Annotated in this window: 56 protein-coding genes and 1 pseudogene (1 of these 57 running past the window's edge); 28 read left to right on the top strand and 29 right to left on the bottom strand. The window is 39.8% G+C overall.

Translation table 11 applies throughout. The features are described 5' to 3' along the window. A protein-coding gene (locus V6C71_04545; GenBank protein HEY9767763.1) for a hypothetical protein crosses the window boundary here: on the top strand, window positions 1-498 show its 3' portion. 18 nt of this gene lie to the left of the window's left edge; 498 of the gene's 516 nt are visible here — the last part of the coding sequence; the start codon falls outside the window, past its left edge; its stop codon occupies window positions 496-498. Between the two features lie 220 nt (window positions 499-718). Further along, window positions 719-3,469, top strand: coding sequence for an ATP-dependent chaperone ClpB (gene clpB / locus V6C71_04540; protein ID HEY9767762.1), 2,751 nt, complete (start codon window positions 719-721; stop codon window positions 3,467-3,469). A gap of 128 nt (window positions 3,470-3,597) precedes the next feature. Here the strand turns inward: clpB and V6C71_04535 are convergent, their stop codons facing one another. Next, window positions 3,598-4,338 carry a metallophosphatase gene (locus tag V6C71_04535; GenBank protein ID HEY9767761.1) on the bottom strand — a complete coding sequence of 247 codons (741 nt, stop codon included), beginning with the start codon at window positions 4,336-4,338 and terminating at the stop codon, window positions 3,598-3,600. Between the two features lie 130 nt (window positions 4,339-4,468). Between V6C71_04535 and V6C71_04530 the strand changes: the two genes are divergently transcribed. The 3 genes from V6C71_04530 to V6C71_04520 are packed head-to-tail and all read left to right on the top strand — an operon-like array spanning window position 4,469 to window position 5,320. After that, window positions 4,469-4,759: a type II toxin-antitoxin system Phd/YefM family antitoxin gene (locus V6C71_04530; GenBank protein HEY9767760.1), complete on the top strand. Its 291-nt coding sequence runs from the start codon at window positions 4,469-4,471 to the stop codon at window positions 4,757-4,759. Continuing rightward, window positions 4,713-5,072 carry a type II toxin-antitoxin system RelE/ParE family toxin gene (locus tag V6C71_04525; GenBank protein HEY9767759.1) on the top strand — a complete coding sequence of 120 codons (360 nt, stop codon included), beginning with the start codon at window positions 4,713-4,715 and terminating at the stop codon, window positions 5,070-5,072. Before V6C71_04530 ends, V6C71_04525 begins: the two co-directional genes overlap by 47 nt. Before the next feature lie 59 nt (window positions 5,073-5,131). Next, window positions 5,132-5,320, top strand: coding sequence for a GNAT family N-acetyltransferase (locus tag V6C71_04520; protein HEY9767758.1), 189 nt, complete (start codon window positions 5,132-5,134; stop codon window positions 5,318-5,320). Between the two features lie 144 nt (window positions 5,321-5,464). Here the strand turns inward: V6C71_04520 and V6C71_04515 are convergent, their stop codons facing one another. The 3 genes and pseudogenes from V6C71_04515 to V6C71_04505 form a co-directional block, all read right to left on the bottom strand. Next, window positions 5,465-5,893 carry a metallophosphoesterase family protein gene (locus V6C71_04515; protein ID HEY9767757.1) on the bottom strand — a complete coding sequence of 143 codons (429 nt, stop codon included), beginning with the start codon at window positions 5,891-5,893 and terminating at the stop codon, window positions 5,465-5,467. Further along, window positions 5,882-6,416 (bottom strand): annotated as a pseudogene (folE, locus tag V6C71_04510) (GTP cyclohydrolase I FolE). The gene V6C71_04515 and the pseudogene folE overlap by 12 nt, the downstream one beginning before the upstream one ends. A gap of 118 nt (window positions 6,417-6,534) precedes the next feature. Beyond that, a complete protein-coding gene (locus tag V6C71_04505; GenBank protein HEY9767756.1) occupies window positions 6,535-7,515 on the bottom strand; it encodes a GTP-binding protein in 981 nt (326 codons plus the stop codon). A gap of 138 nt (window positions 7,516-7,653) precedes the next feature. Here V6C71_04505 and V6C71_04500 point away from each other — a divergent pair, with 138 nt between their 5' ends. Further along, on the top strand, window positions 7,654-8,022 hold the full coding sequence (locus V6C71_04500; protein HEY9767755.1) for a hypothetical protein: 369 nt from the start codon (window positions 7,654-7,656) through the stop codon (window positions 8,020-8,022). Window positions 8,023-8,153: 131 nt separating this feature from the next. Here V6C71_04500 and V6C71_04495 read toward each other — a convergent pair whose 3' ends face one another. After that, complete coding sequence (locus V6C71_04495; GenBank protein HEY9767754.1) at window positions 8,154-9,671, bottom strand: GMC family oxidoreductase; 1,518 nt, start codon at window positions 9,669-9,671, stop codon at window positions 8,154-8,156. A 91-nt stretch (window positions 9,672-9,762) separates the two neighbouring features. Next, the gene (locus tag V6C71_04490; protein ID HEY9767753.1) at window positions 9,763-11,349 is read right to left on the bottom strand and encodes an FAD-dependent oxidoreductase; all 1,587 of its coding nucleotides are present in this window, start codon (window positions 11,347-11,349) and stop codon (window positions 9,763-9,765) included. Window positions 11,350-11,770: 421 nt separating this feature from the next. Between V6C71_04490 and V6C71_04485 the strand changes: the two genes are divergently transcribed. The 7 genes from V6C71_04485 to V6C71_04455 all read left to right on the top strand — a co-directional run bounded on the left by V6C71_04485 (window position 11,771) and on the right by V6C71_04455 (window position 16,692). After that, a complete protein-coding gene (locus tag V6C71_04485) occupies window positions 11,771-12,130 on the top strand; it encodes a hypothetical protein (protein HEY9767752.1) in 360 nt (119 codons plus the stop codon). Window positions 12,131-12,463: 333 nt separating this feature from the next. Beyond that, window positions 12,464-12,868 (top strand): CsbD family protein, encoded by a 405-nt coding sequence (locus tag V6C71_04480; protein HEY9767751.1) that lies wholly within the window; start codon window positions 12,464-12,466, stop codon window positions 12,866-12,868. Between the two features lie 150 nt (window positions 12,869-13,018). Continuing rightward, window positions 13,019-13,519 carry a hypothetical protein gene (locus tag V6C71_04475; GenBank protein ID HEY9767750.1) on the top strand — a complete coding sequence of 167 codons (501 nt, stop codon included), beginning with the start codon at window positions 13,019-13,021 and terminating at the stop codon, window positions 13,517-13,519. Window positions 13,520-13,664: 145 nt separating this feature from the next. Continuing rightward, window positions 13,665-13,844: a CsbD family protein gene (locus tag V6C71_04470; GenBank protein HEY9767749.1), complete on the top strand. Its 180-nt coding sequence runs from the start codon at window positions 13,665-13,667 to the stop codon at window positions 13,842-13,844. 358 nt (window positions 13,845-14,202) lie between these two features. Further along, window positions 14,203-14,658, top strand: coding sequence for a CBS domain-containing protein (locus V6C71_04465; GenBank protein ID HEY9767748.1), 456 nt, complete (start codon window positions 14,203-14,205; stop codon window positions 14,656-14,658). Between the two features lie 103 nt (window positions 14,659-14,761). Then, window positions 14,762-15,418: a HEAT repeat domain-containing protein gene (locus tag V6C71_04460; GenBank protein ID HEY9767747.1), complete on the top strand. Its 657-nt coding sequence runs from the start codon at window positions 14,762-14,764 to the stop codon at window positions 15,416-15,418. A gap of 164 nt (window positions 15,419-15,582) precedes the next feature. Beyond that, window positions 15,583-16,692, top strand: coding sequence for a tetratricopeptide repeat protein (locus V6C71_04455; protein ID HEY9767746.1), 1,110 nt, complete (start codon window positions 15,583-15,585; stop codon window positions 16,690-16,692). On the opposite strand, the gene V6C71_04450 is transcribed toward V6C71_04455, so the two are convergent. The 6 genes from V6C71_04450 to rplU all read right to left on the bottom strand — a co-directional run bounded on the left by V6C71_04450 (window position 16,685) and on the right by rplU (window position 21,762). Continuing rightward, on the bottom strand, window positions 16,685-17,935 hold the full coding sequence (locus V6C71_04450) for a DUF445 family protein (protein HEY9767745.1): 1,251 nt from the start codon (window positions 17,933-17,935) through the stop codon (window positions 16,685-16,687). The two genes, V6C71_04455 and V6C71_04450, sit on opposite strands and share 8 nt — an antisense overlap. Window positions 17,936-17,973: 38 nt before the next feature. Then, window positions 17,974-18,684, bottom strand: a complete 711-nt coding sequence (gene ubiE, locus V6C71_04445) for a bifunctional demethylmenaquinone methyltransferase/2-methoxy-6-polyprenyl-1,4-benzoquinol methylase UbiE (GenBank protein ID HEY9767744.1) — start codon at window positions 18,682-18,684, stop codon at window positions 17,974-17,976. Between the two features lie 262 nt (window positions 18,685-18,946). After that, complete coding sequence (locus V6C71_04440; protein ID HEY9767743.1) at window positions 18,947-20,173, bottom strand: DUF4912 domain-containing protein; 1,227 nt, start codon at window positions 20,171-20,173, stop codon at window positions 18,947-18,949. 439 nt (window positions 20,174-20,612) lie between these two features. Then, complete coding sequence (locus V6C71_04435) at window positions 20,613-20,939, bottom strand: hypothetical protein (GenBank protein HEY9767742.1); 327 nt, start codon at window positions 20,937-20,939, stop codon at window positions 20,613-20,615. Between the two features lie 121 nt (window positions 20,940-21,060). After that, entirely contained in the window at window positions 21,061-21,330 is a 270-nt protein-coding gene (gene rpmA, locus V6C71_04430) for a 50S ribosomal protein L27 (protein HEY9767741.1), read from the bottom strand. A 39-nt stretch (window positions 21,331-21,369) separates the two neighbouring features. Further along, window positions 21,370-21,762 (bottom strand): 50S ribosomal protein L21, encoded by a 393-nt coding sequence (gene rplU, locus V6C71_04425; GenBank protein ID HEY9767740.1) that lies wholly within the window; start codon window positions 21,760-21,762, stop codon window positions 21,370-21,372. A 663-nt stretch (window positions 21,763-22,425) separates the two neighbouring features. Here rplU and V6C71_04420 point away from each other — a divergent pair. Further along, window positions 22,426-23,277: a hypothetical protein gene (locus V6C71_04420; GenBank protein ID HEY9767739.1), complete on the top strand. Its 852-nt coding sequence runs from the start codon at window positions 22,426-22,428 to the stop codon at window positions 23,275-23,277. A 111-nt stretch (window positions 23,278-23,388) separates the two neighbouring features. Here the strand turns inward: V6C71_04420 and bchB are convergent, their stop codons facing one another. Next, window positions 23,389-24,915 carry a ferredoxin:protochlorophyllide reductase (ATP-dependent) subunit B gene (bchB, locus tag V6C71_04415; protein ID HEY9767738.1) on the bottom strand — a complete coding sequence of 509 codons (1,527 nt, stop codon included), beginning with the start codon at window positions 24,913-24,915 and terminating at the stop codon, window positions 23,389-23,391. A 623-nt stretch (window positions 24,916-25,538) separates the two neighbouring features. Between bchB and V6C71_04410 the strand changes: the two genes are divergently transcribed. The 4 genes from V6C71_04410 (at window position 25,539) to rplI (ending at window position 28,720) form a co-directional block, all read left to right on the top strand. Beyond that, window positions 25,539-25,682 carry a hypothetical protein gene (locus V6C71_04410; GenBank protein HEY9767737.1) on the top strand — a complete coding sequence of 48 codons (144 nt, stop codon included), beginning with the start codon at window positions 25,539-25,541 and terminating at the stop codon, window positions 25,680-25,682. Between the two features lie 31 nt (window positions 25,683-25,713). Next, on the top strand, window positions 25,714-26,154 hold the full coding sequence (gene aroQ / locus V6C71_04405; protein HEY9767736.1) for a type II 3-dehydroquinate dehydratase: 441 nt from the start codon (window positions 25,714-25,716) through the stop codon (window positions 26,152-26,154). 708 nt (window positions 26,155-26,862) lie between these two features. Further along, window positions 26,863-28,053 carry an endo-1,4-beta-xylanase gene (locus tag V6C71_04400; protein ID HEY9767735.1) on the top strand — a complete coding sequence of 397 codons (1,191 nt, stop codon included), beginning with the start codon at window positions 26,863-26,865 and terminating at the stop codon, window positions 28,051-28,053. A 208-nt stretch (window positions 28,054-28,261) separates the two neighbouring features. Then, entirely contained in the window at window positions 28,262-28,720 is a 459-nt protein-coding gene (gene rplI, locus V6C71_04395) for a 50S ribosomal protein L9 (protein ID HEY9767734.1), read from the top strand. 48 nt (window positions 28,721-28,768) lie between these two features. Here rplI and V6C71_04390 read toward each other — a convergent pair whose 3' ends face one another. Next, window positions 28,769-30,391, bottom strand: coding sequence for a S8 family serine peptidase (locus V6C71_04390; protein HEY9767733.1), 1,623 nt, complete (start codon window positions 30,389-30,391; stop codon window positions 28,769-28,771). Window positions 30,392-30,612: 221 nt separating this feature from the next. Here V6C71_04390 and V6C71_04385 point away from each other — a divergent pair, with 221 nt between their 5' ends. Further along, window positions 30,613-30,831, top strand: coding sequence for a DUF4327 family protein (locus V6C71_04385; protein HEY9767732.1), 219 nt, complete (start codon window positions 30,613-30,615; stop codon window positions 30,829-30,831). 210 nt (window positions 30,832-31,041) lie between these two features. On the opposite strand, the gene V6C71_04380 is transcribed toward V6C71_04385, so the two are convergent. The 7 genes from V6C71_04380 to rimO all read right to left on the bottom strand — a co-directional run bounded on the left by V6C71_04380 (window position 31,042) and on the right by rimO (window position 41,062). Further along, window positions 31,042-32,280 carry a protein kinase gene (locus V6C71_04380; GenBank protein HEY9767731.1) on the bottom strand — a complete coding sequence of 413 codons (1,239 nt, stop codon included), beginning with the start codon at window positions 32,278-32,280 and terminating at the stop codon, window positions 31,042-31,044. 54 nt (window positions 32,281-32,334) lie between these two features. Next, window positions 32,335-34,395, bottom strand: coding sequence for a serine/threonine phosphatase (locus tag V6C71_04375; protein HEY9767730.1), 2,061 nt, complete (start codon window positions 34,393-34,395; stop codon window positions 32,335-32,337). Between the two features lie 438 nt (window positions 34,396-34,833). Further along, window positions 34,834-35,076, bottom strand: coding sequence for a hypothetical protein (locus V6C71_04370; GenBank protein ID HEY9767729.1), 243 nt, complete (start codon window positions 35,074-35,076; stop codon window positions 34,834-34,836). Between the two features lie 45 nt (window positions 35,077-35,121). Further along, window positions 35,122-36,489 (bottom strand): FADH(2)-oxidizing methylenetetrahydrofolate--tRNA-(uracil(54)-C(5))-methyltransferase TrmFO, encoded by a 1,368-nt coding sequence (trmFO, locus tag V6C71_04365; GenBank protein ID HEY9767728.1) that lies wholly within the window; start codon window positions 36,487-36,489, stop codon window positions 35,122-35,124. A gap of 396 nt (window positions 36,490-36,885) precedes the next feature. Beyond that, entirely contained in the window at window positions 36,886-37,971 is a 1,086-nt protein-coding gene (gene thrC / locus V6C71_04360) for a threonine synthase (GenBank protein ID HEY9767727.1), read from the bottom strand. A 158-nt stretch (window positions 37,972-38,129) separates the two neighbouring features. After that, window positions 38,130-39,590, bottom strand: coding sequence for a DEAD/DEAH box helicase (locus tag V6C71_04355; protein HEY9767726.1), 1,461 nt, complete (start codon window positions 39,588-39,590; stop codon window positions 38,130-38,132). Window positions 39,591-39,706: 116 nt separating this feature from the next. Next, complete coding sequence (gene rimO, locus V6C71_04350) at window positions 39,707-41,062, bottom strand: 30S ribosomal protein S12 methylthiotransferase RimO (protein ID HEY9767725.1); 1,356 nt, start codon at window positions 41,060-41,062, stop codon at window positions 39,707-39,709. A 566-nt stretch (window positions 41,063-41,628) separates the two neighbouring features. Here rimO and V6C71_04345 point away from each other — a divergent pair. From V6C71_04345 to V6C71_04330, 4 genes are all read left to right on the top strand, one after another. Next, a complete protein-coding gene (locus tag V6C71_04345; GenBank protein ID HEY9767724.1) occupies window positions 41,629-42,477 on the top strand; it encodes a BtpA/SgcQ family protein in 849 nt (282 codons plus the stop codon). A gap of 127 nt (window positions 42,478-42,604) precedes the next feature. Further along, a complete protein-coding gene (locus tag V6C71_04340) occupies window positions 42,605-43,606 on the top strand; it encodes a vitamin K epoxide reductase family protein (protein ID HEY9767723.1) in 1,002 nt (333 codons plus the stop codon). Between the two features lie 161 nt (window positions 43,607-43,767). Further along, window positions 43,768-45,591: a hypothetical protein gene (locus tag V6C71_04335; GenBank protein HEY9767722.1), complete on the top strand. Its 1,824-nt coding sequence runs from the start codon at window positions 43,768-43,770 to the stop codon at window positions 45,589-45,591. A gap of 22 nt (window positions 45,592-45,613) precedes the next feature. After that, on the top strand, window positions 45,614-46,090 hold the full coding sequence (locus tag V6C71_04330; GenBank protein ID HEY9767721.1) for a GNAT family N-acetyltransferase: 477 nt from the start codon (window positions 45,614-45,616) through the stop codon (window positions 46,088-46,090). Window position 46,091: 1 nt separating this feature from the next. Here V6C71_04330 and V6C71_04325 read toward each other — a convergent pair whose 3' ends face one another. Further along, window positions 46,092-46,850, bottom strand: coding sequence for a hypothetical protein (locus V6C71_04325; protein HEY9767720.1), 759 nt, complete (start codon window positions 46,848-46,850; stop codon window positions 46,092-46,094). Between the two features lie 437 nt (window positions 46,851-47,287). Between V6C71_04325 and V6C71_04320 the strand changes: the two genes are divergently transcribed. Continuing rightward, the gene (locus V6C71_04320) at window positions 47,288-47,548 is read left to right on the top strand and encodes a hypothetical protein (protein HEY9767719.1); all 261 of its coding nucleotides are present in this window, start codon (window positions 47,288-47,290) and stop codon (window positions 47,546-47,548) included. A 158-nt stretch (window positions 47,549-47,706) separates the two neighbouring features. Then, entirely contained in the window at window positions 47,707-47,850 is a 144-nt protein-coding gene (locus V6C71_04315) for a hypothetical protein (protein ID HEY9767718.1), read from the top strand. Here V6C71_04315 and V6C71_04310 read toward each other — a convergent pair. From V6C71_04310 to glyA, 3 genes are all read right to left on the bottom strand, one after another. Beyond that, window positions 47,835-49,097, bottom strand: a complete 1,263-nt coding sequence (locus V6C71_04310; protein ID HEY9767717.1) for a competence/damage-inducible protein A — start codon at window positions 49,095-49,097, stop codon at window positions 47,835-47,837. The genes V6C71_04315 and V6C71_04310 overlap by 16 nt on opposite strands. Before the next feature lie 21 nt (window positions 49,098-49,118). Beyond that, entirely contained in the window at window positions 49,119-50,180 is a 1,062-nt protein-coding gene (locus tag V6C71_04305) for an MraY family glycosyltransferase (GenBank protein ID HEY9767716.1), read from the bottom strand. Between the two features lie 107 nt (window positions 50,181-50,287). Further along, window positions 50,288-51,571, bottom strand: a complete 1,284-nt coding sequence (gene glyA / locus V6C71_04300; protein ID HEY9767715.1) for a serine hydroxymethyltransferase — start codon at window positions 51,569-51,571, stop codon at window positions 50,288-50,290. Between the two features lie 355 nt (window positions 51,572-51,926). Between glyA and V6C71_04295 the strand changes: the two genes are divergently transcribed. Both V6C71_04295 and V6C71_04290 read left to right on the top strand, forming a co-directional pair. Beyond that, on the top strand, window positions 51,927-52,121 hold the full coding sequence (locus tag V6C71_04295) for a hypothetical protein (protein ID HEY9767714.1): 195 nt from the start codon (window positions 51,927-51,929) through the stop codon (window positions 52,119-52,121). 136 nt (window positions 52,122-52,257) lie between these two features. Next, window positions 52,258-52,788 carry a Tic20 family protein gene (locus V6C71_04290; protein ID HEY9767713.1) on the top strand — a complete coding sequence of 177 codons (531 nt, stop codon included), beginning with the start codon at window positions 52,258-52,260 and terminating at the stop codon, window positions 52,786-52,788. A gap of 74 nt (window positions 52,789-52,862) precedes the next feature. Here the strand turns inward: V6C71_04290 and V6C71_04285 are convergent, their stop codons facing one another. Then, the gene (locus V6C71_04285; protein HEY9767712.1) at window positions 52,863-53,630 is read right to left on the bottom strand and encodes a fumarylacetoacetate hydrolase family protein; all 768 of its coding nucleotides are present in this window, start codon (window positions 53,628-53,630) and stop codon (window positions 52,863-52,865) included. Window positions 53,631-53,888: 258 nt separating this feature from the next. On the opposite strand from V6C71_04285, the gene rpsF reads away from it, so the two are divergent. Next, the gene (rpsF, locus tag V6C71_04280) at window positions 53,889-54,239 is read left to right on the top strand and encodes a 30S ribosomal protein S6 (protein HEY9767711.1); all 351 of its coding nucleotides are present in this window, start codon (window positions 53,889-53,891) and stop codon (window positions 54,237-54,239) included. Between the two features lie 99 nt (window positions 54,240-54,338). Here rpsF and V6C71_04275 read toward each other — a convergent pair whose 3' ends face one another. The 3 genes from V6C71_04275 to V6C71_04265 form a co-directional block, all read right to left on the bottom strand. Continuing rightward, on the bottom strand, window positions 54,339-56,099 hold the full coding sequence (locus V6C71_04275; protein HEY9767710.1) for a hypothetical protein: 1,761 nt from the start codon (window positions 56,097-56,099) through the stop codon (window positions 54,339-54,341). Window positions 56,100-56,823: 724 nt separating this feature from the next. Continuing rightward, a complete protein-coding gene (gene modA / locus V6C71_04270; GenBank protein ID HEY9767709.1) occupies window positions 56,824-57,093 on the bottom strand; it encodes a molybdate ABC transporter substrate-binding protein in 270 nt (89 codons plus the stop codon). Window positions 57,094-57,352: 259 nt separating this feature from the next. Next, window positions 57,353-57,580: a substrate-binding domain-containing protein gene (locus V6C71_04265; GenBank protein HEY9767708.1), complete on the bottom strand. Its 228-nt coding sequence runs from the start codon at window positions 57,578-57,580 to the stop codon at window positions 57,353-57,355. Window positions 57,581-57,671 lie beyond the last annotated feature (91 nt).

The raw sequence follows: 57,671 nt of genomic DNA, 5'->3' as shown, positions 1-57,671 counted from the left end.
ACTCTCGCCTCCCATAGCTATAGATTTAAAAGGCTAATGCTGGCTTATACTGATACAGAAATTGAACGGATATTACGAAATGCTCGATTATTGTTTGAGAAATTAGATCGAGTATTGGACTCTCCTAACGACGCAACGGAAACCTACCGCATGAGTATTGAAAAATTAGTAGACTTTTATAAAATACAAAAGAATATAACCTCCTTGAAAGCTGACATCGAACGACAGTATACTGAGTTACAAAAGTTACTGGGAAAAATTAAGGCGATCGCGCTAGAAAGAAGGTTATTTTATGTTCTGGTTTTTGATTCTAATATAATGGCTAAACTAAAATCTAAACCATGCGCTCGCTGTAGCAATTTAGTCGATATTCGCTATCGTATAAAAGATCAACAAAAAGGTGACTGGATGTTAGTATGTCCCGACTGTTGGCAACAAGTTAGCCAAGATAATCCTGATTATCGTTATGGTGGTACTTGGAAAGCCAAGAAAAAATAATCTAGCTTTAGCGGTTAGGCAAACATTGTTGGGAATATGATGGCTGCAATCTTTGAACTCATGGTATTTAATCGGTAGATGATACTAAAATTATTATTAAGACTAATATTATATTCAAGCCTTGGAATAGGTAATTTTAGACTTGGATGTTAATAGTTGAAGCCTTGCTATACTGGGCATCATCAATTGTCAAATTTAACCAACTTAACTTAGCTAAAATATGCAGCCTACCGACCAAAGTAAGTTTACTGAACAAGCCTGGGATGCGATCGTTAAATCTCAAGAAGTTGCCAAACTATTTCAGAATCAGAACTTAGAGGTAGAGCATTTAATCTTAGCAGCCTTAGAACAGGAAGGTTTAGCACTAGCTATTTTAGATAAAGCCAATATTGATTCTCTACGCCTCAAGCAGCAGCTAGAGATGTTTACTAAACGTCAGCCCAGAATTGGTTCTTCTCAACTATATTTAGGACCTAGCTTAGACCGTATGTTAGACCGTGCGGAGGACTGTCGCTCAAGTTGGGAAGATAACTTTATCTCCATCGAACATATTCTGATGGGGTTTGCCGAGGATGCCCGTATTGGCAAGAAATCTCTTCGTAGCTTTAATGTTGACCCACAGGATTTAGAAAAAGCAATCAGGTCAATCCGAGGTTCACAGAAAGTAACTAAACAGAACCAAGAAGAACAGTATCAGGCATTAGAAAAGTATGGGCGAGATCTGACCGAACAGGCAAAGGCAGGTAAATTAGACCCCGTAATCGGTCGCGATGAAGAGATCCGTCGAGTAATTCAGGTGCTGTCTCGTCGTTCCAAAAACAATCCTGTGTTGATAGGTGAGCCTGGAGTTGGCAAAACTGCGATCGCCGAAGGATTAGCGCAACGCATTGTCAATGGCGATGTGCCTGAATCTCTGAAAAACCGTCAGTTGATTTCTCTGGATATGGGTAGCCTAATTGCAGGGGCAAAATACCGGGGAGAATTTGAAGAACGTTTACGGGCGGTTTTAAAAGAAGTAACTGAATCTAGCGGACAAATAGTTTTATTTATTGATGAAGTCCATACCGTTGTCGGTGCAGGAGCAAAAGAAGGCTCTGGTTCGATGGACGCGGGCAACTTACTCAAGCCAATGCTAGCCCGCGGAGAATTGCGCTGTATCGGCGCGACAACTCTTGATGAATATCGCAAAAATATTGAAAAAGACCCAGCCCTAGAAAGACGTTTCCAGCAGGTCTACGTTAAGCAACCTACCGTAGAAGATACTATTTCTATTTTACGTGGACTCAAAGAAAGATACGAGGTGCATCATGGCGTAACTATTACTGACTCGGCACTAGTAGCGGCAGCAACCCTGTCTCAACGCTACATTACCGAGCGCTTTTTACCTGATAAAGCGATCGATTTGATCGACGAAGCAGCCGCTAAATTAAAAATGGAGATTACTTCTAAACCGAGCGAATTAGAAGATATTGATCGCCGTATTATGCAGCTAGAGATGGAAAAAGTCTCTTTGACTGGAGAAAGTCAACGCCCAGGAATCCTGACCAGAGATCGGGCTGCCAAAGAAAGATTGAGCAAGATTAAAGCAGAAATTGAAACTTTAAAAGGTAAACAGGAAGGACTGTCTGCTCAATGGCAATCAGAAAAAAGCTTATTAGACGAAATCAACGCTCTCAAAGAAGAAGAAGAAAAAGCACGACTCCAATTAGATCAAGCTGAACGAGCTTTCGACCATGAAAAAGCGGCACAGTTAAAATATGGCAAGCTGGAAACTTTGCAGAGAAGTTTGGAAACCAAAGAAGCCAAACTAATCGATCTTCAATCTGAGGAAACAACTCTGCTGAGAGAACAAGTAACTGAATCTGATATCGCCGAAATTGTGGCTAACTGGACAGGAGTACCAATTAATCGTCTACTAGAATCTGAAAGACAAAAGCTACTTCAACTAGAAGGACACCTCCATCAAAGAATTATCGGACAACAAGAGCCTGTGGCAGCAGTAGCAGCAGCTATACGTATGGCAAGAGCAGGAATGAGCGATCCTGGTAGACCTATCGGTTCATTTTTATTTATGGGACCTACGGGGGTTGGTAAAACTGAGTTAGCCAGAGCTTTAGCAGCTTTTCTCTTTGATAGTGAAGATGCGATGGTACGGATTGATATGTCCGAATACATGGAGAAACACGCCGTATCTCGTTTGGTGGGTGCGCCTCCAGGGTATATTGGCTTTGAGGAAGGAGGACAGTTAACTGAAGCAGTGCGCCGTCGTCCATACTGCGTGGTGTTATTGGATGAAGTAGAAAAAGCCCACAAGGATGTGTTTAATATTTTGCTTCAGGTGCTTGATGATGGCAGAATTACTGACTCTCAAGGGCGGGTAGTAGACTTCCGCAACGCTATTATTGTAATGACTAGCAATATTGGTAGTGAAAATATTCTCAACGTTAAGGGAGAAGAGCAAGATTACGAAGAAATTTATAAGCAGGTAAACAAGGCTCTGCGAAGTCATTTCCGCCCTGAATTTCTCAACCGTATTGACGATCTAATTATCTTCCATGGCTTGAAAAAAGAAGAATTAAAAGAGATTGTTGCTATTCAAATTCAAAATATTCAACGTCTCTTAAGTGAACAAAAAATTGCGATTGAACTTTCTCCCGCAGCTCAAGATCGCATTGTCACCATCGGCTATGATCCTGCTTATGGTGCGCGTCCGCTCAAACGGGCAATTAGACGCGAACTTCAAAATCCCATTGCTACGATGATTTTAGATAATACGTTCACCGCAGGGGATAAAATTGTTGTCGATTGCGTGGGAGAAAAATTAATCTTTAACAGAGAAACTCCCCCAATCGTTATCGAAACAGCAACGTCAGCCCAAACCCAAAACTCAACCAAAAAGGCTGTTGCCAACACGAAACAATTAAACCCAAAGTCTGATGAAAAACCAGAAGCTGTCTCGTCAGAAATATAGGTTGTTTTACGACTTGCCTCAAATTGAGTAGCAGAATTTTTTTACTGTTAAATTAATCGGCTGGCGATCGCCTTGCTTATTTTGTAAAGTATTACTTGACATTGGACTAACTATTTTGTTGAGTAACACTATCCCTTTTTATTGCCATAAAAAACCGTTTTAAACTCCAGGCGTTCACCCAGTGCCTTGCCAAAGACGATTTCGCTATACGGATTATAAAGAGTATAAGTAGCCTTGCCTAACTCTCTTCCTACATTTCCCACACCGATCACTCTTCTTTGAGGAGCAGTAATAGTTTGAACGGGTTGCTGACGCTCTAAAGTCATCACCGAACTATCAACCGAACCTCCCTGTAGTTGATATTCAAATGCTTGACCCGAACGACCACAAAAGAGATGATTTGCCTGTACTCTTTGCAGGCGGTCTAACATCTGCCAGGGTTGAGTTTCAGGACTTAATTCATCACCGACACTCACAGTGCTACCGTGAATTAACAAACAATCCAATTCAAAAAAACCAAAGTGACAATTGCGTACCCACTGTACGGTTTCGCGCGATACCGAATCCCAAAGTAGTTTAGCTGTTTCTTTGCCAAAGCGAGCGATCAATTCTGTTGGTTCTGCTGTCGAACCCATGCCATGTAAAGCAAAGCACTGTTCTTCCCACCAGCCGACGCCTACTTGGGGTTCTAATTCTCCAGGTAAAGGGTTTTTAATTCGTTTAATTACTTTTTCGCTATCTGGGTTAGCTGCGATGAGATCCTCTAAAATATATAATTCCTCCACCTCAACGCGCTGGCGTTTGATATCTGCCAATACTGCTTCGTAAGCTGCAATATTTCCTTCAATTCGGCTTAAAATTGCCCACATTGATTTGCGTATTTTTAAGAATGATAATCATTATATCTATAAATAACATTAGAGTTTGGTAATATTTTTGCCACGATTGCCAGATGAGATAAAATTAAATCGACATCAAATTTAATGCTTATTTAATTTTATGCTCGATATTAGTAGGGATATTCAATCTCTTTCCAACTTCAAACGCAATACTTCTAGTGCGATCGCCCAATTGAAGCAAACGGGAGAACCCATAGTTTTAACGGTGAATGGCAAAGCTGAAGTGGTAGTGCAAGATGCTAAATCATATCAGCAGCTTTTAGAAAAAATTGAGAAACTGGAAGCAATCGCAGGTATTAAACAAGGATTAGCAGATATAGAATCAGGAGAAACTCCCCCTCTAGCTGAATTTATGCAAGAAATGCAGTACAAACACGGCATTTCAAGTTAAGAGCGCGAAATCCGCAGAATTACAAATCGAAACTGCTTATCTGTGGTTGAAAAAACGCAATCCTACCTATGCAGATAAATGGTTTAAAGGATTGATGAATGCGATCGCTTCTTTACAAGAAAAACCCCGACGTTGTTCTTTAGCTACAGAAAGTGAGGTGTTTTCTGAAGAAGTAAGACAAGTGCTTTATGGTAAATCAAGAAATAGATATAGAGTTTTATTCACAATTGGTGAAGATATTGTATATATTCTTTTTGTTCGTCATACTTCTCAAGCTTTACTTACTGAAGATGATATTGGAGATGAAGATTAGTTTAAAAGAGCGATCGCTTGTCTGCATTTAGTGGTTTTTAAGTAAGGTGCGATCGCTTTATTCCTCATGAATATCAAGTAATTGAAATAAATAATAGACTTGTTGGTTTTATGAAAGTTGTCTCATCAGAAACCGAAATTTATTTAGGAGAAATCCAGATTACCAAAGATTTTCAGCAACAAGGAATTGGAACAAGTTTAATCAAGTCAGTTATTCAAGAAGCACAAGCAAACAATAAAAAGTTATGACTTAAAGTTCTTAAAGGGAATCCAGCTAAAAAGACTATATCAAAGATTAGGACTTACCAAATTGGCAGAATCTTTAACCCATACAATAATGATTAGAAACACATAACATTAACTCTGTATTCGATATTAATTCTGGCAACTGTCTTATCTCTCACAAACATGAGTCGGATCATCTGCTTTTTCAGCAAATTCTAGTCCTCTAGCCAAACGCCAAGCAAAAATAGGCGGTAAACCAGCATCTAAAATTGCAGCACAGGTTTTTTGATAGTCATACTCCACTTCTCGTAAACTTGCTGCTTCTATCTCGGTGTCATAAACCACATAAGTAGCATTAGGACGACCATGACGGGGTTCGCCTACCGAACCGACATTGATAATTCGCTTAACAGGGCTATTAAAACTGATTGCTGGTCGTTCATCTTTATTAGGCTGATTAACTAAAATATGCAATTGTCCCGAATCTAGGGTGCGAACATAGGGAACATGAGTATGTCCACAAAACAGCACATCTGCATCACTGGATAAGATTCTTTCTAAGGCGGTAAAAGCAGGATTATGACGAATCAAACTCATAAACTCCTGGCGGGTTTTCGCATCATCAGCAAATACACCCCGTACGGCACTGGTAAAAGTCCAAGAACCTGGTTTTTGCACTCCTCGCATTACCATACACATATGGGTTGCTTCGACTACTACCGCCACACCTTTGGGTTGTAATAATCCTTGAAGTGCGTCGGCGATTTGGGCGGTTAATCTTTCCTGTACCTGCAAACGCCGTCCGTACATTTCACAAATACGGGCAATTTTAGATAGTCCAATGACTTTACCGTCGGGAATATATGCCACATGAGCGCGACCAAGAATGGGTAAAATATGATGTTAACAGGAGCTAAACAGGTCGATATCCCTAACCAAGACCATTTCATCGGCAGTTTCGTGAAATACTGCCCCATTGAGGAGTTCATCTAAGGACTGGTGATAACCAAAAGTCAAGAATTTTAAGGCTTTAACCACTCTTTTAGGAGTGTCTCTTAATTCCTTGTCGATCTGGGTCTTCTCCCAATCCTAATAGTAAAGTTCTAACCGCTTGACGCATTTCTGCTTCGAAGACATGAGGCTGTTGTGTAGTAGTTAGTTGAGGTAATTTATGATTAATGTTATTAATTTGATTTGCTTCGGACTTAGCTAAGGTCATGAATTTGAATTAAGTTAAATTAAACAGTAACAGAAGTAGCCAAACAGTCATTTAGCTGTTGGCGCAGTTTATCAATATCTAAATGACGACCGATAAAGACTAACTGGTTAGCAGGAGGAGTAGACCAACGGTCAGACTTGAGATCACTACGTTGTCCACATAGTTGGAAGATGTGGCGTAATTCACTGCCTGCAAACCAAATAATTCCTTTGGCGCGAAATACTTCTAGGGGAAGTTGTTCGGTTAAAAACTTTTGAAATTTATAGACATCAAAGGGTTTATCGCTTTGAAATGACATGGAAACGAAACTATCGGCTTCTAAATGAGGAGAATGATGATGGTGATCATGATGTTCGTGGTGTTGTTTTTCCTGAACGTAACTATCTATTGCAGTTAAACCGACATCTAAGATTAACGGTAAAGGAACTTGAGCATAGTTCGTATGAATAATCCTGGGACTCTTTTTGATAGATGCAATATAGGTTTCTAATCCTCGTAATTGTCCCTCGTCAATTAAATCTGTTTTATTCAATAACAGAATATCGGCAAAAGTAATCTGTTTAAAAGCTGCTTCGCTATCAAAATGTTCTGGGGTAAAGGTTTCTGCGTCAACTACGGTAATAACTGAATCGAGGCGAGTGAAATCGCGAAAATCCGAACCAACAAAAGTCAAAATAATCGGTAAAGGGTCGGCTACACCAGTAGTTTCAATAATCAGACGATCTACTTTTTCTTCTTTGGCTAATATCCTTTGTACTGCTTTTACCAACCCTTCATTAATGGTGCAGCAAATACAACCATTGCTTAACTCCACCATGTCATCATCATAGGAAACCAAAAGTTGAGAATCGATATTGATATCGCCAAACTCATTAACTAATACTGCGACTTTTGAGTTGTGGTTATTTTGCAGAATTTGATTGAGTAAGGTGGTTTTACCACTACCGAGAAACCCTGTGATGATGGTGACGGGTAATTCTTGCTGGGAAGTCTCTAGCATGATCGAGAGAAGCAGTTTGGTTGACAAAATTTATTATACCGATAATCATTATCAAAATTACGAATCGATTCAGTTATTTTTTTGGAATTAATGGACACATCAACATAAAGCACTCCCGTTACTATCTTTACAGGGTTTTTGGGCAGCGGTAAAACTACTTTAATTATTTTACTCAACAAAACTGATTTAGCCGAATTAGAGGTAGTCGATCGCATTGAAGACCAAATTTGCCAACATCGTTCCGACGCTAAGATTATGCGCACAGTAAAAGGGGAAGTTTCTCTTCCTTTGATTTTAAGTGTAGGTTTGTTTAAATCAGACCGATACTTTCAAGAAGAGACAAGTCATGATCATCATGACTTGTCTCATCATCATGGTCATCACCACAACTGGGATCATTTAAACGAGGATGGTTTTACTTCTCTATTTTTTGAAACCGAACAACCTTTAGATATTCGCAAGTTTCAGTATTTTATCGATAATCAACTAAAGCGATCGCTCAACTGAGCAGAGTAAACTTTATAGCTAAAGCTGATAGCTGACATTCATCAGCTACCAACACTTTGATTTTTCCTTAAGAAAAAAGTTTCAAAATCTTTTTACTTTCAGCTAGAACATGACAATTCAGCAACGCCTGTTTATTCTATGCTGTCTTTGAGATGATCGCAGACACGCAAAGCATTAGCTATGATCGTTAAAGTAGGATTTACTGCACCCATAGAAGGAAAAAAGCTACCATCTACGACATATAAATTATCGACATCATGAGTACGACAGTTGAGGTCAAGAACAGTAGTTTGAGGATCTGAACCAAACTTACAGGTACCCACCTGATGCCATACGGCAGAAAGAGGCACAGTCGTCACCATAAAGAGGAAAAAATCAACTCGGCGAAGATAACTCTGCCACATATCGACAAAATCCTGGTGAGCTTTAAGGTTATTGCGGGTAAAATCAACTTTAATTTTACCTTCATCGGTTACAGTGACGCGGTTGTTGGGATCTGGTAAATCTTCACTTGTTAACCACCAGTCCACAGCATGGTCTGCCATGAATTCTAAGGTAGACTGAGGTATAGAGCCAGGAGAAAATAGAGCCAATCGATTCCATGTAGACTTACCCGTCATTTGAACTTGTCCTAAAGGATAGTTGTGATCGGGGCTGCCAAAATAGAAGTCATTAAAGCCAAGGGTTTTTTGAAACTTGACTGGATTGGGCTTATCGGCGATCGCCACTATGGAAGAATGGTTGTGTAGCATGAGGTTGCGTCCTACCATACCAGAGGAGTTTGCCAAACCATCAGGATGCTGTTCACTCTTGGACCTTAAAAGTAGTGCAGCGGAATTAATCGAACCACAAGAAAGGACAAAAATATCACCGCTATATTGTTCTCTGTTGCCGTCTACTTCTACCTCGACCGCTAAAAGCCGCTTACCACTATCATCAGTGATTAGCTTTGTGACTAAAGTATTGATTTTAATTTCTACGTTGTCGTATTTTGTGGCGGGGTCAATACAAGCGATTTGAGCGTCTAACTTAGCATCAATTTTGCAAGGATAAGGATCGCAGGTAGCACAGCGAATACAGTTGCTATTTTCAGGATCTTCTGTATTGCGATCAAGCGCCAGGGTTAAATGGTGCGGATGCAAGCCTAACTGTTCCAATTCGTCAGCGACTTCCTGCATCCTGGGTTCATGGGGCAAAGCAGGGAAAGGATATTCTGCTGACATCGGCGGTTCGGTAATGTCTTCGCCTTTTTGTCCGTGGATTTTAAAGATGCTTTCGGCGCGAGTGTAATAGGATTCCATATCTTGATAGCTTAGTTCCCAAGCAGGAGAAACACCTGATTGATGTTTTAATTCCCCAAAATCTTCCGCACGCATTCTTTGTAAGGCTGCGCCATAAACTTTCGTATTACCGCCGACGTTATAAAAAGCCTGGGGTCTAAAACTATTGTTGTCATGGTCTAACCATTTCTCTTCTACCTGATATTTTCGACCCTGAAAAATCGCCTCAGGATTCCAATTATCGTCTTCTTTAGGCAAATATCCGCCTCTTTCTATAATTAAAATTCGTTTACCTGTTGGGGCGAGGGAATATGCCACAGTTCCGCCACCTGCACCAGCACCGATAATGATTACGTCGTAATGATTCATATTTGATTGCAATTTACTGGTTATCTCGATCCTACCTAAGCGGATTAATTATTCAAGTCTTTGCTGCTTTATGCTAAAAACTGTTCACTAATTAAATCATGTCAAGCCAATTAATTTCAGTATCTTTGACTGCTGCGGCACTGGGCATTTTTTGGAGACGCATCAATTCTGATATTGCTGCAATATCGCGATCACGATTTAATCCCGCCACAGCCATAACTCGATCATTTTTAAGATAGTAGGCGAGAAATTTTGGCTGTTCTAGATCTCCGTCTATTTTCAGATCGTCCCACTCTTCCGCGTGTCCCACATAGCGCAATTTAAGATCGTATTGACCAGACCAAAAGAAAGGCACAATCTTGACAACTTCTTGCAGTTTATTTTTTCCTAGCATATTAACTGCTGCTATACGTCCATGCTGTGCTGCTAAACGCCAGTGTTCGATGCGAGTAGACTTTTCCATAGGTGCATAAGGAAATTTAGCAATATCTCCTGCTGCATAGATATCTTGAATTTTAGTTTGTAGATATTCGTTGACGGAAATACTATTATCTTTGTCGTTGAGTTCTACTCCTGCTAAATAACTGGTGTTTGGTTCAACGCCAATACCCAAAATTACTAAATCGGTAGCCACTTTTTCGCCATTTTCTAGAACAGCAGACTCAACTTTATTCTCTCCAGTAAATTCGCTGACTTTAGTTTTCAATTTAAAAGTAACGCCCTGTGATTGATGAATTTGCTGAAACATCTTTCCTAGTTTGTCGCCTAAAATCTTTTTAAACGGAACATCGCTGGGAGAAACTACTGTAACTTCCAACCCCTGCTGAATTAAGCTAGCTGCTGCTTCCATGCCGATAAAGCTAGAACCAACTACCACAGCTTTTTTCGCGCCTTTTACCGTCTCCAAAATTGAATTAACGTCTTCTGGCTGTCGTATCGTATAAATATTGGCTAAATCTGACCCAGGAACATCTAGCTTTCTAGCTATTCCTCCCGTGGCTAATAACAGCGAATCAAATTTGAAACTTGAATTATCTTCAAAAGTAATGGTTTTATTTAAGGCATCTGCTTTGATTACGGCTTGACCAAAAAGCAATTCAATAGCGTGCTGGTCATAGAATTCGCAGCTTCGTAAAGGTAACGTCTCTGGTTTTGCTTGACCCTGAAGATAACCCTTACTTAACTTAGTACGGTCATAAGGCAGCTTTGCTTCGGCACTAACCAAAATTATTTTACCTTGAAACCCTTGCTGGCGAAGCTGCTCAACTGCTGCTGTACCTGCTGCGCCTGCACCTAAAACGACGAAGGTGCGATGGTCTGCACTAGGTTCATGTCTCGCCATCTCCAAAGTACGATGCTGAGAAATTTCTTCCGGCAGCCCGATCAATACCTGTTCTCCTTCCACTCGGACAGGAAAATGAGCTAGAGAATCTAAACCTGGAGGTTCTTCTTGCTGTCCTGCGATCGCATTAAAACAGGCATTATGCCAAGGACAAACAATTCTTTTACCGCATAACACCCCTTTTGCTAGTGGTGCGCCATAGTGGCTACAAAATGCCCCTGTGGCATAAAATTTATTTTCAATTTTAGATAGTAATATTTGCGAGTCTTCTACAGCTATTTGCTGCATTTGACCATTTTCCAGGTCGTTTATCTTAGCTACGGCTACTTCTTTCATTAAATATTAAGCATTAAACATTAAAGTATTCCTCGTTCACAACTGAACTTTTGAATTACAGATGAACGATAAATAGTTTTGTTTACTATCTTCGATAAATATTTTTTTTTTGTATCCGACTAAGGTATTAGATAATTGCTTAATTATGGCAAAACCAAAGCATATATCATCTGTTTGTGACTCAAATGAAGCTAAATAATAAGTCAATAAGTCTTAAGATATAAATGAAAGGCTGGAGAAAAAAACTGTAGCGATCTACTGTCTATAGGTTATAAAACTAGCAAAAAATCTGATTTAAGGACAGGGTGGAAACCTCGATGATAAATGAGTAAGAACTAGATATACTATAAGGTTTGGGTTTTCTAAAATAGTAATAACGCAGCAAATCAAACCAGCTTATATTTTTATTTTTGACGACCACATGAAGATACAATCATCGGTATTAGTTCCTCTTGGTTTTGGTAAATACGTTCGTAGCGATCGCGTTACTGCTTTAGTTCCGATCGAAGAAGAAAGAGGTTCAGGAAGAAGGACTTTTGTTTATCTTGAAGGTGAAGTTTCTCCCATAGTAGCATCTCGTTCCGAGGCAACTATTGTGCGCGATATTGTCCAAGAACCAAAAGAAGTTACTCAGTCTCGACAGCAGCAAGAAATTCTTCAGGATTTACTCAGCGATTTAGCTCAAGTTAATGGTACTGTTCGCCGTATCAATCGTGATGAGGGTGGTTTAGATCTAGACCGTCTCGAACAGCGTATCCGTCAGGTAGTAGAAGAAGAGTAATTAGCTTTAGGGTGCTGTGGCAACACCCTTTTACTCGAAATCTTAATTATTTTTGGCGCGATCGCTGCTCGATCACGCTTTTTTTAGTTCAACATTTTCCCAAGTTTTGAGAAACTCCTGCATTTTCTTAGCTGTTGCGAAAGCGTAAATTCTTAAATTATTCTATTTTCATCTTCCAGTTGTGAAGGATAGTTCATGGCATATTTTGCCCAAATTAAGCGTGAAAAGCTGCCAGGCTTTTTTTTAGTGTCAGAATATCTAACTCTAGAAAGATAGAGATGAAAGAAAGTTTTAATAATATGGCAACTGTAGAGAAATTAACAAAAAATAAATATGTTTAGTTCACAGCTATTGATTGGCAGACTAAAAGCTTACGCAGGTAAATTGACCACTGCGGTTAGCGCGATCGCTTTATCTCTTTTTTTATGGTCTGGTTTTGCTATAGCTACGGATTTGACAGCTAATGCAGAAACTATCCAAATACCTTCTGTTATTGCTACATCTGGGGTAGCAGATCAAGCAGAAGGTACAGCCCAAAAAGGTATAGGTAGTTTTAGACGCAACCTCGGTGATACGACAGGAGACACATCAGAGGAAGCAAAAGGCGGAATCGAGCAGGCTAAAGGTGAGGCAAAACAAAATATAGGTACAGCCAAAAACAAATTAGATGATGCCAAAAACGCTGCTGAAGAAAAATCGGAAAATATTATTGATTCGGTTAAGAATTTCTTTGAATAAATAAATAGCAATTACGTAAAGGCTTTTTAATAAATGGCGATTGATGCACCAGATTAAATAATTAGTAACTCTGACTTATTATTGTTTTGATATCGGTCATTAATTGCCTTTCTCATTATCAAAATTTAATCATAGTTTTCATATATAGCAATGAGTGAAGCGCAACAAAATACTTTCAAAGATGATGGAATTCGTCCCATCAAAAACACCGACCTCGAAATAGCAGAAACTTTTGAGGAGGATGGAATTCGCCCGATCGCTGAAAGCCCCGACTTTTTAGTGCGCGATCGCCAATCAAAAAATAACGATTTTCCACAAAACCCAGATATTGATAATTCTCGTCCCGTAGATGATAGTGAATTGGAAATTGTTGATACTTTGAACGTTGATGGAGAGCGTCCTATTGTCAAAGGTAATCAAAAGATTGTGGACAATATTAATATTGATGGAGAACGTCCTGTTACAGCTAGTAATTTAGATGCAGACAGTACATTAAGCATTGACGGAGAACGTCCTGTAGATAATAGCCAAGTAAAAGTTGTTGATACTTTTGAAGCTGATGGAAAGCGTCCCATCATGAAAAATAAATACGAGGTGGTAGATACTATTAATATTGACGGTGAACGACCTATTGCCTCTAATAATAGTTGAGCAAATTTTTTTAGATATTTTCCATATATAAAGGTTATCTCTCTTAAGATATAAGCTGATAATCACCTAAATAAGCCATAAGATAGAAGAAAAACAAAACTTTAACTGTTATTGTGTTCTTGTAAATTAATAATAAAACAATAATATGGGTATTAAAGAGACAGCAGAAGAGTTAAAGCTCAAAGCAGAAGCTAGAAGCGAAAGAATTGAAGGTAAGATCAGAGAAAACCTAGGGGAATATTCTGACGATCCTAAAGGAGTTGAAGAGGGAAAAGAAAAGCAAGAACAAGCACAAGCTTTAGATGAAAAAGCAGAAAATAAGTAATCGCGATATAGCGGGTTGTAACTTCAATAAATAATAAAATAAATATTGTAGGCAGTCATTATTGATGACTGTCTATTATTTTTTAATTTAAATGTTTATGAGCAAAAATTATTAACTTTTTTTTCAGTCATTTAAATTTTTCTTAAGCTTAAAAATCCCAAATATTGCTCTGATTACGACACAGTTGTTGAGATAAATTACTATATCCTTTAGCGATCGCTACTTGCTACCGAGAGTTAGGCTTAAACAGAATTCATGATCGATGACGATTAGATTGCTGGCTGGTGAATTATGGCGAGAATTTTGTGGTTAGATAGAATCATAAAGTGGTAGCTAACTATACGATTAAAGAATTGCCATGAGCAAAACCGTCGCTGAGATTATGACTGCTGATCCGATTACAGTATCTCCCGAAACATCGTTACAAGAAGCGATTCAAATTTTAGTAGAGCGCAAAATCAGCGGGTTGCCGGTAGTAGACAATCAAGGAGAGTTGATAGGAGTAATTTCAGAAACCGACCTTACCTGGCAGGCTACAGGGGTGGATGTGCCTCCTTATATCATGTTTCTCGACAGCGTAATTTATTTACAAAATCCAGCAAAACATAATCAGGAAGTACATAAAGCCCTGGGTCAAACTGTGGGGGAAGCCATGAACGATCGCCCTGTAACGGTAAAGGGAAGCCAGTTGGTTCGCGAAGCCGCTCGAATTATGCACGACAAGAAAGTGCGTCGTCTTCCAGTATTAGACGATCGCGACCAACTAATTGGCATTATTACTCAAGGCGATGTAATTCGGATGATGGCAGATTGATAGCTTGTTGTTAAAGTTATTGAAATCCACGCTCGGCAACTCGCTCGGCATTTTATTTTGACCCGATTTATTTAAAACCAGTTTAAATTTAAAAGTTTTAATCATGAGTATTACACCAGAATCAGTTAAAGATTTGCTAAATTCCGCCAACTTTGGCGAACGTATTCGCGGGTTAAACCAATTGCGCCAAATTGAACCAGAAACCGCTTTTGTCATGGTTCAACCGATGATTACCGATGATAATACTCGAGTACGCTATGCAGCCGTTAGTCAGCTAGACACCTTGGGAACAACTGATAAAGATACTGCCTTAAAAATGCTGCGCGATCGCTTGTTTAACGATCCAGAAGCAGATGTCCAAGCAGCAGCAGCAGACGCGATTGGTGGTTTAAAGTTGGTTGAAGCTTTTGAAGATTTGGCTAATGTTTATCACACTACTTCAGAATGGCTAGTTCAGTTCAGTATTATTGCCGCTTTAGGTGAACTAGGAGATCCTCGCGGTTTTGCTTTGTTAGAAGAAGCTCTACACTCTGACAACAATCTTTTGCAGACGGCAGCGATCGGCTCTATGGGTGAATTAGGCGATACTCGCGCTATTCCTTTATTGACTGCATTTGCCGATCATGAAGATTGGCAAATACGCTACCGCTTAGTGCAGGCTCTCGGTAGGTTGGGAGGCGAGGAAGCAACAACAGTTATTACTAAGCTGCTAAACGATCGATCTGAGCAGGTTGCCCAAGAAGCAAAAAATAATCTTTAATCATTGATGCTAAAGACTAAATTAATCAAAAGTACTTCCAAGAAATAAATTTTTGCCAAACTAAAGTTTAAATGCCAAATTAAAGGTTAAAATTCGCTCATTCATTCCAATAGATCGTATTTAATGATTGATCGCGCTTAAGTAGCTAGTTGTTGCAATAATTCATGTTATTTAAACTTTTGAGCATCACTTCTTTATCTCTGATTGCTCTAGTTATACCTTCGGGTTCTATCTTAGCCAAACCAAATTTTTATTTAATGGCTCAGGTAAACAAGCTAGAACTTAATAATTTGCTGATGCTAGGAAAGCAATATGTAGAAGAGAAAAATTATGATAAGGCTCTAGAAACATATGAACAAGCAGCAGCTCTAGATCGAGAAAACGCACAAATTTTTTCGGGTATTGGCTATGTCCAAACTATGAGAAAAGACTATGCTGCTGCAACGAAAGCTTATCAGCAAGCTATCGATTTAACTCCTGAAAACCCTAAGCTTTACTATGCTCTCGGTTTTTGTCTAGGTAATGCGGGAGAAAATCTCAAAGCAGCTCAGGCTTATGAAACAGCGATTAAACTCGAACCAGATAATTTGCAAAATTACCTTGGTCTAGGAGTGGTACTAGTAAGAGCCAAGGAATATGAGCGAGCAATTAAAGCGTACAACCGCATTTTGACTTTAGACCCAAATAATGAACAAGCCTACAAAATTGCCTCTCGTCTGCTAATTGAGCAACAACGCTACCCAGAGGCGATCGCTTTACTACAAACGGCAGCTGAACAACAGTTTTATGACCCTAATTTGAAGCTACAGTTAGCCTTAGCCTTATTAGATCGTGGAGACATTGCAGCAGGACTACAAACTTTAGAGTTGGCTAAAAAAACTGCTCCTCAGAATCACATTATTTATCTGCAAATCGGCAATATTTTGTATCAACAGGGAAAGTTTGAGCGAGCCTTATCAGAATATCAATGGGCAACAAGACTTAAACCTGATTCTGCCTTGGCTATGGAAGGATCGGGAAAAGTTTATTTAGCCCAACAAAACTACTCAAGAGCAATTGTTGATTTTCGTCGCCTCATCGAAATTGCCCCCAATAACCCCGTCGGGTATTACAATTTAGGTATAGCTCTTCAAGCAAGAAATAGAGAGGAAGAGGCGATCGCCGCTTTTAATCAGGCTCTAAAACTCTATCGCAGCAATGGTGATACTCAAAATGCCAATAAGGTTGGTGTAATGATCGAACAAATCGACAATCCGACTACCCTACCTAATTAAACAACAATAAAACTGTTTGCAATAATCCGATAATAAAACCTAATATTCCGCCTAAATTAACGATCGCCTGGAGTTCGTTTTGGACAATACCCTGGACTGATGCTTCTAATTCTTCAGGTGAAGTAGCCGAAACGCGATCGATAATGACGCGATCAATCGAAAGAATCGGTATAGCTTGAGCCACTAGCTTTTCAAGATCTTGTTCGAGGTAACGTTCTAAAACTAAAGCTAACTCTTGGCTAATTACCTCTAACGAATCATTAACTGTTGGTGAAGCTTGAAGTCGTTTGAGAATTAGTGTTGCCAAATTTTCCCATTCTACGGAGTCTCCTAAGCGAGCAATTACTTCGCCTCCTTCTTGGCGAATATAGTTACGGACTGCTTCTCTGACAGTCTTACGCAGTTGCCTGACGGTAGAGACGGGGAGATTTTGCAAAGAAAGGTTAGTCAGCCAGTTTTTAATCCGATTACGGATTTGCAATGAGAAAGACAATTCTTCCAATCTGGCGTTGGTAATCTCTGGTTCATCAAGACAAAAAGAGCGTAATCGAAGGAGACTGTTGCGTAAACCAAACAGATTAGCCACTACCCAATATGTACCGCTAGTTTTTTCCCGAAAACCCTCATCAATGATTTGAATATTGCGATCGCTTAAAAAATCAATCATAGCTCGGCGAATAGTATCAGGAGGCAATACTGAACTTAATAGCCAATCGGAAAATTGTTTGGCTTGGGTATCCTTGAGCTGAAAATTTAACAAAATTTGGTCAAAAATTTGATTGATTTGAGCTTCCAGAAAATCTTCTTTTCTCGCCAGTACCTTTAATAATCGAGGTAAAGATTGGCTAAATAAATCGTGGAGAATATTGCCTAAAATCTTCGCTGTTTTTTGCTCGCGATCTGACTTAACCTGATCTAAAGACAATTTTAGCAGCCAGAGAATTGCTCCCTGGATCCGCTCAGTTGCCAAAAGCCTTTGAGCTAACTTTTGTATTTCTCCAGGAGTCAGCAATGAACCCATAATTGTATCGGAAACTTTTTGAGCCAGACGCTCTTGATTGCTGGGAATTAAGCCTGGAGTAAAGGGGAGCTTGCGCTTGCCAAAATAAATAGCCCTGTAGGGGCGAAACAGCATCTTAATCGCTATGTCATTCGTGAAATAGCCAATGATGCTTCCAGTTATGGGAGGAACAAAAAATATCCAGAGATTCGCTAGTGCCAAAGCAGTATGTTGAATCGACAATAAAGATTAGATAGCAGAAATTAATTCTATCTTCTATTTTATTTAGTTAACACTAATATACCCATCATGCCTCCTATCAACCGATAATGAACAGCTTGACTAAAATCTGCTGCTCGAGCAAGTTTTACTTGTTCTCTACCTGTAGGAAATCGATCGATGCTGGGGTTAATATAAGCATACTCTTCTTTCATACCCAGATCTTCGGCAGTTGGCACCACGATATTAGCTAAATACCATTGCTGAATGGTTTGCATATAGCCAGGTAAGGGACGATGAAAATCAAGGATTGCCGCCTTAGCTCCTGGCTTGAGAACGCGCAATAGCTCTTTTAAGCACAGAGGAATGTCAGTTACATTACGCAATCCATAGCCCATCGTAGCGCAGTCAAACTGATTATCGGTAAAGGGCAAAGCTAAAGCATCTCCTTCGAGCCACTCCATCGGCACGGCAGGACACTTAGCCATTTGTCGTTGTTTGGCGATCGCCAATTGTTGACGAGCAAAATCCAATCCCGTAACTCTGCCCGAAGTACCGATTTGTTTAGCCAGCAATAAAGCCAAATCTCCGCTACCACAGCAAATATCAAGAGCATTATCTCCTGATTTAGCCTCACTCCATTTTACTGCCATTAGCTTCCAAATCCGATGCTGTCCGAAACTCAGGCGATCGTTTAGGCGATCATATACAGGAGCAATGCGATCAAATATTGCCCTAATCTCTGCTGCTGCGGGGGAAGCGGATTTGGTCATTAACAATTAGTATAGAATTAATTCTTTTCGATCATATAGCACCATCATAATTAGAAATAAGTAACCAGAAAAATCTTAATATAAAAAGCTTTTAGCCTTTTCCTTCTTTACTTGAGGCTCTTTTAGAAAACTAGGGATTTACTGGTTTTTGGTCGATATTAAACTAAATAAGCAGCAAAAAACCAAGATGTAACCATCTCGGCTGTTAATTTCTGATTAAAAGTAAATTTCTGCGCTTACTTGAGGATCGATGCTTAATAATTTAGGCAAACCATTCTTCAACCGCTTCTGCCTTCGTATTAGTGTTACGAGACGGAGTTTCACGTTCAAAGTTCATGTGAATCGAACGAGTTTGCTCACCGTCAATCGCTACGGCTTTAATTGGATAATCAATTACTCCATCTTGGAAAGACATTTGAAAGCGGAATGTTCCATCGGGATTTAGCTTAATTTCGCGATCGCCAATAGTAACAGTAGCATCAGGCTCAGTTGCACCATAGACAATCAACTCAGCGTCGGCAACTAACCAGAACTTGCGGGGACGCGCCGTCGGAAGACTCCCCGAAAACCCAGCCCCAGACATATTCTGACCAGAAGCCGTAGGCACTGCCCACATTCCTGCGCCAGAAGGAAATACATAGGAACTAACCGCTGACTCAGGAGTCTGCTGCATTGAGCCAAACAGCGAACCAGCTATGCGCATCGATTCAGTAGTTTTGGTCATGCCAAAGACAGTATCATAAAGCTGATTTCCTTTGGCTGCATCTGTACCCATTGCTTGTTTTTTGGCAGGAGGGACAAGAGTATAAACTGTTTTACCCTTGAGGTCTTCTTCGCAGTTGACTGTTATAAAAGCATCTTCAATCCAGTCAGAGGGATAAACAGGAGGAATGCTAACAGAGGCAGAGCGAGCTAACACAAGCCAGCGTCCATCGGCACAGCGATAACCAATGTCAGCAACATAATCGCGATCGCTTACAGGAATCGGCAAATACCATTCTCTTGCCATTTCGTCACAAAGATATTCCTGAACACTGTGAGGAGCTTGATGATTAATATTAATGTCGGTTACGTCATAAATTCTCAGGGCTAGCTGTTGTCCTCCTTGACGACGCAATTCTTCTTTATGAGTATTGGGAATATCCCAGTAAGCATAAGCCCATTGGGGATCGCGTGGCATCAACATAATGCGACTTTCTCCGTAACCCTCGGGAAGCTCTCCCAAATCTTGGTCGACCGAAGCAAGGGTTTCCATCAGGTCGTCTTCTTGACCGACTTCAAATTTTGTATTTTTCACTTGTTGTTCCTCTTGCATATCTGATGGATTCTGAGAAAATCTTGATTGTTCTGTTTTTTTGATTGCTTCTTTGATAGAAGTTAGCAGTTGCGCTTTGCGCATTCGACTATATCGGGATACTTTATATTCGCTGGCAACTTTTCTAAGTTGCCGTAAGGTCATTTCTTCTAGTGGTGGACGTTCTTTTGCCATTAACGTTACAGCCTCTGATTATTTAGACGTTGTTTAGCTGCTGGCAGCCATATATATAAGACCGAAAAAGCAGTTGAATACTTTGTTGAGTCTTTAAACCTTATTTGCGTCTAGATTAAATTATTATTTGTTATTTGTTTGCGTGGGAAAGGTCTTAACCACTTGAATCAGTTATAGCAATAAAATCACCTTGGGGATCGAGATAGATCATCGATAAAATCATTAAACAACGATTTTATTATGTTTTAATCGAGCCAAAGTTATCAACTCATAACATTTGCCAGCTCAGCTGGGTCATCTAATTGGATTATTGTTACGGTTTCTTGACTTATTTGTTCAAAATACCAAGTTTGGGTCGCTTTGGCGTTCTAAAGAAGCGATCCCAAATAATAAAACTGATCCTGTTCGAGCAATTAATTCAGATTAGGTTTTTTCTTGCTCATGCTTTGAAAGATTTTGACATGGAAGGAAATAGATAAACTTGGTCGACAGGATCTTTTTGCTGTTCTGGCTCTATTCTTTTTTGTTCTATTTGATCGGGTTTTTTGGTCAAACCTAGCTTATTGAGTAAGTACACCCCACCTATTCCTAAAACTGTGCCTACAGTTAAACCAACCGCAATTAATTTAATAAAGACGCTTTCAATCTGTTTTTTACGTGCTGCAACGTTTTTAGTTGATATATTGGCATCAATATTATCTAAATTCTGGTCGGAAGCACTATTTTGAGGGCGATTTGGATTGGAATTATCTTCTGGCTGAAACATGAACAAACCCCTGAAATTTTTGAACTTTTCCAATTTAGTTTAACTGGACAATAAAAAAGCACCCATAAACATGAGTGCGATCGCTTTTAAATTAATCTTGGCAAAAATCGTGGCAAACTATCTATGCCGCACTTTCAGCAACAGGATAAACGCTTACTTTCTTTTGTCCTTTAGTTCGATATTCAAACTTTACTTCGCCGTGTATCAAAGCATATAAAGTGTCATCGTTACCACGACCAACGTTATTACCAGGATAATATCTAGTACCTCTTTGGCGAACTAAAATGCTTCCTGCGGTGACTTCTTGACCGCCATAACGCTTTACTCCTAAACGCTTAGAATTAGAATCGCGACCGTTACGAGTACTACCCGTTCCCTTCTTATGAGCCATATTACTTTCCTTTTATGATTTTGCTGGTTAATTTCTATTTTATTCAGCTGAAGAAATTTCTACTTCAGTCTCAGTCTCAGTCTCGGTCTCAGTCTCAGCCGCAGCAATGACTGAACCATTCATACTGATTGAATTAATCATCAGGCGAGTTAATTCCTGACGATGGCCACGCTTTTTACGGGTTTTCTTTTTGGGCTGCATTTTGTAGACAATGACCTTTTTGCCTCGTCGGTGACGCATGACCGTACCTTCTACAGTAGCACCCTCAATGAATGGACGACCCACAGTAACTTCGTCCTCATTGTTCACTAATAAAACTTTGTCTATGGTGTAGTCAGATTCAGGATCTACAGACAACAGGTTAATGTCGTAAAAACGACCTGGTTCAACTCTAATTTGTGTTCCGCCTGCTTCAACAATTGCGTAAGTCATAAAAAATTTATCTCTTTTAGTATTGCCGTAAGGGTAGCCAAGCAAAAGTAGAAATCAACTAATGTCAGTTGCGTTCTTCTAACTTCACTGTGGCATTTAACGCTTTAACCCGCTCCGAGCAAGTTATTCAATGCCCAATCTATAATTTTCTTTATTTTATTAGGGTTTGTCAAGGTGCATTAAGAAAGAACCTGCTTGAAAAAACCCGTAACTGCTAGTTTCAACAAAACCCAATTTGCCAATCGATACAGTGTGACATCAAATCAATCTGACCAATCAACATAATTTAGCAAAAATTAAAGAATTAAAGCAAAAAAACCTGTATTTGCATTTAAACACAATTAAATATATATTAATTAAGCTCAATAATTTAATTCATTAAGTAATATATAACACTAAAATAGCTATTTTGCTTTACATCTACTTTTATCAGGAATATTATTTACTCTAAATTAAAAATCATAATCATTAAAATTGTGATTGCACTGCCTATTCTGTTACCTACATATTCAAAAATATAATTAAACTATGTATATAGCCGATATTATAGGCAAGCTAAATAAAGAGCTTTCCATTATAGCTTTGTGGTTTAAAAGCAAAGCTACTTTTAAAAAGTATTATCAGTATTCAAAAATCGTTAAAGGTGATTATAGATGGCTACTAATGTTTATTGTAGCTAGATTTGCGCTCGGTCGTACTATAGGTACATTTTTCTATCGCGACCAATCTTTATCTTTAACAGAGACTAATTATCCGAAAATATATGATGTTAATAATGACACTTCAATATTTAATGAATTAGATATAGATTTGGCAGTCAAATCTATTAAAAAAAATGGCTATTATCTAGGTTTACAATTACCTCAACCTGTTGTCCAAGAAATATTAGAATTTGCTTATTCTGCCGATATATATATTGATGGTAATCCACTATTAAAGTTTAAATATGCTAAAAAAAAGCAAGCAGCTCAAAAATATAATCACAATATATTAATTGGCAATTATTTAGATGTAAACTCAAAATGTTCGGCGTTACAAAAACTGGGGACTGACTCCAAATTAAAGGCGATCGCCGCTAAATATCTTGGAAATAAACCAATTTTAGTTCGCAGCCAATTAGCCTGGACTTTTATTGGCAATGAAAAAGACTATTCTCAGAAAGGAGAACTAGGCAATCCTTTAATACTTTTCCATTACGATTTAGATGATTATCGCGCTTTAAAATTCTTTTTCTATCTTACAGATGTAGATTCACTCAGTGGTTCTCATCGTTGTGTTGCAGGTAGCCATAACCAACGGAAGTTAATGCATTATATTTTGAGGAGTCAATCCGATCGAGAGATTGCTGATTATTACGGTTCAGATAATATTATCGATATTTGCGGTCAAGCTGGATTTGGATTTGCTGAAGATCCGTTTTGTTTTCATCGTGGTTCGCCTCCAGTTACTTCTCCTCGTTTAATGATTCAGCTAGAGTTTGCTTTAAATGACTATCGAATGTGGAATCAATCGTGATTTTGACGGAGCGTATATGCGAAGCGGTATGCTTTAGCATACCGCTTTGCGTCGCCAAGGGATATGCTTTAGGGCATATCTTTTAGGGCAAGCGGCGGAGTAATCTGTGACTTATGCACCGACAGATTCTTTAGCTGCGTACATTACTTCCAAAGTAATTTCCGATAAATTGCGCTCGCGAGCAAATTTTTCGGTGTTGCGCTTAACTTTTCCCCGGACAAAACCAGGAATTTTGCCAAGTTCTGCTTTAGCCTCTTGATTCCAGTTAAGATCTGAGTCGGCTGAGATCCCTTTGGTAATGACTTCTTTGGTGTCATGTCCGCCAAAGATTTCTAATAGGTGATCTTCCATCCCCAAAGTAAAGGAATTATATACCAGATCGGCAATTTGGTTAGTACCTTCATAACCGACAAATGGCTTATAGCCAATGGGGAAATTCTGAATATGAATTGGTGCAGCGATAACACCACAAGGGATATCCAAACGTTTACCCACATGACGTTCCATCTGAGTGCCAAAAATTGCTGAGGGTTCGTGACGTGCGATCGCATCCCCGATTTCGGCGTTGTCGTCGCTAATCAAAACTTGATCGCAATACTCACTTACCTGTTCTTTAAACCAGTCTGAATCATATTTACAGTAAGTACCAGCTAAAACAACATGAATACCCATTTCTCTAGCGAGAATTTTGGTCATCGCTGCTGCGTGAGTATTATCGCCAAACACGACGGCTTTTTTACCGGTTAGGTTTTGACAGTCAATCGAACGAGAGAACCAAGCAGCCTGGGAAACATATAGAGTTTGATTATTAATAAAATCCTCATAGTCTACTTCTGCACCTTGGTGATTAAGCACCTGCTGAATTTTACGAATGCACCTAGCGGTTTCTACCACTCCCATCGGCGAGATATCTACGTAAGGCATAGAAAACTCAGATTCTAAGTATTCTGCTGCCATCATGCCTAATTCACGATAAGGAACAAGATTAAACCAAGCGCGGGGTAAATTTTCTAGGTTATGAACCGAAGCACCATCAGGTATTACTTCATTAACTTCAATTCCCAAATCCGCCATTAAGCGTTTTAGTTCGGTGCAGTCATGTTGATTATGGAAACCTAGTGTAGAAATACCCAGAATGTTTACCGAAGGCTTTTCGGTTTTGTCCGTTGGTAGCCGATCTTTTTTTCTTGCCTTCTCAAGGTAATATTTAACAATTTGATGCAAAGTGCGATCGGCTGCCTGTAGTTCGTTGTAACGATAATGATTGACATCTGCCAACATCACGTCTCCTTGAGTATCCATTGAGGCGCGACTAACAAAGTTTTGTAGATCTTCCTGCAAAATACTAGAGGTACAGGTGGGAGTCAAGACAATTAAATCTGGATGTTCTTCTCGATCTTTACGGGTGATATTGTCTACCACTTTTTCTTGCGAACCTCTAGCGAGAACATTACGATCTACGATGCTGGCAGTAACGGGGGTAAAGTTTCGCTCTCTTTCTAACATCGATCGCATGACGTTAAAATAGTCGTCTCCTAATGGTGCATGCATAATGGCATGAACATTTTTGAAAGAACTGGCAATACGTAAAGTACCAATGTGTGCTGGTCCAGCATACATCCAATAGGCTAATTTCATCTGTTTTTTCTCCTGAATTAAATTGAGGCAATCTGTTTAGATGTTCCGACAAAAAAATAACGGTATGGTAATAAAAACTTTGTTCTGATTGTCTCAGAATTAGGTGGCGAAATGCGAGTGACTAATGTTGGCTGATGTTGTTTGATTATAAAGGTAACTAGATCGCTGTGTCACTTGTAAACGCTAGCTTAATGCTGTGGCTAGAAAGCTTGATTTTAAATGTTTTTGAGCAATAAATCTTAACGTCAATTTAGATGGGCAGCCGATAAATCTTATATTTTGAAAATTGAAAATATTGTTGTTAATTTTGTTGAGATAAATATTTTTTTGTTACTCAGCTTTGATAAGCATATTTCCGGAAAATCAACAATTATTATAAAAAGATTAAGAATAGCTTTTTTTCCTCTGAGACTATATGCTCAAAGGATCGGCTTATGCTAGTGTAGGTATTAATTCTGAAATTACGCCTTTTTATTAATGAACATTTACAACAAAAGTTGTAATATTAATAAGTAAGGTCTAATATTTACCTTCTTTAGACAAGATGGTTGATGTTTAGTGACCGATAGGCTGAAAAAATTAAGATAAGTAAAATTAAGGATTTCCTAAGGAGCCGTAATCCGATGGACTATATAGAACAACTACTTGACAAATTAAGAGACCTCGCACAAAAGCTAATTGAAGTTTTGCTAGGACCAGAAGCAGCGCCAGAAAAGGAAGCAATTCCAATTCCTGTAGACGATCGCCAGCGCCATCGTTACCACTAATTGTAATTTTAGCTTCGCTATTTAATTTATCTTGTCTGAGATAAGCATACTAGTTTTGCATGGTCCTAACTTGAACTTGTTAGGACTTAGAGAACCCGAAATATACGGTTCGGTAACCCTAAGTCAAATCGATCAAGTCTTAAAGTTGGATGGTGAGAAGCTGCAGGTGATTCTTGACTGCTTGCAGTCCAACCACGAAGGTGTGTTGATTGATGCGATACATAATGCCAGAACCAAGTATCAGGGAATTATAGTTAACGCGGGTGCTTACACTCATACTAGTATTGCCATTAGAGATGCATTAGCAGGGGTAAAAATACCCACTGTTGAAGTGCATTTGAGCAATATTTACACTAGAGAAGAGTTTAGACATCATTCATATATTGCGCCAGTAGCAATAGGACAAATCAGTGGTTTTGGTATAGACAGCTATCGTTTAGGGTTACAGGCTCTGATTAATTATTTAAGATAGTCTTTAGCGGTGGGAAATTGTCAAAGGTGGGCAAATTCGGCTTTATTCATTCCAAGTTTATTTTGAAAAGTATTTTGCTCACCCTGCCTGACAATTGAAGGTTTAATAATTAACAAATTTAACGATTCCCTAGATTCTCCCAGCCTGGAACAGGTTCAGCTGCGACAAGTTTGAGGCGATCGCAGATATCTTTAATCCTCCAGCTTAGGTTAGCCAAAGTTTTTGCTTCACGCTTTTGTCGATTTTTAACTAAGTGTCGATCTTGTTTAGCGGCATCACAGGTAAGTTTATCTTTTAAAAGGATCGCAGATAACCTATCTGCTTTAAAAATGAGGGCGATTGGGCAAAGCCCACGGACGCGCCTCCAGGCGCTAATCCTTTAGGGCTTCGCGATCGCGTTTGTTGACTAAAAAAATTTCAGCTTTTAAGGGAACTTGTCTCTAGTGTAACAAAGATAAAAATGGATCATAAAAACATTGCGGCTACCCCAACGATTGTTAAAATTATTTTGCTCTAACCAAAATACTCCAGTATCTTTATATATTTCTTTGGGTTTATTTAGATTTAAAGATTCAGCCGAACCAAGATCGCAGGTACTAATATCCTAGGCATATTCTATAAAATCAACCTGTTTATTTTCCTCGCAATAATACGTATGAATATAAACTATAAATAAAAAAATATTTAATAAGTGGAAGACGTTCTTTTATGCTCGGTCTAGGAGGATTTAGTGCAGCAAGCTTACTCTATCGGCACAGCTTTTCAGGATCACAAGCAGATAAATCAAACCAGCGTTCAAACCGAGAAAATAAGCTGGATAGAGAAGCAGGACTACGCCATTTAGCAGCATCAAAAGGTATATTATACGGTGGATTTTCTGAGAGATCTCATAGTGATTTTCCTCAAGACGCTAAGTTTCAAAGGATCTTTACCGAGCAATATGGGCTTTTAGTTGGGGGCTTTTTTGGTGTAACTGTTGGACCTTTTGGCGAAAATATTTATGACTTTAGCCAAACCGATCCGTTCTTTAATTTTGCTCGACAAAATAACTTACTCTTTCGAGCGCATCCAATGATTTGGAACGAATTTAATTCCCCTTGGCTAGTAGAAAAGTTTAAGTCCTCTTCCACCACTAATGCAGAAATAGAGCGAATTTTTATCAATCATATTTCAACCCTCGGCAAAAAATACGCGGGGCAAGTACATTCATGGGATGTAGTGAATGAGGCAATATTGATTGAAGATGGTCGAGCCGATAATTTAAAAGACACTACGCTTAGTGGTGTCAAGGGTGAAAAATATCCCACCTGGCTCAATTTTTTAGGATCAGACTATATTGAAAAAGCCTTTTGGGTTGCAGCAGATGCCGATCCCAATGCTATCTTGATTTATAACGAAAACGGATTGACCTATAGTAATGCTTTTGGCAATAGTTATTGGGAACAACGTCGAGCTGCTGTCTTGAAATTGTTAGCAAGATTAAAAGTTAAGGGAACACCAATTCATGCCTTGGGAATTCAAAGTCATCTGCTGGGTCACCGTAATCAAGAATTTGATGGCAAAAAGTTCCGAAAGTTTTTAAGTGATGTAGCTAGCATGGGATTAAAAATTGTTATATCAGAGTTAGACGTAGCAGATAATGAATTGCCTCAAAACATACAGGTTCGCGATCGCATTGTAGCTGAAGCATACTATGAATATCTTTCTGTAGTGCTAGATGAGCCTGCTGTCATTACCATTGTCAATTGGGGTTTAAGCGATCGCTATACGTGGTTGAGAAATTTTGCTCCCAGAAAAGACGGTGTGGCTGTGCGTCCGCTGCTATTGGATCGACAATATCACAAAAAGCTTGCCTGGGAAGCAGTGGTGAGAGCATTAAAAGAAGCCCCAACCAGATAAATAAAGTTTTTGAGTAAGGATCTCAAGCTTAAAAGCTAAAACAAGTTAAACAGCATTCGCGATCGCTTTAATAGTCAACTGAGCATAATTTGCACAGATTATGACGATTTAATATGTTTATTTGGCTGATATAATAAAAAGTTCTGAGGTGAGATCGAAACCGCCACATCTAAATATGTAATTGATCTAGGAGAATTTAAGTAAAATAATGGCAAAGCGTGTATCTGTAGTTTTAAATCAAAGCGTCAGTAAATTAGGTAGCAACGGAGATTTAGTAGATGTTGCGCCTGGTTATGCTCGTAATTATCTAGTTCCTCAAGGTTTAGCTAGCATTGCTACCAAAGGAATTATCCAGCAGGTTGAAGCTAGAAGAGAGAAAGAGAGACAACAAAAATTAGCCGAGAAACAAGCAGCAGAAAACAAAAAAGTAGCATTTAAGACTATTGGCAAATTAACTATTCGCAAGCAGGTAGGAGAAGAAAAGGCCATCTTTGGTACTGTAACTACTCAAGAAATAGCCGATATTATTAAAGAGCAAGCGGGAATTGAGGTAGACCGCCGAGGAATCGAGGTTCCTGATGTTAGCACTACTGGCAACTATCAGGCCGAAGTTAAATTACATCCAGAAGTAAGTGCTACCGTTGACTTCCAGGTAATTCCTCTTTAAGAAAGCCTAAATTAGGAATCGGGGATTGGGGATTGGGAATTGCATAGACTAGATATTGTTCCTCCCTTTTCCCTTGATTTCATTCTTCCCTTTTGTCCACCAGGCTAAACCATAGGATTGCAATGGCTGATTAAACTGGTGCTGATAATAAACGCGAATTTTATAGCGTCCTGTGGCGGGAATTGGACAAAAAATATGTTCTATACTATCTTCAGAGCTAGAAGAAGCACAGATATTCCTCATATTGCTACTTTCATCGGCTGGCAAAAGATAAACATCTAAATTATTTAAACCGCGATCGCGAAAACTTTCCCCCACATCATATTGTTGGTTGCGATTAAAATCATTTAACATTACTAGACGATCCCAAACTAAAGTTATTGCTGCATAACTTCCTGCTACTAAAGGCCGCTTTAGATCGTATTCCCGATAATTGTTAGCTGCGACCTGGTTATAGTCCCAACCTACGGCATCAATAGACCGATTCTTGCTCGCTTGCCCTGGGCTAAACTGCTTATAGGCTCGCCAAGCATTAATTTGTCCTGTCCCCATCTGCATATCTAAAGGAATACGAGGATTCACGTAAGCATCAGAATCAAACCAGCTATGATTTTTTTCGCCTAAAATAGTCCGTTCCATATCTAGCAATAAACCATCACCTCGATCGGCAATCTTATCAGCCGAGTTTAGCAACACTGCCTTCATCACTTCATGACGACGGGAATCTAAGCTCCAATTAGATAAGTTAAATTTTGGCGACAATTGGCGATCGCCATACTCTTGTAACAGTGCTACTGCTCCTGTAACATGAGGCGCAGCAAAGCTAGTCCCACTTACCTGTTCGATTTCTCCTTTTTGGTTATATAGAGAAATTTGTCCTCCAGGAGCAAGCAGGCTAATTGCTCGTCTCTGACCAAAATTAATCTCTTTTTTAATCAAGCTACGTCCGATTCCTACAGGTAAAGCACTCAGATTAGCAAAATCTACTTTCTTAAATTCACCCTTTCTTTTTGTCGTATAGGCAGTTGTAATCCCATTGAAGTTATCAGTTGGGATGGGAATTCCTCCCTTACCCTGGTTTCCTGCTATGACATATAGAACATTATGTTGTCTTGCAGACCAATCAATACAAGAAGTCAGCAAAGCCTTGCCGTCTAGTTGAGCATCATCTCGTTCATCTCGTTCTAATGACTCTCCAAAACTAAAGTTAATCGCTCTCACGTCGCCACTGTTTTGTTGAGCAATGTGTTGGCTAGCTAAACATTCTTGAGGCTGTCCTCCATCGTTCAATGAGCCTACTGCTGAAGCATACAGCCGCGCTTGAGGCGCAATTCCGCGCAGGTGTTTATCCTGGGCAATCATTACCTCTGCAACCATACTGGCATGATCGTCCACATTCTTATCCGCCACAGCAAGCTGATTGCGATAAAACACTGCTCTAGGTGAAATGGTTTGAAAGGTGCTAGCTGCTTTATCTCTTCCTAGCTTAATCGGACGACCTACCTCTACTTGACCAATACCAATTTTTCGACCTAACAAATTATAGGGAGCTTTGTGTAAGCGCAATGCGTTTATGCCCTTGTTACCAACAGAATCTTGCAGAGCCAAAGCAGGAGCAACCAGTACAGAAATTATCCAACCAGAAACCAAAAATGCTACTTTTTTATTCATATTTGCTCTTAACCGTGACTGGATTTCCCTACTTTATATCGTAATTACCGTACTAATCATGATAAAAGCTTGCCGAAATGGTGTAATGTAAGCTAAAAGTATGTCAGGTTGAGCTGCAAACTTCAGGCTTGAGACATCTTGAGATATTAAGAGTAAAGCCAAATCTAAAGCCAGCCTTTAAATCATTTAACCAACATATCATAACAGGCAAAATCGAGCGTATGACAAAACAAGTTGCTCATCCCATGATGAAATTGCAACGGAAGGTATCTTCCTTGGTAGAATCTAAAATCGTCAAACCAGACGATCGCATTGGAAAAATTGCCCTTTTACTAGGCAATGACTGGTTATATTGGAAAAACGAACTACAAGACTTCGATTTTTCTACTCAAGACCAAATTCAAGAACTACTATCGGTAGAAGATTGGGATGAAAATTAACTATTGATTTATGGATCGTAGACAGTTGAATCAAAGAACACTATTGTTACTCAACTTATGAGAACATAACCTACGATCTATTTTCTATTTCCCCGAACTTTAATTGGCTCTCTAGCTTAACTATCTGGCAAATTATCATTAATTTGCGCGGTTTCTCTATCAGCAAAAAAAGCCTGACTTAATGACTAAATAGATTAATTGCATTAATAGTTATTTAGAAAGGCAGTTAGACAGAGCTTCTAAAAGCTCCTGAGCGGTTTGATAGCGATCTCTTGGCTCAGGTTGACAAGCAATATCAAGAACTTGAGCCAAATCAGTCGGTAAGTTAGGAATACTGCCAATATCAAACTCAAATTTATTGCTTTGGTAGCGATAATATTGCATGGGTGCTTTACCCGTTAATAGGAAAATAATAGTTGTGCCAACTCCATAAATATCTGATTGAGGACAAGGTTTACCTCGATACTGTTCTGGAGCACTGTATCCTTCAACTCCAATTCGAGTTTCCAAAGCAGTTCCAAGTTCTTTGACTGCACCAAAATCAAGCAGCATGAGACGGTTATCAAGGTTGCGTAGCATCAAGTTAGCGGGTTTAATGTCTCTATGTACTAGAGGTGGCTCTAGATTATGGAGATATTCCAAAATCTTGCAAATTTGAATCATCCAGTGAATCGTTCTTTGTGGATCGGTTGCACCACGCTGATTAACAAACTGCTCTAGATTGTGACCATGGATCAATTCCATGACAATATATTTGTGATTATTTTCTACAAAAAAATCATAGTATTTGGGAATGCCTGGATGATCTAGAGATTTTAAAATGCGCGCTTCTCTTTCAAATAGTTCTCTAGCTTTAGCAATACGCGCCATATCTGCATTCATCTGTTTGAGAACTAAAAGCATTGGTGCATTCTTGACCGTACGGTGACGATCCCAGGCAAGATAGGTAGTTCCCATGCCTCCTCTGCCTAATGTCCGCAGAATCTGATAAGAACCAACATAATGCTCTTCCTCAACTATTGGTTGTCCGCAGTGTCGGCAAAAGATACTTCCGTCTGGGTTATCTTTATGGTCACAATGATCGACGGTATTTAAAATATTAGTCTGTTCGAGCTCTGATTGATTTTCAGCTAAACAAGATTCTAGTTCAAACTTAAATACGGGACCATTTTCTGCCAAGCGAATCAGATCGTCGTGATTGAGAGTAGCTTCGGTCACAAAATTGTTATTGAGGAGAGTGCCGTTAGTTCCTCTACTAATAAGTTGCCATTTTTCTTGGCTTGGATCGACTAAGGTTAGTTCTAAATGCTGACGGGAAACTTGAAAATAGCCATGAAGTACAATATCGTTGTTTTGAGCGCGACCAATACGAATTACCGATTGCTCGGAAAATTCCCACTGCTGAAGTGGTTGATTTGTCTGCGGTTCTAATAGCGTAAAAATGACCATACTGGACAATTTATCGATTGAATAAGCATAAAAAGCAGAAGATAAGCATGGTCTTTAGAAATTAGGTTTTAACTTAATTCTAAGCAATACGGCAGTAATATTGTCGTGACCATTATGTTTGTTGGCCTGGTCAACTAATTTAAACAAACCAGCTTGGAGATCGGCACTAGAACTGATTAAGGGTTCAAGGTACTCAGACCAATTTTGTTCGATAAACTCATTATCAGAAAGACCATCCGAACAAAGCAAAAGTAGGCAATCTTCGGTAATTTCGATAAATTGAACATCAGGTCGTACATAGTTACTTTCTCTGGGTCCTAATGCCTGAGTTAGTTGATAGGAATCTGGTCTACCATAGGCTATTTCTGGGTCTACCCCACGATTAATTTCTCTTTGACCGACTTCGTGATCTGTAGTTAACTGTTCTAATCCCTGTTTACGACTTAGGCGATAGATGCGACTATCTCCCACATGGGCGATCGCAAGTTGAGTATCCTGTAGTAAAGCCATTACCAAAGTTGTACCCATTCTACCGCTACCAGAGCGAGAATTATCAATGTTGGTTTGATACAAAGCTTCATTGGCTAACAGAACACCCCGTTCAATCGTATTATGATCTGGCAACTCTAACTGCCAATTGGTTTGAAAATATTTTTGCAGGTTTTCTACTGCCATCGCACTGGCAACTTCCCCCGCTGCGTGTCCCCCCATGCCATCACATACTATATATAAACCACGAACGCTAAGATTATTTTCAGTATTGTTCTCTGCCTTATCCATTAAGGTTTTGACTCCAAAAAAATCTTCATTGTGATCTCGTTGAGTCCCAATATCAGAACAGCTAGCTTGCGTAATACTTTGAAGCTGCATTGGTATTATAGCTGTTGCCTGTTCTTCAAACTCGCTCGGATACATCATTGATTCGTCTACTTCATTAAAGAAACCATGCTGTTGAGACATTTCCAAATTAAACTCAGATTCGGTCGTTTCATATTGAGGCAAAGCAATATTCACAAGAGAGCTGGTATCAATATTGAGAGACTCAACTTCTGATTCATCCAGACCAAGATTATGAAGTTCAGACCTCAACTGCTCGATCAGGGTAATCTCTCCCGCAATCGTTTTGTCTAGCAACTCTTCAAGGTGATCTAAATGAGCCATCCCTGCTTCGGCAAAGCAAAATTGCCAAGTTTGCGCCAATTCTTTTAAAGTCGGAGAACTATCTAGATCCATATATAGTTGCTGTAAGCAAAAAGCTTGGTCTTCATCTATGCGTAAATTTTCTTTGATTAAAAGACTTTGAGCGCAGCTAATTTGCTGTAGAGGCTGCCAAAGCTTTGCCATTTCGTCTAAAAACCAAATAATTTGTAACAGTGGGGGTTCTTGCTGCGACCATAGTTCGGTAACTAATTGCAATTGTGAACGGTCTGGTAATAATACAACTCCCTGATCTTGTTGCTGCCAGGCATCATAAATTTGTGGGACTGTCGGAGTATACCTTTCCAAAATTAAGTAGGGTAGAGCATGGGTTGGTAATCCAACTAAATTCCAGTATTGGGTTACTGACAAATATGAATTATTTAAATCTTGGCTTAGTTCAGCGAATAAATCCATTTGTTGCTTTTGTAGAGTTGCCAAATGGGATTTTTGTAGGGGATATCGGTCGATTACCTTACCCTGGAGAAATTCAAAATTTAAACCCCGATCTTTAATTTCAAAAAGTGATTTAGAACTTGAGTCTTGCTTGAGTGCATAACGATTATAGATTTGACTTTGCTCTGGTTTAATCTGTAGCGCCAGATTAGTTGTTCTTTGACTGTTGACAAACAAATCAGACAAATTTTCAATTTCTAGTTGCGGATGATTGCTGGTGATAGCCCCCTCGACCTGAGCTAATTCTGGTTTGGGTTTAAGTTCTTCGACAGCTTTTGGCTGAGAGATTATTGCCCATAGTATAGTATGGTTGGCAGCACCGCATGAATAACAAATTTTTGCTTCGATAGGAATCTCTGTCTGACATTGGCAACAAATTTTATGAGTCAAGGAAACACCACAATTTTGGCAAAAATTATTTTCGATTGGGTTTTCAAACTCACATTGGGGACATATAAGCATACTGTATTTTCCTTTAAATATAGTTGGGTTGCCTACATTAAGCTAATTTTTTATAGTTAGTATTTTTAATTTAGATACCGATAGATTAATTACATCAAATAATTATTTAAATTGGACAACAAAGCCGAATTAATTAAAAGTAAAAGTTAATTTAATAAACAGAACAAGCTGACATCATCAAGATAATGCGATTATATTCGCGATCTTAGCTTATAGTCTTTTTTTGGCAATCCCGTATCCCATAATTTAAATTTATTTTAATCCAGGGTCAAACTGGTTCAACATTAATCCAGGTGAAAAAAATGCGCTATAAAACTATAGTGTTTTCATAAGTTGAAATTGAATTTTTCACACCAATAAACGATATTAGATTAAAAACAACAAAAATGATAATCGCAAATATACCGCAGCTGATTTCTCTGAATCATCTGGCTCAAATTACTTTGAACCAAATTGGCGGGAAATTTTATTAATCAGCCAGGTGGTAAATGCGCCTAAGAAAAGAATTCCAATCGCTGGATTAAAAACTGGAATCCACAGGCGATACCAAAGGTCAAAACCCAAAGGAATATTCAGATAGCGACCAATAACAGCGATCGCAAACCAGATAAAGCCAAGTAAAACTAAAAATACATCCGCAACCAGGATGCGATTGAGCCAAAGAGTGATTTGTTCTTTCATAGCCTAGTTATCAGTCATTTATTATGGGTTATCGATTGTTTGTTTCTAGCCGAGCGCTACCGTTTCTGGGGTTAAAGTCTTTTTCCAGTTAGTTAAATCAGCTAAAGAGCGATCGCGATAATGACCGTACCTTTCCTGCTTAGCTTTGACTCTGCTAGGTAAAGGGGGAATAATTCCAAAGTTAGGCGGCATAGGCTGAAAATGTTTCCTAGATGCTGAACTAATAAATTCAAATAGCGCCCCCATCATGGTAGTTTCGGGCATGGCTAGAGGTTTTTGTCCCAATGCCAAACGCGCCGCATTAGTACCCGCTAACCAACCTCCCGCAACAGCGGCAGTATAACCTTCTGTCCCGACTAATTGACCCGCAGCTAAAACCTTATTGCTGTGTTTGAACTGGAGTGTAGAATTTAATAGCTGTGGAGCATTAATAAAGGTATTGCGGTGCATCACGCCCATTCGCACAAACTCCGCATTTTCCAGCCCGGGAATTAAACGAAAAACTCGTTTTTGTTCACCCCAGCGCAGGTTAGTTTGAAACCCTACCATATTCCATAGCTGTCCTGCTTTATCTTCCTGGCGTAGCTGCACTACTGCATAAGGGCGTTTGCTTTTGTTTTCTGGCGTACGAAAATCTCCCAGACGAGAATCAAATAAACCCACTGGCTTAAGTGGTCCATAACGCATTGTATCCTCTCCACGCTGCGCTAATTCTTCAATTGGTAAACAGCCTTCAAAGAATTTCGCACTTTCGCGTTCAAAATCTTTCAATTCTGCTTGCTCTGCCTGACACAACTCTTGCTGAAACCGAAGATACTGCTCTTTATTCATGGGACAGTTAAGATATGCAGCCTCTCCTTTGTCATAGCGTGATGCCAGAAAAGCCATATTTCTATCAATTGATTCCCCGACAATTATCGGGCTAGCAGCATCAAAAAAGCTCATGTACTCCATTCCCGTAAACTGCTGTAGGTCATTGGCTAGCTCAGGACTAGTTAAAGGACCTGTGGTCAAAACCACAATTTTATCTTGAGGAATTTTGGTAATTTCTGACCGCTTCAACTCAACTAGAGGATGGCTAGCCAGGGCGCGAGTTAATTCACTACTAAAAACGGCTCGGTCTACAGCTAACGCCCCTCCTGCGGGAACAGAATGCTGGTCTGCGGTGGCAATTATCTGAGAACCAAGTCGACGTAATTCTTCATGGAGTAAACCGGCAGCGCGATCGCTATTTTTCGCTCCAAAAGAGTTACTACACACTAGTTCGGCTAATTCTTCTGTGTGGTGTGCAGGAGAAGTCCTAATCGGGCGCATTTCGTAAAGAGTCACAGCAACACCCGCCCGAGCAATCTGCCATGCTGCTTCTGTTCCCGCTAAACCACCGCCGATTACAATTACTCTGTCTTGGGTCATTATGTATAAGCTGTCTAATGGTTTACACAATCATACAGATAAATCAAAATATTATTGAATATATCAAGAATCTCTTAAAAAGTTACCACTTAATAACTTTTGGCTACTTCATCACTGGTTAAAAATATCTAAATATAATTATCTCCGTAAATTTACTGAAGACGAAAACAGTCAGTAGATTTATGGTAGAAGCGCATTAAGTTTGTTGCTAAAATATAACGCCCTAAAACTATATATAGGACTAAACATTTTAGCAATATCGGTGAAGTCGTAAATAAAACCGTGTGTTAGCAGCCACTAATACACGGTTTTTTTTTTAATTGAGCCAAAAGTTTAATTGAAAAATTTAGTTCGGCAAATAGTTAAAGGGAAAGATAAAGATAAATAGTAATCGGTTTAAAAGCCCATTATTTTGGCTATTTTTTCTAGATCCTTGGGCACGCCTTGCTTGAGTTCGTTAAAGCTATGGTCGAGTGCACTGCTAGGATCTTTAAGACCATTGCCAGTTAAAACGCAAACTACTGTGGCATGCTCGGGTATTCGCTCCTTAACTTTAAGTAAACCAGCAACCGAAGCAGCACTAGCAGGTTCGCAAAAAATTCCTTCTTCTGAAGCTAAGATCCGATAGGCAGCTAAAATTTCTTCATCGGTTACAGAGTTAAACTCTCCTGCGCTAGCCTCTTGGACGGCGATCGCTTTTTGCCAGTTGGCAGGATTACCAATTCTAATCGCCGTTGCTAAGGTATCAGGATTAGCGACTCTTTCGCCTGAAACCAGAGGAGCAGCTCCAGCAGCCTGAAACCCCATCATTTTGGGCAAACGAGAACATTTTCCCGATTGATGATATTCACAGAATCCGAGCCAATAAGCCGTAATATTGCCCGCATTTCCCACGGGAATGCACAACCAATCAGGGGCATTGCCAAGCACATCAACCACCTCAAAAGCTGCGGTTTTCTGACCTTGCAAACGATAGGGATTAACTGAATTAACCAAGGTAACAGGATAATTCTCAGAAAGCTGACGTACAATGCCCAAGGCATCATCGAAATTGCCATCAATAGCAATCACTTCTGCACCATATAATAAAGCCTGCGCCAGTTTTCCTAAAGCGACATAGCCATCAGGAATGATGACAAATGCCTTCATCCCCGCGCGACGAGCATATGCTCCTGCTGCTGCTGAGGTATTCCCTGTGCTAGCACAAATAACTGCTTTTGCCCCATCTTCTTTGGCTTTAGAGATTGCCATCGTCATACCACGGTCTTTAAAACTTCCCGTTGGATTTAAACCGTCATACTTGACATAAATTTTGACTCCGCGACCAATACGAGAAGCGATCGCCGGAGCAGCAATTAGGGGGGTGTTTCCCTCAAGCAAGGTAACTACGGGAGTGGCTTCGCTAACGGGCAAATAAGAACGATAGGTTTCAATTAAACCTTGCCAGTTATTCGCCGCCTTGGCAATACTGGGATCAGACAAGTTGGACGGGGAAATACTCAGTGTCACGGGCTATTTCGGTTAATATTTAGTAAAGGCTCTTTACCTGTTGAACAATTATGAAGCAATAAGTAGAGCGGCAGTCTCAAAACATTCTAGAAGCAACTTCTACAATCTCAAAAAACTGCTAGCTAATTTACCTACTGTTCAATAATCACTTCCGATCTTAACTTACCTTGAGGTTTAGTTCGAGGAAGAGATTTAGATTTGTTGTAGTTGCTTTTGCGAGAAGAACGAACTTTTTTGCCTTTAACAACTGGCTTACTAAAACTATCTTCAGGAACATCCCAATCTCCCTTCATCCAGTTGGGGCAATCACGGTCATAGACCATTTGTAGGGCAGCGGCAGCGATCGCTTGAGCATCATACTCATCACTTAATTCTCTTACCAATGGTAAGAAAGATGCCATTCTTTCTCCTGCCAATGTTTCTTTAATTTTGGCATTGAGTTTGCCAATGCGTTTGGTTTCTACTTGCGCTTGATTAGGAATTTGAATAATCTCTAATTTAGCTCTGATGCGACGCTCAATTTGTTTCAAGGCACGACGATCTCCAGACTGGGCAATGGTGATCGCTGTTCCTGTTTTACCAGCACGACCAGTCCGCCCAATGCGGTGAATATAAGTTTCGGTATTGTCAGGCAAATCGTAGTTGATTACGTGGCTGAGATCCTGTACATCCAATCCTCTAGCTGCAATATCTGTTGCCACTACCATTCTTACTTTGCCATCGCGGAAGCGTTTAACTAGTCTTTCACGCTGCATTTGACTCAAGTTGCCATGATATTCATCAACGCTGTGACCTGCTTCCTGTAGCTTGCTAGTTAATTCGCTAGCAGTACGTTTAGTGCGAACAAAGATCAGTGCCGATTCTGGCTCTTCAATTTCTAAAATTGGCTGTAGTGCCTTAATTTTCTGCCAACCACGAGGCACCATATAAACGTGCTGCTCGATTCTAGCGGGAGCAGCTTCTTGCTGTTTAACCGTGATGTAAATAGGAGAGTTTAAAAAGTTTTTGATTAATTCTTTAATCTCTCTGGGCATAGTGGCAGACAAACAAGCTGTCTGTCTTTCCTTGGGAGTCTGACGCAAAATTTTCTTAATATCGTCAATAAAGCCCATACTTAACATTTCATCGGCTTCATCCAAGATTGCTAGCTTTAGCTGGTCTAAAACAAGTTCTCTACGCTCTAGAAGATCGATTACTCGCCCTGGAGTACCTACGACAATTTGCACTCCTCGACGCAATCTAGAGATTTGTCTTTCGATGGATTGACCACCATAAACAGTTAAAGAATAAATTCTTTTTTCTGGAGGAGTAAAATCTTGGATTGCTTGTCCTACCTGTTGAGCCAATTCTCTGGTTGGAGTCAAAATTAACGCCTGTACCGCTTTGTTATCTGCATCAACAATTTCTAACGTAGGAAGCGAAAAAGCTGCCGTTTTGCCTGTACCCGTTTGAGATTGACCGACAATATCCTTCCCCTCTAATAAGATTGGTACTGCATCTTGCTGAATTTGGGTCGGTTCGGTAAATCCAAGTTGTTCTAGTTGTGATAAACAAGCGTCGGATAATCCTAAATCTTTGAAAGTAGTCGTCATAAGTTGTATTGTTGTTACTTTGGTTGGTGTTTGCTAATAAAAAACTGATTGTTCTTGCTCTGCTCTGGAATAATGCATCTTTAAATAATTTGGACAAGAGGCACTATTAACTATTTTCATAAATGGCTAGCAGTTAAAGTTGCTGCGCTGGCTGCTACAGCCGCTATTTCACCATAAAGATCGTAAACATCGGCAGCAGTAATGTTTACCGAGACTATTGAACCAAGAGAAGCCGAGCCACGAACATAAACTAATCCATCTACCTCTGGAGCAAATCTTGCCGAACGACCGACAAGCTGTCCTGTCTCTGGATGCTCTTGTTCAATCAAGACATTCACTCGCTTGCCTACACAAGATCGGTTATTGCTAGCAGCAATTGATTGCTGTACCTGCATTAAAATATCTCGGCGGTCATTGGCGACTTCTGGAGCAACTTGATTGTTCATACTGGCAGCAGGCGTTTCCTCTTCAGGAGAGAAAGTAAATACACCTACATGGTCGAACTGATGTCGTTTCACAAAATCTACTAGATGTTGAAAATGAGCCTTGGTTTCTCCAGGAAAACCCACGATAAAAGTGGTACGTAATACGGCCTCAGGTAATTCCTGTTTAATTCGCTCAATAATGGCATCGTTGACCCTACCTTGCCAAGGACGATTCATTGCCCGCAAAATTTCTGGATGAGAATGTTGTAAGGGTAAATCGAGATATGGCAGAACATTAGGCGTATTTCTAATGGCAGCAAGTACTTCGGGGGTGAGTCCCGTAGGATAAGCGTAGTGAATCCTAATCCAGGGGACATCAATTTTACCCAGTTCGATTAAAAGTTTTGCCAGCATGGGTTTTCCATACAGGTCTACGCCATAGTTGGTAGTAATCTGAGAAATCAGAATTATTTCTTGTACTCCTTGAGATGCCAAAGATTTTGCTTCAGCTACGATTGATTCAATTGAGCGCGATCGCTGATTACCTCTAAGGTGAGGAATGATGCAAAAAGCACAGCGATAATCGCAACCTTCGGCTACCCTCAAATAAGCTACGCCTTCGGTAGTAGTGCGATAGCGGGGGACTGTCTCGTCGGCAATAAACACAGGCTCTGGAGTTATTTCTTCAACCCTCTCGCCTGTTTCGGTACGCTCGATAACGTTTACTATCTTATGATAGTCGCCACTGCCTACAACCGCCACTGCTTCGGGCAACTCTGCTAACAGCTCACCTTGAAAATGCTGCGCCATACAGCCAGTGATGACAATTTTTTTATCAGCTTCGGCTAATTCGACTAAAGTGCGAACTGATTCTTCCCTTGCAGCTTGGATAAAGCTACAGGTATTAACAATTACATAATCTGCTATTTCTTCATTGGAGTCTATTTGATAACCTGCTTGAGCTAGTAAGCCCAACATATGTTCTGAATCAATACGGTTTTTTTCACATCCTAAGTGGGATATGGCTATAGTTGGCTTGTTTGCCATTCTTTATCCTAAATTTTAAAGACCAATATTAATAATGATCTGAATTTGTATGATGGTCGAAAGTTGTTTTGTTCCTTTGGGTCACTGGCTCATAGTCTAAAAAAGGCTGTGAACCTGTGTCCCTATTTCGCGGTCAAAAACTGCCGTGACCGTTAGTCAGACTTAAATATCTTGCTTGGAGCGTTAACCTTATGGTCTGGAACTATAAAAAATAGATAACGTTTAATTTAGACCAACTGTTGACTTATGCCTCCTAGTTTCGCGGCGGAGCAGGAGCTAACCAGACAGTTAATATTCCGCAAAACTATTTCTTGTTCAAGACACCGCTTCTGACGGGCTTTGAATTTGGGCTGTACATATCTGCTTAGATACGCAAATAACCTTTTCGTTAAATTATATTAACAGATAAACTTGGCACGTGGGAAGATAAAAAACCGAAAATTAAGGAAGGAAACCTAAAAAAAGGTTTGAGATTGGACTCGATTGCCGTATGTACAGTGTTCGGCTTTGTCTGAGATAATAATAACTTTTGAAGAGGAGAAAATAACAGGCGTTATGGAATTAAAGTGGAACTAAAACATATTTTTCAAGCAAATCATCCCGTGATCGGTGTAGTTCATTTATCTCCTCTGCCCACCTCTCCTCGTTGGAAAGGCAAGTTGAAAGAGGTGATCGCCAGAGCAGAGCAAGAAGCTACTGCTTTAGCAGCAGGGGGCGTAGACGGTATTATTGTGGAAAATTTTTTTGATGCTCCTTTTAGTAAGGACTGTGTCGATCCTGCTGTTGTCAGTGCCATGACTTTGATTGTGGAGCGTCTTAAAGGTATGGTTATGTTGCCAATTGGGATCAACGTCTTGCGTAACGATGCCAGAAGTGCGATGGCGATCGCTACCTGTACCGAAGTTCAGTTCATTCGAGTTAATGTTCTGACTGGAGTTATGGCAACCGATCAGGGCTTGATCGAGGGCAAAGCATATGAACTTTTAAGATACCGTCGAGAATTAGGCTCAGAAGTAGCGATCCTAGCTGATGTGTTAGTCAAACACGCTCGTCCTTTAGGAACACCCAACTTGACCACCGCAGTTAAAGACACTATTGAAAGAGGTTTGGCAGACGGAGTAATTTTATCGGGATGGGCGACAGGTAGTCCTCCAACGCAAGAAGACTTAGAATTGGCATCCGCAGCCGCAGGGGACACCCCTGTATTTATTGGCAGTGGTGCTAGTTGGGAAAATATACCTCAACTAATGCAAGCAGCCAATGGTGTAATCGTTTCTAGCTCTCTCAAGCGTCATGGCAAAATCAGTGAAACCATTGATCCGATTCGGGTGTCTCAATTTGTCGAAGCAGCTAAATCTACTCCTATTTTGATCGAACAAGCCAAGTCAGATGCTTCTTTGAAGCAATATAAGTAGTTAATTTATTTGCTCGAGGCTAAATTTAAACTCAAGCTATAATTTTGACAACAAGAATGTTATTAGCTTTTTGCCTTTTAAAGGAAATTTGCTATCAGTAGTTAGCTAACAAATAAGATATTTATTTATGCGCCGTCGTCGTTCTATACCCTGGAGATATCGTTGGTCAAGACCTATCATTGGTGCGATCGCCATTGCAGGAGCAATTCTAACTGCCTATTTGACCATTACTAAATTGACTGGAGGAGATCCAGCTTGTTTGGCTAATGCTAGCGCTGGTGCTGGATGTGGTGGCGTATTAAACAGTGCCTATGCCGTCATATTTGGCTTGCCGTTAAGCTTGTTTGGCTGTTTGGCATACATTAGCATGGCTGCTTTTGCCCTTGTTCCCTTGACAATTAGTCAAGATCGTCAGAAAAATTTGCAAAAACAGTTAGAAAACTTAACCTGGTGGCTATTGCTAGCGGGAAGCATTGCCATGACTGTGTTTAGTGGCTATTTAATGTATATTTTAGCCACAGAGCTTAAAACCTTATGCCCATACTGTCTTGGCTCAGCGATATTTTCTCTAAGCCTGTTAGTTTTGACCATTACGGGCAGGGATTGGCAAGATTTGGGACAAATCTTGTTTACAGGAGTTATTGTCAGTTTACTAACCATAGTGGTAACTTTAGGCATCTATTCAGGAGTTAATTCTTCAATCGCCACCGCCAACGGTACGGCAGAAGAAGTGGTTGATGCTGATGGATTCATTGCTATCTCCGAACCGCAAGGACAGCCTACACCACCCCAAGGTTGGAAAACCACTACAGTTTCTGGAGAAGCAGAAATTGCTTTGGCAAAACATTTGACTGCCACTGGGGCAAAAAAATATGGTGCTTTTTGGTGTCCGCACTGTTACGAACAAAAACAGCTATTTGGTCAAGAAGCTTTTGCTGAGATCGAATATATAGAGTGCGATCCCCAAGGCAAAAATCCTCAGCGAGAAACTTGTATAGCAGCGGGAATTCAATCTTTTCCTACCTGGGAAATTGACGGTAAATTCTATCCAGGAACTAAAACTCCAGCCGAGTTGGCGCAATTGTCTAACTTCCAAGGCAATAAAGACTTTAAATACAAGCTCAACTAATTTACCGCGCTTCTATGTTGCGTCCATGAATATATATTATTGTAGCTTAGACAGCTTCATTCGCGCTCCTTTAGCAACAGGCTGGTAGAATCTAGCTCGGTGTCATTTTAATTAAGACTAGAAATAGTTTTTTAATTGGGTAGGGAGTAAAAAGCGATCGCATGAATAAACTGTTGGTTGGGCAAGTTAGTTCAATTATTTTGTTGCTTTTAGGAGTAAATCCTGCCAAAGCTCTACCTTTAAAAAGCCAGTCTGAACCAGAGAAACGAACCAAATTTACGTTTACTCCTTTATCAGAACAGTTGTTTTCTCAGCCGACAGCGAAACAGTTGGGCAACGGCGAGATGATCGTCAATCTTAATACTCGTACCTTCTTTTTTCCAGATTTAGTCGAAAATAGAGTTGATAACGAGGATAGCGCAGTTAACTTCAATACTGGCTTTAGCTGGGGCATTAGCGATGAATTACAGCTAAGTCTTCAGTTTCAGCACGTAGACAGCAGTTCTCCGATCGAACAAGGAGAATTTACCTCAGAGCGTACCGAAGATAATGAAGCTGCACTAGAGTTTAAGGGACGCATCTGGAATAATCAGTCTGAAACCATAGCTTTAAGTGGTGTTATAGCTGCCTCATGGGGGACGCGGGGTTTTAGGTTCTCTAGAAGCGATGAAGTTACTGAAATCAATAATCGAGATATTTTTGTGGCTCTAGCTTTTCCGATCAGCGCCGACGTTGGCGATCGCTGGCAATTTAATCTAGCTCCGACAATGGCATTCTTTAAAGATGAGAGTGCCGTTTTTTTTCATCGCCTTCCTGATGATCAAGATAGTTCTTTTGGCACGGTTTTGGGTATAGGAGGAGCAGTTTCTTATCGGGTAAGCTCTAAGTTATTTATTTTTAGCGATGTATTTTTGCCTCTTACGGGAAACAACAGTATCAATCGAGATTCAGGTAAACCCGATCGAGCGATCGCCTACAACGCAGGACTAAGATATTTGACCAACCCCCGTCTGGCATTGGATCTATATGCCACTAATACTTTTGCTAGTTTTGCTCCTCTCTCCTTAACTGCCGATCGCGATTTTATGGGCTTGGGGGCAAATTTAGTGTTTATGCCCGATGTAGTGCCAGCAAATCGTCAATATAGCGATTTTAAGGAAGCACCTCAAACCGAGAAGGAATCTATAACTAGAGACGGTTTGGCTTTTTTTGATGGTGGAACTTTACCTAGTGGGAAGTTAGCAGTTCAATTACAGGGTGGTAGCCAAGGTGTGTTAACTGCGATCCGCTATGGCTTACTTAAAGATTTGGAAGCAGGAATTTTCCTAGATTATGTTGCTGGAGAAGTAGATGAATCTGAACAGGGAATTAGCGGCAAGGTACGGTTTTTAAATCAGAATGAGAATGCGCCTATTACCCTGAGTGCTTTAGCTAGCGCCAGCTTGACCAATGAACCTTTTGTGAATTTTTTTGAAAATGATGCTACTACTTTTGAACGTCGCGATCTAGATAAAACCATTCCTATTTTTACTCCAGGGGGAGACGACGCATCTAGAGGTAAGCGGTTGATTTTGACTTTTGCTTTGCCGATTCATTACGAAGTAGATCAAAATGTCGCCGTCTGGTTTACGCCTGTATTAGGCTATGTGCAACGGCTAGGAACAGAAATTGGTGGTTTTAATTTGGGTGGTGCGATCGCAGTTGATCGAGAAATTAGCTTTACGGGAGAAGTTGGCGCAAATTTTTTGGGTGAAGGAAACAGCTTAATTGATGGACAATTAAAAAACAAAATTCCTTGGACGGTAGGAGTTCGTTGGATACCTTTGTCTTTGTTAGATCGACAAGCTGCAATTGACAACAGCGATCCTTATCTAGAACTGTATTTAACTAACCGTGTTGGCTCTTCTACCTGGCATCAATTGAGAGTTAGAGAAAATAACGATATTGGCGTTGGAGTAGGTTTATTCTTGCCTTTTTCCTGGTGATATTGGGAATCAACTATCGATCATGCAAATTAGATTGTTTCAGCCAGAAGATACAGAACAAATTGCTTGGCTATTTCATAACACCGTCAGAAAAATCAATATTCAGCACTACTGTTTAGAGCAAGTTACAGCTTGGTCACCTGATGATATTTATTTTAGAAACTGGTTAACAGTATGTTCCGACAGATTTTCATATGTTGCCGAACAAGATGGCAAAATCGTTGGCTTCGGGGAGTTAGAAGCAAATGGCCATATTGATTGTTTTTATATCCATTATCAGCACCAGCGTCAGGGAATTGGCAGTTCAATATATCAGGCGATAGAAATTAAAGCTAGAGAATTAAATTTACTTTGCTTATTTACTGAAGTAAGTATTACCGCCAAACCATTTTTTATGAGTCGAGGATTTACCGTTATTAAACAACAACAGGTATTGTGTCGAGGACAAACTTTTAGCAATTATTTAATGGAAAAACTTCTAACTATTGAGCAGCATTAATTTAGCTATTTTTTTTTAAAACTAATATCTCGGCTTTGAGGTTATCGATCTTATGAAGAATTTCGCGTTTTCGAGCATAATCTTTGATGTGAACTAAAACACTAGACCAGGCTCTAATTTGAGCTTCTTTTAGTTCTACTTCGTTGGTAGATTTTAAAGCTGATGCCAAATCTTTGATCGTCAAATCATCAGGACGATCGCTGTTTGCCAATGCTGCCCATTGCGCTGCTATTTTATAAGATTTTACGGCAGCTTCTTTATCCCCCATAAACAATAATTCATCTAATCCTTTGGAAGTCCAAAGATGTGCAGCTTCTGCTGATTTAGGATCTACAGAATCTAAAACCTGTTCCATTAAGGCGATCGTTTTTTCTGGATGACCAGCATACATAGAATTAGCAATAGACAGCCTTAAATAAGCCTGAGTGAAACGAGGATCGACTTTGGTTATAGTTTCAAAATAATGAGGAACTAAGCTGTAACCAATCGTCTCTCTAGCACTTTCATTACCAAAATACTGAACAAAGTTTAAATATGACCAATTAGCCTTCAAATTACCAAAGCCTAGATTGGGCGATCGCCTTTGCCAATCGATTAATCTAGACTGTTCTTTTTCTTGAGCCAAATAATTAGCACTGCTAAGTTTTTGGGCTGACTTTTTATAATCTTGACTTTGTAAAAGTACTATTCCTGCTAAACAGATGAACGGAGAAAGTGCAGCTAATAATTTAGTAATTTTCTTCGACTGTATAAAGGACATATTAATTGACTCAAAAGATTAATGTTCAGTATTTTCTTTTACAAGAATACACTTATATTATTATCGTTTTTGTCAACAGCAATTTACATTTCCTTTGTCAATTTAATCGCTCAGTAATAGAGATAACAGGAATATAGCTTTGTTTGTCTATATTTAACTAGATGTACAAGCGAATATTAGCAAAATGTAGTTCATTAAAACTTTATACTTGATTCAATAAAACTATGTAAAAGCCTTAGCAAAAATATTCAATAACTTTGAAATATTTAATCGCGTTTGTGAACTTAAAAGGTTAGTTCAATTCAAAAATTAGTTTTAACTCATAAGCAAACGTCTTATCGCTCCACATAAATTAAAAAACTTTATTTATAACCATATCGTGCAGCAGATGAGTCACAATGTATATTTGTCGACCGTATTTGAGGAATATATTAGTTATGGCAAGTGAGCAAGGATTACCCTTAGATCGCCAAAAGCGGATTAGAGAGCATTTAGCGAAAAGTTCTGGTGGCGAGATTGATTTTCAACGTAGTCCTCAAAACTACAATCCTAATCAAACTTCTCCTAATCAATCCAGTGAGAGGAAAAGCCGACAAGAACATATCGAACGTAGTAAAGGAAACTACAATTTTAATACTGGAAACCAGCAAGAGCGCAAAAGTCGAATTATGAGTCATGTTCGCATTACCAGAGGGTAGAATCGCTGTCAGAAGTCACAAGTGTACTGAAGCTAGAAGAAAGATGAAGTAAGATAACTGATAACTGATTTCAAACAGAGGTAATTATCCATTATTAAACTGTGGACTTTTCCACAGCAAGATCTAAGGCGTATCAATCCAGTTGAGTTTAATTTTCTTTGATCCAGTGTCAAGATACTCTGGGGCGATCGCTTTTGGCAAATGTACTATCTGAGGATACTCAAATTAATAATAATTTTGCTACTTTTCTCACCACCGAAGGCAGAGTATCTTTCACTTCACTTACTCAACAAAGTATATGAGGTTTAACTAAATTGCGTCGCAGCAAATCCAGAGCAGAACAGGCACTTAAATAACGGATTAATTCTCGCCCTCTTTGTTTGCCAAAATGATATTCATAACTAAAAGTCTTGTTTTTAGGAGTAGCTAATCCCAGATAAACTAGACCGATGGGTTTAGTTTGGGTATCTCCATCAGGGCCAGCTATGCCTGTGATACTAAGCCCCCAATCGGTTTGTAAACGCTGTTTTACCCCCAGAGCCATTTGTTGAGCAACAATTTCGCTTACTGCTCCATACTTTTCTAAATCTTGGTTGTTAACATTTAAGAGAGCCTTTTTAACCTGGTTAGCATAGGCAATTACTCCGCCCAGAAAATAGCTGGAGCTACCTGGAATTTCGGTTAACATTGCTCCTAATCCTCCGCCTGTACAGGATTCAGCTACACTGAGGGTTTGTTGAGCGGTTTTTAATAAATTTCCGACTACCGAAGCTAAAGTAGCTTCATCACTGCCAAAATAATCTAATCCAGCAATCTTCTTAATTTCTGTCGCTACAGGTCTAATTATCGCTTCTGCCTGAGTGCGGTCAACCGCTTTGGCAGTAATCCTCAGACGAACTTCTCCTTTTCCTGCATAAGGCGCAACTGTTGGGTTATCAGAATCAAATAGATGAGCTACCTTTTCTGCCAGAGCTGACTCGCCGATCCCGCGAAAACGCATCATTTCACTGTAAATAGTATCTTTATCCCAACCCTGACTTTTAAGAAAAGGAACGGCTGTCTCTTGCCACATACGGTACATTTCTGAGGGAACTCCAGGAAAGGTCAAAATAGTAATACCTTCTTTTGGTTGCCAGATAATACCTGGAGCTGTACCGCTAGGATTCGGCAGTGTTGCTGCTCCCTGAGGTACTAGTGCCTGTTTACGGTTGCTAGGAGACATGACACGGCCCACCGAGGCAAACTTACTTTCAATATCTTGAACGATCGCCGCATTTTCCGTAAGAGGCGTATTAAAAAAACTGGCAATTGTTGCCGTAGTCAAATCGTCGGGTGTTGGCCCTAAGCCGCCAGTAAAAATTAAGATTGAAGAACGTTTAGTAGCTATATCCAAGACTTGATGAATACGATCTACATTATCTCCCACCACGGTTTGATAGTAGTGGGGAATACCTAAGTTGGCTAGCTCTTGAGCTAGATACTGACAATTAGTATTTAAAATATCTCCCAGGAGTAATTCTGTGCCAATACAAATAACTTCTGCGCTCATTAATATTACTGACTAATTTAATTATCTATGATCACTTCGACTAGCTCGCCAGACTTGCCAAACCTGCCAAAATTGCCAAGTTAATAACATTGTTGCACCAATTGCATACCCCCAACCGCTGGGAATGTTGGAAAAACCCATAGCTAAACTACCTACCCAAAAAGTCAGGGTGTAAATGAATAGTACAGTTTGACGTTGGGAAATACCAGTTTTGAGCAACCAATGATGAAGATGGCTTTTATCGGCAATAAAAGGAGATTTGCCTTTGCTGATGCGAGAGAAGATAACGGCAGACATATCTAAAATTGGCACTGCCAAAATTAGGTAAGGCAATACAACAGCGGTAATAGCGGTAGTCTTGACCAAGCCAATTACACCAACCGCTGCCAGGGTAAAACCCATAAAATATGCGCCACCATCTCCCATGAATATTTGAGCAGGATTGAAATTATAGCGTAAGAAGCCCAAAGCTCCTCCTGCCAAAGCAGCAGCGATTAAACCAGCAGCAGACTGATTCATAAATAAGGTTACTACCAGCATTACAAAGGCTGCAATCCCTGAGACTCCAGCAGCTAAACCATCAACTCCATCAATCCAGTTGATGGCATTAGCCATGCCAACTAGCCAAACTACGGTAATAGGCAGACTAAGCCAATATATTTGAATTAAAGAATAAACGGGAAAAGATACAAAATCAATTCGCACACCCATATACCAACAGCCAGTGGCTACGGTAATCTGCATCAGTAGACGCGAAACAGGAGTGAGATTAAATAAATCATCAGCAAAACCAATCCCAAAAAACAAAATGCTGCCAATGATTACCGCCCAAACCTCTGTTGCTTTTTGGGGTGCTAAAGTAGAAAATCCCCCCAGAAGCCAAACAATGATCAAGGCGGCAATTGTTCCTGCGAAAATAGAAACCCCGCCAACGCGCACAACGGGATTTTTGTGAATCTTTCTAGCGTTTGGGCGATCTACTATACCCAACTTTAAACCCAAAGTTTTTACATCAGGTATAGTCCACAACACAAAGGTTACAGAGATGAGAAAAGCAATCAGATGATACAGTTCAATAGGCATCTGAGTTTATGACCTCGGAGAGCTAATTTGAGTATTAAAGTGTACTTTACGAAAGCGCGAAGTCGTTGATGACGTTGAGCGATACTTTCTTCTCTCTCACCATAACCTTAGATTTTGGCAGGTACAGGAATCTGTAGATAAGGATAAAGCGGAAAGCGATCGCACAATGCAGCCACTCGGTTTAAACAATCATTTTGTACAGCCTCGTCTTCTGGGCTGAGTAATTTGTCAGCAATAATATTAGCAATTTCCTGAAACTCTGTCGCCCCCATGCCTCTTGTCGTCATTGCAGGAGAACCTAAACGCAGACCACTAGTCACGAACGGAGATTCAGGATCGAAAGGCACAGTGTTTTTATTAGCGGTAATATTCACCTGGCTAACTAAAACGTCTGCTTTTTTGCCTGTCATGCCAATACAACGCAGGTCAACTAGAATAAGATGATTATCTGTACCGTCAGATACTAGCTTAAAGTTTCTGGTTTTGAACCCCTCTGCCATCGCCTGAGCATTAGCAATTACTTGACCCGAATATTCTTTGAATTCAGGTTTAAGAGCTTCGCCAAAGGCTACCGCTTTACCCGCAATTACGTGTTCTAAAGGACCGCCTTGAGTACCGGGAAAGACAGACTTGTTTAGCTTTTTACCTAGTTCGGGGTCGCGAGTTAAAATCAGACCACCTCTAGGGCCTCTTAAAGTCTTGTGAGTGGTAGTAGTAACTACGTCGCAAACAGAAACAGGATTGGGATGATGACCTGTAGCGACTAAACCAGCAATATGGGCAATATCGGCTAATAGGTATGCACCTACCTCATCGGCAATTTCTCTAAATTTAGCAAAATCAATAATACGAGGATAGGCAGAATAACCACAAATAATAAGTTTAGGACGTTCTTTTAAAGCTAATTCTCTAATTTGATCGAAGTCTAGCTGTTCGGTTGCTTGATTTACGCCATACTGGACTACATTAAACCATTTACCTGAAACGTTTACAGGAGAGCCATGTGTTAGGTGACCACCGTGAGACAAGTCCATACCCATAATGGTGTCTCCAGGCTGAAGCAGAGTTAAAAATACGGCAAAGTTTGCCTGTGCGCCTGAGTGGGGTTGAACGTTTGCCATTGCTGCGCCAAATAGTTTTTTGGCACGGTCGATCGCTAGCTGTTCGGCGCGATCTACAAATTCACAACCGCCATAATAGCGTTTTCCTGGTAAACCTTCGGCATATTTATTGGTCAATACCGAACCCTGTGTTGCCAACACCGCAGGGGAAGTAAAGTTTTCGCTGGCAATCAACTCTATATGCGATCGCTGACGACCTAATTCTAGATCGATAATTTCAGCAATTTCTGGATCTGTTTGGGCGAGAAAATCTAAATTAGTTTGAGTCACTCTTTGATTCTGGGTTTTTGAATAAGTATTATCTATGCTATCTAATTCGGTGACCCCTGAAAACCATCAATCCTTGAAATATAACTGTTCAAGTAATTTGCTCTCGTCAAATATTAACCGCTACGGGCGATCGCTATTTAGACAATAATCAAACTCGATCTTTTTCGGCAAACGAAATTAGTGACTGAGAATTCTTTTGTTTGATTGCTAAACTTTGTGTTAAATTTTTTACCGTTTAATTGAAAAAATAGCTGTAAACTAGTAGTAAAAATTGTTAAGCTAAGTGGCTAAAACTGCCAATTGCCGTCAAAAAAAATTAGAATTTATTAAATATAGCTTCTGAAGGATTAACACGATGATAGTTATGATTGCAGATGAACAAATCTTGTCAGCCCAGCAAATTTGCCAGAGTTGTTTAATGTCAGATCATAGCGGCTTACCTCGATGGCATGATAGTAAGCTTGGATGTGCCAAAGTTCTTCAGAAGCCAACATTTAAACAGGCAAAAGTTTATCAATGCCAGATGGGTTTTAATGTTACCCAGGTTTAACTCAACCAAATAATAATTAACTACGCTATTGTAAATATCTATAGTTATCTAGGTTAAATTACCAGATATTACTAAGCTTGTTAATCTTTGATAAGTGTTAAGTATGTTTGGATTTTAGCTTTAAATAACAATAGTAATGCCAAAAACTGAAACTTTAAATTACGGGAGATCGCTTAAAATGGCGTGGCGTGGTTCAACAGATATTAAAGATCGTTTTTTTGGAGCAGCCGTATACTTATTTGCCATATATGATGCGATGGCTTTAGGCTCAGGGTTACTAGTTCAAGTTCCAGCTCTATCACCTTTTTTCAACTTCTTACAACTACTTCTACTGCCCATAACTCTAATCTATGGTCTTTTTGATCGGGTTATTCCCTTCGGCTTTGGTAGTTTGATCGTATTTGTCATCTTGTTTATAGCAGTAGTGAGGAATGAGAAAATTTCTTATTTCATTCGTTTTAATACTTTACAATCAATTCTATTTGGAATTGCCATATCATTAATCGCAATTGTTTTTGATGCTGTGGGCGCATTAGCTTTAATTGGCGGTTTAGTGTTTATTTTGGGGACGGGTGCTAGTCTTTTTTGTATGGTGCAGTGTGCTTTGGGTCGCTATCCCGAAATTCCCTCTGTTTCTGATGCTGTGTATGGTCAATTACCAAGATAGTAAAGTAACTCAGCTATAAATAGCTAAAAACCAACAAATTAGAGCGCGGCAAATTCACCTGAGCAAGACTAAGACTAAGTTATTTTATTTGATAGACAACCAATTCCCTCTATTTCTACTCTAACTTCATCCCCCTGCTTCATTGCACCAACTCCTTCAGGTGTACCTGTCAAAATTACATCTCCTGGAGTTAGGGTCATTATTTGCGAGATATAAGCTACTAAAATATCGGGATTAAACACCATATCGCTAATTGAAGCAGATTGACGAGGAGTCATTTCATTATTAATAAAAGTTTTGATTCTAGCCTCTACGCTTAATTCTCGAACAATCCAAGGTCCTAGAGGACAAAATGTATCAAATCCTTTAGCTCTGGTCCACTGACCATCTTTTTTTTGTAGATCCCTAGCTGTAACATCATTGGCAATAGTATAGCCCCAGATACTTTTAGCAGCCTGTTCTGGGTTGGCATGGCTACAGCGAGCGCCAATAATCAAAGCAAGCTCTCCTTCGTAATCAACTTGCTGAGATTGAGACGGGTAATGAATATCTTGAGCATCAGCCACAATAGTAGTCGGTGGCTTGAGAAATAATAGAGGCTCTTTTGGTACTGGTGTACCCATTTCTAAGGCGTGTTTAAAATAGTTTTTTCCTACTGCCACAATTTTAGAAGGGACACAAGGCGCAAGCAGTTGGTATGTATCAAGCTCTTGTTCGATGTCCGTCTCCTGTCCGCCTAACCAAGGTGGAGAATCATATACGGCTACATTACGATTCGCCTTGAGTAAACCATAATAAATCTGCTCGCGATTAGTTTTGATGCGGACATAGCGTTGTGCCATAACAAAATCAAGCTCGAAATGGATGATTAAATAAAAGGTAATACTCCAGCTCACTGTTCAATTTGAGAAAAGTTTTGCTTTGAGCTAGCTCAATTTTAAGTTAATCTGTTACAGTCAAATCAAAATACTGGTAATTATTCGTCATGTAATAGTAAGATGATAGTTCCTTGCTTCTCAAGGTTGACTCAACAGTCAGGATTAATACTCGACTGCCGAAGATTATGAGAAGCCATCCCGTCCACAAGGAGAAAGATTGAAATGAGCAATAACTACGAAATGATGTACATCCTGCGCCCAGATCTATCAGAAGATCAGGTAGGAGATTCAGTCAATAAATACAAAGACTTTTTGAACGAAAACGGCGTAGAAAACTTAGATATTCAAGTCAAAGGCAAAAAAAGACTGGCTTATCCTGTAGGTAAATATTTAGACGGTATTTATGTACAGATGAACTATGATGCAGACGGAGCTCAAAATGCTCCTTTAGAGAGAATGATGCGCTTAAGTGAAGATACGATTCGCTATTTGACGATCAAGCTCAAAAAGCGTGCTATCATCGCAGCTCAAAATGCAGCAGCAGAGCCAGTATCAGAACCTGACGAAAATTAATTTAATTATTATTTTGTTGTCCTGAGAACCAGGAAAGCAGGTTATAAAATGTTTCTTACTACCTTGCTTTCTGGTTTTTGTTTGGTTGCTGAAGTTGAATTATTGGCGTGGTTTTGATTGACCGAGAATCTTATGCAAAAATTTTAAAGCGATCGCATAAGTAGGTTTGACTCCTGTTTGTCCTAAACTACCAGATGCTAGTGTACCGCTGGTCAATAAAGGATTATCTGAAGCATAGTAGACGTAACGTAAAATTACATTCTCATTGATGCTCTTGCGGATCTTAGCTGCTGCTTGAATTGCTTTTTGTAAATGCGCTCCTTCCATTTCCAAACCGACTACATTCCAAGAAGAACTTTTAAAGTAGTCTAAAACATCGGCATTTTGCAAAGAAGTTCCCAACACGGTTAACAAAGCTCCTTCGTGAACGGGAATTTCCACTCCTTGAAAATCCTGTTTAGTCATTTCATTCTCAAAAGGATAATTGTCCGCTGTTCCTTCAAAAATATGTGCCGTCGGCAGCATCAAATCGCCCTTTTTTCCTACCAAAGTTCCCGCTTTACCCATCACAGAAATTGAAACGAGATTAAGTTTTTCAGATTGCTCTTGAATTTTATAAGGTTTGAGCAATTCATCAAAAAGTTCAAAGGCTTGCTCGCCAAAGGCATAATCCATAACCAATATCACTGGTTTCTCCTCTTCTATCAATGCTCGATCGAGCTGTAACTCAGGAGCAAGCAAATTCAAGGGTAATCCTGAAGTATCAAAAATCTGTACGTGAATATTCGTTCCCGCTCGATCTTCGAGATAATACATTCCTTGCTGTAGGGCAAAATCCAATACTTCTTGGTTGAGATTGGCGTTTTCGGGTAAACTTAGTTCGCGAGCAATTTTTTCAATAGTTTCCGCTTCTCCCATTTGGTATTTTAGTGCGGGAAAAGCATAAAGACAATTAAGAATGCTGTGCAGATTAGCACTAATAATATGCAAAGGGCGTTGCCACAAATTAGACGACCAAAGAAATTTTTTTACCTCAGTCGCCCACCTTTCTCCATGAATATGATTTCCAATTCGTTCTCGTAATGCCGAACTAAAGCTAATTTGGCGATCGGCTTTGCCATTATGAGTCGGGCGATCGCGATGGTGCTGCATCTCTTCAATTGCCACACGACCTAACCAATAAACTATTTGAAATAAACTGTTATTGTAGGGTTCACTTTGGCGAAATCGACGTTCTGCTTCTACAGTCTCTTCAAAAGTACGCCCCAATAGGGTGCTAGTGTAAGAAATAGCCTGTTCTCTGACTTCAATCTCCTCTAAAGAAAAAGAACTAGCTGTTGAAGTTTGTTCCAGCACAATTTTTTCTAACTTCAGCCATTCTTGAGTCGGATAACCATCATCTAAAGCGTGCGCTCTAATTTTGTCAGCTTCAATGTAGATAAAAGTAAGATGGGTGAGAATATCATAAATCTCGCTACGCCCTCTGGTAACCTCAATTAACATTGTCTCTTCGTCGATTCGATAGCAGTTGCGACGACGCTTAGCAGGAATAATTTTTTCAAATGCCGAATTATTATAGCCTTCTGCTGCAATTAGTTTGATAAAACGGCATCTTTCAATCCCTTTTGGTAGACGAGTGGTTACATATGCCAATCCGTTTAATTCTACTTTTTCTGCATCAGCCATTGAACCATAAATTTCGGGCTGTAATGTCAGCAAAGCCTCACTTAGAGCAGAACCCGAAACACCTCCAGGTTTATAATGACCGCGCACGAACAGATGGCGCATAATTACATAAATTCGCTCGATTGCAGCTCTAGATTCTTGGGCGCGAGATCTCGAAGGAACTGATATAGTCATCGGTATTTTAAAAAATAACTCCAAGTCAAGTGTTGGGAAAATCTGACCTAGTTTTAATTTAATCCTCGATAAGTAATCGGATCGGCATTAAATCTGATAACTATAGGTTAACCTGGATTCAAAGCACAGTAATCATACTAAATCCTGTTTGGATAGAACACTTTAAGGTTAGGTAAGTCAGAAGTTAAAAGTCACAAGTCAGCCAATATCGGGTACACTCAATGCGATAAGTGCGACACGAAGTTAGTCCTTTAGGGCAAGCCGCTTCGTCGCATAAAGTCAGAAGTCAAAAGCGATGCAGCGGACGCGATATGCGGAGCGGTATGAAGTAAGCATTTGCCAATCACGGATTCACGGATAAACCGCACTCCGCCCTTCGGTCTCGAAGCTTCTTGAAGCAGTCCTAAAGGATACCGCTTCGCATATCGCTATACTTGGGCTTTGCCCAAGACCGCCCTAAAGGATTAGCTTCGCGTCCGCTGCTCCGCTTATCCGTGATAGACTAGCCCTAAAAGATTAGCGCCTGGAGGCGCGTCCTTCGCGTTGTCCTTTAGGACAAGGGGATAACATCAGAGAAGTTGTAGTTACTTTAAGTCAAAAGTACTTGATCAATCGGATTTAGTATCATTATTGTGAAGTTGAGGATATACCATTCGCCTGACATAAGAGGCTCGTTAAAAACAGTTAACAGTGGATTAATTTCCAAATCATAACCGCAGTACGATCAATTGTTGATTGGGATGAAGCCATGTTGTTGGAAAATAGCTTGAGCTTCAGTCGTCAAGAGAAATTGCAGCATTTGTTGAGCAGCCTGATGATTATCGCTGTCTTTAATAATGGCAATAGGATACACCACAGGGGAATAAGTCTTTTCTGGTGCGATCGCCACAACTTCTACCCGATGGTTATTTACTGTGTCACTACGATAGACTATGCCTGCATCGACGTTACCCGTGGCAACATAGTTATAAAACCTGACGCACATCCTTGCCATAAACTGCCTTCGATTTGACCAACGGTCCGTGCCGTCTCCGTCGTTTTATATGCCCTAAAGGACTAGCCCTAAAGGATTAGCTCCTTACGTCGCGTCCTTCGCGTCGCGGAGCGGTATGCTAAAGCATATGCGAAGCGGTATCCTAAAGGACTAGCTTCGCGTCGTCCTTTAGGACGGCGGAGTAATCTGTGACTGCATCAATAATATTTAAGTTGGTTAGTCTTTCTTGGGCATACTGCCCCGCAGGAACACTATTAGGTTATCCTAAAGCAATTTGCTGGATCGATTCTTGAGTTAAATCAGTAAAGCCAGCGATCACTCGCTTGCCTTTTGGCACGACTAACACCATCTGGTTTTTAACTAAATTTTGGCGAGTTTCCACCACAAGTAATTGTTTTTTTGCCAGATTATCCATCTGTTGTGGCGCAGCAGAGTTGACATCCTCTTCAGCCTGAAGGCATGAAGATTCCCCTAGAACAAAGACAATTGCTTCGGGGTGGTAAACGTTTCACCGCCAACAGCAAGCTTCGCTTGACTTACACTCGCTCGACGTTCGTTTTTATACTGGTCGGATTGCC

The organism is Coleofasciculaceae cyanobacterium (assembly GCA_036703275.1).
Classification (GTDB): Bacteria; Cyanobacteriota; Cyanobacteriia; order Cyanobacteriales; family Xenococcaceae; genus Waterburya.
Note: the sequence above shows the minus strand (reverse complement) of the source record. Positions and strands in the feature narration are given on the sequence as shown.

Coding starts and splice junctions, on each gene's coding strand:
- trmFO (HEY9767728.1), bottom strand. CDS start 36,489: ATGACCCAAGACAGAGTAATTGTAATCGGCGGTGGTTTAGCGGGAACA.
- V6C71_04320 (HEY9767719.1), top strand. CDS start 47,288: ATGGCAAGTGAGCAAGGATTACCCTTAGATCGCCAAAAGCGGATTAGA.
- clpB (HEY9767762.1), top strand. CDS start 719: ATGCAGCCTACCGACCAAAGTAAGTTTACTGAACAAGCCTGGGATGCG.
- rplU (HEY9767740.1), bottom strand. CDS start 21,762: ATGACTTACGCAATTGTTGAAGCAGGCGGAACACAAATTAGAGTTGAA.
- V6C71_04330 (HEY9767721.1), top strand. CDS start 45,614: ATGCAAATTAGATTGTTTCAGCCAGAAGATACAGAACAAATTGCTTGG.
- V6C71_04325 (HEY9767720.1), bottom strand. CDS start 46,850: ATGTCCTTTATACAGTCGAAGAAAATTACTAAATTATTAGCTGCACTT.
- V6C71_04535 (HEY9767761.1), bottom strand. CDS start 4,338: ATGTGGGCAATTTTAAGCCGAATTGAAGGAAATATTGCAGCTTACGAA.
- V6C71_04470 (HEY9767749.1), top strand. CDS start 13,665: ATGGGTATTAAAGAGACAGCAGAAGAGTTAAAGCTCAAAGCAGAAGCT.
- V6C71_04480 (HEY9767751.1), top strand. CDS start 12,464: ATGTTTAGTTCACAGCTATTGATTGGCAGACTAAAAGCTTACGCAGGT.
- V6C71_04400 (HEY9767735.1), top strand. CDS start 26,863: ATGCTCGGTCTAGGAGGATTTAGTGCAGCAAGCTTACTCTATCGGCAC.
- V6C71_04310 (HEY9767717.1), bottom strand. CDS start 49,097: ATGAGCGCAGAAGTTATTTGTATTGGCACAGAATTACTCCTGGGAGAT.
- V6C71_04410 (HEY9767737.1), top strand. CDS start 25,539: ATGGACTATATAGAACAACTACTTGACAAATTAAGAGACCTCGCACAA.
- V6C71_04375 (HEY9767730.1), bottom strand. CDS start 34,395: ATGCTTATATGTCCCCAATGTGAGTTTGAAAACCCAATCGAAAATAAT.
- V6C71_04290 (HEY9767713.1), top strand. CDS start 52,258: ATGCCAAAAACTGAAACTTTAAATTACGGGAGATCGCTTAAAATGGCG.
- V6C71_04485 (HEY9767752.1), top strand. CDS start 11,771: ATGAAGATACAATCATCGGTATTAGTTCCTCTTGGTTTTGGTAAATAC.
- V6C71_04390 (HEY9767733.1), bottom strand. CDS start 30,391: ATGAATAAAAAAGTAGCATTTTTGGTTTCTGGTTGGATAATTTCTGTA.
- V6C71_04285 (HEY9767712.1), bottom strand. CDS start 53,630: ATGGCACAACGCTATGTCCGCATCAAAACTAATCGCGAGCAGATTTAT.
- V6C71_04475 (HEY9767750.1), top strand. CDS start 13,019: ATGAGTGAAGCGCAACAAAATACTTTCAAAGATGATGGAATTCGTCCC.
- V6C71_04295 (HEY9767714.1), top strand. CDS start 51,927: ATGATAGTTATGATTGCAGATGAACAAATCTTGTCAGCCCAGCAAATT.
- V6C71_04275 (HEY9767710.1), bottom strand. CDS start 56,099: ATGACTATATCAGTTCCTTCGAGATCTCGCGCCCAAGAATCTAGAGCT.
- V6C71_04515 (HEY9767757.1), bottom strand. CDS start 5,893: ATGAGTTTGATTCGTCATAATCCTGCTTTTACCGCCTTAGAAAGAATC.
- V6C71_04380 (HEY9767731.1), bottom strand. CDS start 32,280: ATGGTCATTTTTACGCTATTAGAACCGCAGACAAATCAACCACTTCAG.
- rpmA (HEY9767741.1), bottom strand. CDS start 21,330: ATGGCTCATAAGAAGGGAACGGGTAGTACTCGTAACGGTCGCGATTCT.
- rplI (HEY9767734.1), top strand. CDS start 28,262: ATGGCAAAGCGTGTATCTGTAGTTTTAAATCAAAGCGTCAGTAAATTA.
- V6C71_04465 (HEY9767748.1), top strand. CDS start 14,203: ATGAGCAAAACCGTCGCTGAGATTATGACTGCTGATCCGATTACAGTA.
- V6C71_04460 (HEY9767747.1), top strand. CDS start 14,762: ATGAGTATTACACCAGAATCAGTTAAAGATTTGCTAAATTCCGCCAAC.
- V6C71_04505 (HEY9767756.1), bottom strand. CDS start 7,515: ATGCTAGAGACTTCCCAGCAAGAATTACCCGTCACCATCATCACAGGG.
- V6C71_04305 (HEY9767716.1), bottom strand. CDS start 50,180: ATGCCTATTGAACTGTATCATCTGATTGCTTTTCTCATCTCTGTAACC.
- V6C71_04420 (HEY9767739.1), top strand. CDS start 22,426: ATGTTTATTGTAGCTAGATTTGCGCTCGGTCGTACTATAGGTACATTT.
- V6C71_04340 (HEY9767723.1), top strand. CDS start 42,605: ATGCGCCGTCGTCGTTCTATACCCTGGAGATATCGTTGGTCAAGACCT.
- V6C71_04530 (HEY9767760.1), top strand. CDS start 4,469: ATGCTCGATATTAGTAGGGATATTCAATCTCTTTCCAACTTCAAACGC.
- V6C71_04335 (HEY9767722.1), top strand. CDS start 43,768: ATGAATAAACTGTTGGTTGGGCAAGTTAGTTCAATTATTTTGTTGCTT.
- rimO (HEY9767725.1), bottom strand. CDS start 41,062: ATGGCAAACAAGCCAACTATAGCCATATCCCACTTAGGATGTGAAAAA.
- V6C71_04440 (HEY9767743.1), bottom strand. CDS start 20,173: ATGGCAAAAGAACGTCCACCACTAGAAGAAATGACCTTACGGCAACTT.
- V6C71_04385 (HEY9767732.1), top strand. CDS start 30,613: ATGACAAAACAAGTTGCTCATCCCATGATGAAATTGCAACGGAAGGTA.
- V6C71_04495 (HEY9767754.1), bottom strand. CDS start 9,671: ATGAATCATTACGACGTAATCATTATCGGTGCTGGTGCAGGTGGCGGA.
- V6C71_04435 (HEY9767742.1), bottom strand. CDS start 20,939: ATGTTTCAGCCAGAAGATAATTCCAATCCAAATCGCCCTCAAAATAGT.
- V6C71_04370 (HEY9767729.1), bottom strand. CDS start 35,076: ATGAAAGAACAAATCACTCTTTGGCTCAATCGCATCCTGGTTGCGGAT.
- V6C71_04455 (HEY9767746.1), top strand. CDS start 15,583: ATGTTATTTAAACTTTTGAGCATCACTTCTTTATCTCTGATTGCTCTA.
- ubiE (HEY9767744.1), bottom strand. CDS start 18,684: ATGACCAAATCCGCTTCCCCCGCAGCAGCAGAGATTAGGGCAATATTT.
- V6C71_04355 (HEY9767726.1), bottom strand. CDS start 39,590: ATGACGACTACTTTCAAAGATTTAGGATTATCCGACGCTTGTTTATCA.
- bchB (HEY9767738.1), bottom strand. CDS start 24,915: ATGAAATTAGCCTATTGGATGTATGCTGGACCAGCACACATTGGTACT.
- V6C71_04490 (HEY9767753.1), bottom strand. CDS start 11,349: ATGAAAGAAGTAGCCGTAGCTAAGATAAACGACCTGGAAAATGGTCAA.
- modA (HEY9767709.1), bottom strand. CDS start 57,093: ATGGCAAGGATGTGCGTCAGGTTTTATAACTATGTTGCCACGGGTAAC.
- rpsF (HEY9767711.1), top strand. CDS start 53,889: ATGAGCAATAACTACGAAATGATGTACATCCTGCGCCCAGATCTATCA.